The 57671-nt window shown below is 43.9% G+C and carries 33 protein-coding genes (1 of these 33 only partly in view); 17 read left to right on the forward strand and 16 right to left on the reverse strand.

Annotated features, from left to right (window positions below; translation table 11 throughout):
* The coding region (locus AB4138_RS14000; RefSeq protein ID WP_372306449.1) for a cadherin-like domain-containing protein at positions 1-10575 on the forward strand (10575 nt) is incomplete at its 5' end.
* 75 nt (positions 10576-10650) lie between these two features.
* Here the strand turns inward: AB4138_RS14000 and AB4138_RS14005 are convergent.
* The 5 genes from AB4138_RS14005 to AB4138_RS14025 form a co-directional block, all read right to left on the reverse strand.
* Positions 10651-11415, reverse strand: a complete 765-nt coding sequence (locus tag AB4138_RS14005; RefSeq protein ID WP_017061488.1) for a transporter substrate-binding domain-containing protein — start codon at positions 11413-11415, stop codon at positions 10651-10653.
* A gap of 275 nt (positions 11416-11690) precedes the next feature.
* Positions 11691-13457 carry a sodium:solute symporter family protein gene (locus AB4138_RS14010; protein ID WP_017072458.1) on the reverse strand — a complete coding sequence of 589 codons (1767 nt, stop codon included), beginning with the start codon at positions 13455-13457 and terminating at the stop codon, positions 11691-11693.
* Between the two features lie 850 nt (positions 13458-14307).
* The gene (locus AB4138_RS14015) at positions 14308-14934 is read right to left on the reverse strand and encodes a bifunctional 4-hydroxy-2-oxoglutarate aldolase/2-dehydro-3-deoxy-phosphogluconate aldolase (protein ID WP_017069898.1); all 627 of its coding nucleotides are present in this window, start codon (positions 14932-14934) and stop codon (positions 14308-14310) included.
* A 73-nt stretch (positions 14935-15007) separates the two neighbouring features.
* A complete protein-coding gene (locus AB4138_RS14020) occupies positions 15008-15940 on the reverse strand; it encodes a sugar kinase (RefSeq protein WP_372306454.1) in 933 nt (310 codons plus the stop codon).
* Between the two features lie 34 nt (positions 15941-15974).
* On the reverse strand, positions 15975-16310 hold the full coding sequence (locus tag AB4138_RS14025) for a cupin domain-containing protein (RefSeq protein ID WP_009846518.1): 336 nt from the start codon (positions 16308-16310) through the stop codon (positions 15975-15977).
* A gap of 333 nt (positions 16311-16643) precedes the next feature.
* Between AB4138_RS14025 and AB4138_RS14030 the strand changes: the two genes are divergently transcribed.
* Positions 16644-18842, forward strand: a complete 2199-nt coding sequence (locus AB4138_RS14030) for a heparinase II/III family protein (RefSeq protein WP_017069899.1) — start codon at positions 16644-16646, stop codon at positions 18840-18842.
* Between the two features lie 2 nt (positions 18843-18844).
* Entirely contained in the window at positions 18845-20998 is a 2154-nt protein-coding gene (locus AB4138_RS14035) for a heparinase II/III family protein (RefSeq protein ID WP_372138164.1), read from the forward strand.
* A gap of 279 nt (positions 20999-21277) precedes the next feature.
* Here AB4138_RS14035 and phnE (AB4138_RS14040) read toward each other — a convergent pair whose 3' ends face one another.
* The 4 genes from phnE (AB4138_RS14040) to phnD all read right to left on the reverse strand — a co-directional run bounded on the left by phnE (AB4138_RS14040) (position 21278) and on the right by phnD (position 24883).
* Positions 21278-22108 carry a phosphonate ABC transporter, permease protein PhnE gene (phnE, locus tag AB4138_RS14040; RefSeq protein ID WP_372306457.1) on the reverse strand — a complete coding sequence of 277 codons (831 nt, stop codon included), beginning with the start codon at positions 22106-22108 and terminating at the stop codon, positions 21278-21280.
* A gap of 10 nt (positions 22109-22118) precedes the next feature.
* Positions 22119-22919, reverse strand: coding sequence for a phosphonate ABC transporter, permease protein PhnE (phnE, locus tag AB4138_RS14045; RefSeq protein WP_372306475.1), 801 nt, complete (start codon positions 22917-22919; stop codon positions 22119-22121).
* A 51-nt stretch (positions 22920-22970) separates the two neighbouring features.
* Positions 22971-23783 (reverse strand): phosphonate ABC transporter ATP-binding protein, encoded by an 813-nt coding sequence (phnC, locus tag AB4138_RS14050; RefSeq protein WP_372306459.1) that lies wholly within the window; start codon positions 23781-23783, stop codon positions 22971-22973.
* 143 nt (positions 23784-23926) lie between these two features.
* Positions 23927-24883: a phosphate/phosphite/phosphonate ABC transporter substrate-binding protein gene (gene phnD, locus AB4138_RS14055; protein ID WP_048607068.1), complete on the reverse strand. Its 957-nt coding sequence runs from the start codon at positions 24881-24883 to the stop codon at positions 23927-23929.
* 265 nt (positions 24884-25148) lie between these two features.
* Here phnD and AB4138_RS14060 point away from each other — a divergent pair, with 265 nt between their 5' ends.
* The 7 genes from AB4138_RS14060 (at position 25149) to AB4138_RS14090 (ending at position 38997) form a co-directional block, all read left to right on the forward strand.
* A complete protein-coding gene (locus tag AB4138_RS14060; RefSeq protein ID WP_017069949.1) occupies positions 25149-25868 on the forward strand; it encodes a FadR/GntR family transcriptional regulator in 720 nt (239 codons plus the stop codon).
* Positions 25869-26595: 727 nt separating this feature from the next.
* Positions 26596-28374 carry a sodium:solute symporter family transporter gene (locus AB4138_RS14065; protein WP_017061477.1) on the forward strand — a complete coding sequence of 593 codons (1779 nt, stop codon included), beginning with the start codon at positions 26596-26598 and terminating at the stop codon, positions 28372-28374.
* 220 nt (positions 28375-28594) lie between these two features.
* Entirely contained in the window at positions 28595-30673 is a 2079-nt protein-coding gene (locus AB4138_RS14070; protein WP_017061476.1) for a DUF4962 domain-containing protein, read from the forward strand.
* A 541-nt stretch (positions 30674-31214) separates the two neighbouring features.
* Positions 31215-32096, forward strand: a complete 882-nt coding sequence (locus AB4138_RS14075) for an NAD(P)-dependent oxidoreductase (RefSeq protein WP_004733521.1) — start codon at positions 31215-31217, stop codon at positions 32094-32096.
* A 1056-nt stretch (positions 32097-33152) separates the two neighbouring features.
* Positions 33153-35024: a methyl-accepting chemotaxis protein gene (locus tag AB4138_RS14080; RefSeq protein WP_372073794.1), complete on the forward strand. Its 1872-nt coding sequence runs from the start codon at positions 33153-33155 to the stop codon at positions 35022-35024.
* 238 nt (positions 35025-35262) lie between these two features.
* Entirely contained in the window at positions 35263-37014 is a 1752-nt protein-coding gene (locus AB4138_RS14085) for a polysaccharide lyase family 7 protein (RefSeq protein WP_372073771.1), read from the forward strand.
* Between the two features lie 414 nt (positions 37015-37428).
* Positions 37429-38997, forward strand: a complete 1569-nt coding sequence (locus AB4138_RS14090) for a polysaccharide lyase family 7 protein (RefSeq protein WP_372306462.1) — start codon at positions 37429-37431, stop codon at positions 38995-38997.
* Positions 38998-39584: 587 nt separating this feature from the next.
* On the opposite strand, the gene AB4138_RS14095 is transcribed toward AB4138_RS14090, so the two are convergent.
* Together AB4138_RS14095 and AB4138_RS14100 are read right to left on the reverse strand one after the other, a co-directional pair.
* Positions 39585-41516, reverse strand: a complete 1932-nt coding sequence (locus AB4138_RS14095; RefSeq protein WP_372306465.1) for a LamG domain-containing protein — start codon at positions 41514-41516, stop codon at positions 39585-39587.
* 137 nt (positions 41517-41653) lie between these two features.
* Entirely contained in the window at positions 41654-42514 is an 861-nt protein-coding gene (locus AB4138_RS14100; RefSeq protein ID WP_372073777.1) for an oligogalacturonate-specific porin KdgM family protein, read from the reverse strand.
* A 469-nt stretch (positions 42515-42983) separates the two neighbouring features.
* Between AB4138_RS14100 and AB4138_RS14105 the strand changes: the two genes are divergently transcribed.
* Both AB4138_RS14105 and AB4138_RS14110 read left to right on the forward strand, forming a co-directional pair.
* Positions 42984-43874, forward strand: coding sequence for a polysaccharide lyase family 7 protein (locus AB4138_RS14105; protein WP_372158983.1), 891 nt, complete (start codon positions 42984-42986; stop codon positions 43872-43874).
* A 65-nt stretch (positions 43875-43939) separates the two neighbouring features.
* Positions 43940-44977 carry a polysaccharide lyase family 7 protein gene (locus AB4138_RS14110; protein WP_372158984.1) on the forward strand — a complete coding sequence of 346 codons (1038 nt, stop codon included), beginning with the start codon at positions 43940-43942 and terminating at the stop codon, positions 44975-44977.
* 259 nt (positions 44978-45236) lie between these two features.
* On the opposite strand, the gene AB4138_RS14115 is transcribed toward AB4138_RS14110, so the two are convergent.
* The 3 genes from AB4138_RS14115 to AB4138_RS14125 form a co-directional block, all read right to left on the reverse strand.
* Entirely contained in the window at positions 45237-46604 is a 1368-nt protein-coding gene (locus AB4138_RS14115; protein ID WP_372306469.1) for an MATE family efflux transporter, read from the reverse strand.
* A gap of 148 nt (positions 46605-46752) precedes the next feature.
* On the reverse strand, positions 46753-47475 hold the full coding sequence (locus AB4138_RS14120; protein ID WP_017063624.1) for a FadR/GntR family transcriptional regulator: 723 nt from the start codon (positions 47473-47475) through the stop codon (positions 46753-46755).
* Between the two features lie 201 nt (positions 47476-47676).
* A complete protein-coding gene (locus tag AB4138_RS14125; RefSeq protein ID WP_048607046.1) occupies positions 47677-48453 on the reverse strand; it encodes an SDR family NAD(P)-dependent oxidoreductase in 777 nt (258 codons plus the stop codon).
* 341 nt (positions 48454-48794) lie between these two features.
* Here AB4138_RS14125 and AB4138_RS14130 point away from each other — a divergent pair, with 341 nt between their 5' ends.
* The 3 genes from AB4138_RS14130 to AB4138_RS14140 all read left to right on the forward strand — a co-directional run bounded on the left by AB4138_RS14130 (position 48795) and on the right by AB4138_RS14140 (position 52403).
* Complete coding sequence (locus AB4138_RS14130) at positions 48795-49514, forward strand: FadR/GntR family transcriptional regulator (protein WP_017069960.1); 720 nt, start codon at positions 48795-48797, stop codon at positions 49512-49514.
* A gap of 283 nt (positions 49515-49797) precedes the next feature.
* On the forward strand, positions 49798-51660 hold the full coding sequence (locus AB4138_RS14135; protein ID WP_050621193.1) for a DUF294 nucleotidyltransferase-like domain-containing protein: 1863 nt from the start codon (positions 49798-49800) through the stop codon (positions 51658-51660).
* Positions 51660-52403 carry a 3'-5' exonuclease gene (locus AB4138_RS14140; protein WP_102394492.1) on the forward strand — a complete coding sequence of 248 codons (744 nt, stop codon included), beginning with the start codon at positions 51660-51662 and terminating at the stop codon, positions 52401-52403. Before AB4138_RS14135 ends, AB4138_RS14140 begins: the two co-directional genes overlap by 1 nt.
* Positions 52404-52537: 134 nt before the next feature.
* Here the strand turns inward: AB4138_RS14140 and AB4138_RS14145 are convergent, their stop codons facing one another.
* Together AB4138_RS14145 and AB4138_RS14150 are read right to left on the reverse strand one after the other, a co-directional pair.
* Positions 52538-53287 carry an oligogalacturonate-specific porin KdgM family protein gene (locus tag AB4138_RS14145; RefSeq protein ID WP_048616477.1) on the reverse strand — a complete coding sequence of 250 codons (750 nt, stop codon included), beginning with the start codon at positions 53285-53287 and terminating at the stop codon, positions 52538-52540.
* Between the two features lie 1044 nt (positions 53288-54331).
* Positions 54332-54943 (reverse strand): toxin-antitoxin system YwqK family antitoxin, encoded by a 612-nt coding sequence (locus AB4138_RS14150; protein WP_017061462.1) that lies wholly within the window; start codon positions 54941-54943, stop codon positions 54332-54334.
* 509 nt (positions 54944-55452) lie between these two features.
* Between AB4138_RS14150 and AB4138_RS14155 the strand changes: the two genes are divergently transcribed.
* Together AB4138_RS14155 and AB4138_RS14160 are read left to right on the forward strand one after the other, a co-directional pair.
* Positions 55453-57225, forward strand: coding sequence for a sodium:solute symporter family transporter (locus AB4138_RS14155; RefSeq protein WP_171733577.1), 1773 nt, complete (start codon positions 55453-55455; stop codon positions 57223-57225).
* Between the two features lie 85 nt (positions 57226-57310).
* A protein-coding gene (locus AB4138_RS14160; RefSeq protein WP_017069965.1) for a polysaccharide lyase 6 family protein crosses the window boundary here: on the forward strand, positions 57311-57671 show its 5' portion. Its footprint extends 1256 nt past the window's final position; 361 of the gene's 1617 nt are visible here — the first part of the coding sequence; it begins with the start codon at positions 57311-57313; its stop codon lies off the right edge, out of view.

Here is a 57671-nt window from a genome sequence, read left to right on the forward strand (position 1 = left end):
GATTCTAACCAATATGTATTACCAATTGAGGTGCTCGATGATGCGCCAACGATCACTGATACGACTGTTGGGAGTACATTTGTCGTTGATGAAGATGATCTTGGGTCTGTGGTGTCTCAAGCAACAGGTGCATTTGTTACCACAGAAGGTGCTGACCTAGTAGAAGTTTACGAACTGCGTAATGTCTCAGCGCTTGAAGCGACATTAACCTCTGGAACTGAAGCGATTTCTATTACAGAAATCACCGGGGCGGCTAACACGACGACCTATCAAGGTACGACGACAAGCGGGACTCCTATCTTCACGCTCGCGCTAGCGAATGATGGCTCTTATACGTTTACGCTGTTAGGTCCTTTAAATCATCCAACAAGTCCGAATTCTAATACCTTAACGATTCCATTCGATGTCGTTGCGGTTGATGGCGACGGAGATGATTCTAATCAGTATGTATTGCCAATCGAGGTGCTCGATGATGTGCCTGTGATGACGGCGCCGACTGGTGACACCGTTGTCGATGAAGACGATCTTACTGGCATTGGTTCGGATCAATCTGAAGACACAATTATCAACGGACTGTTCACGGTCGATGAAGGCGCCGATGGTGTTGTGAAGTATGAGTTGGTCGATGAAGATTTGGTTCTGACTGGCTTAACCTCTGATGGAGAAAGTTTAGAGTGGCAAGCTGTTTCACAAAGCGGCACAACATTTACTTACGTTGCTCAAACAGCAACGAGTAATGAAGCAGTGTTCGAAATTATTTTCGATACCTCAGATAACAGCTATCAATTCGAATTGTTTAAACCACTTAAGCACCTTGATGGCGCGGGTGAAAACGCGATTAACCTTAACTTCTCTGTTGTAGCTGAAGACTTCGACCAAGATAAATCGAATGCGATCGATTTGAAGATCACGGTGACGGATGATGTGCCAACCATCACTGATACGACTATTGCTAGTACGTTTGTCGTTGATGAAGACGATTTAGGCTCTGTTGTCGCTCAGGCGACAGGTGTATTTGTTACGACTGAAGGTGCCGACCAAGTTGAGGTTTACGAACTGCGTAATATCTCAGCTCTTGAAGCGACATTGACCTCTGGAACTGAAGCGATTTCTATTACAGAAATCACAGGGGCGGCTAACACAACGACCTATCAAGGTACGACGACAAGTGGAACGCCAATCTTCACGTTGGGATTAGGTGATGATGGCTCTTATAGCTTTACGTTGTTAGGTCCTCTGAACCATCCAACAAGCCCGAACTCCAATACCTTAACGATTCCATTCGATGTCGTTGCCGTTGATGGTGATGGCGATGATTCTAACCAATATGTATTGCCAATCGAGGTGATCGATGACACGCCAGTAATGACGGCGCCAACGGGTGAAGCGGTTGTCGATGAAGACGATCTTACTGGTATTGGTTCAGATCAATCTGAAGACACCATTATTAATGGACTATTCACGATTGATGAAGGTGCCGATGGCGTTGTGAAGTATGAGTTGGTTAATGAAAATTTAGTGATTGCGGGCTTAACCTCTGATGGAGAAAGCTTAGAGTGGCAAGCTGTGTCGCAAAGCGGCACAACATTTACTTACGTTGCTCAAACAGCAGCGAGTAATGAAGCGGTGTTCGAAATTATTTTCGATACCTCAGATAACAGCTATCAATTCGAATTGTTTAAACCACTTAAGCACCTTGATGGCGCGGGTGAAAACGCGATTAACCTTAACTTCTCTGTTGTAGCTGAAGATTTCGACCAAGATAAATCGAATGCGATCGATCTGAAGATCACGGTGACGGATGATGTGCCAACCATCACTGATATTACTGTTGCGAGTACGTTTGTCGTTGATGAAGGCGATTTAGGCTCTATTGTCGCTCAGGCGGCAGGCTCGTTTGTTACCACGGAAGGTGCAGACCAAGTAGAGGTTTACGAACTACGCAATATCTCAACGCTGGAAGCGACGCTATCGTCGGGCAATGAAGGTATTAAGATCACTGAGATCACAGGTGCCGCTAACACGACTACCTACCAAGGGGCAACGGACCCAGGTGGAACGCCAATTTTTACACTAGTACTGACTGATGACGGTGCTTATACGTTTACCTTGCTTGGCCCTCTCAATCACGCTACGACACCAAATAACCTCGATACATTAACAATACCGTTTGATGTTGTTGCTGTTGATGGTGATGGCGATGATTCTAACCAATATGTATTGCCAATTGAGGTGCTCGATGATGCGCCAACGATCACTGATACGACGGTTGCGAGTACATTTGTCGTTGATGAAGACGATTTAGGTTCTGTTGTCGCTCAGGCGACAGGTGCATTTGTTACGACTGAAGGTGCAGACAAAGTTGAGGTTTACGAACTACGCAATATCTCAACTCTAGAAGCGACGCTATCGTCTGGCAATGAAGGTATTAAGATCACCGAGATCACAGGTGCTGCTAACACGACCACCTACCAAGGTGCAACTGACCCAGGCGGAACGCCAATTTTCACATTAGTGCTGACTGATGACGGTGCTTACACGTTTACCTTGCTTGGACCTCTCAATCACGCCACGACACCGAGCAACCTCGATACACTAACAATACCGTTTGATGTTGTTGCTGTTGATGGTGATGGTGATGATTCTAACCAATATGTATTGCCAATCGAGGTGCTAGACGATGCGCCAGTAATGAGTGCGCCAACCGGTGAAACGGTTGTCGATGAAGACGATCTTACTGGTATTGGTTCCGATCAATCTGAAGACACCATTATTAATGGACTGTTCTCGGTCGATGAAGGTGCCGATGGCGTTGTGAAGTATGAACTGGTTGATGAAGATTTGGTTCTGACGGGCTTAACCTCCGATGGAGAAAGCTTAGAATGGTTACCTGTTTCTGTATCTGGCAGTACGTTTACTTACGTTGCTCAGACAGGCACAGGTCAAGTGCCTGTTTTCGAGATTATTTTTGATACGTCAAACAACAGCTATCAGTTTGAACTGTTTAAACCTCTCAAGCACCCTGATGGTGCCGATGAAAACAACATCGAACTTGATTTTTCAATCATTGCTGAAGATTTTGACCAAGACCAATCAAACGCAATCGATCTGAAAATCACAGTAACCGATGATGTTGCGTTAGTGACAACTCAGTCTATCACTCGTATTGAAGGTCAGAATTACAATGGTTCTAAAGTCGATATGTTTGCCAATGCGACCGATGTGGGGGCTGATGGCGCGGTACTGAGTCGAATTGAAGGTATCTCAAGTAACGGGGCTGATATTGTTTTTCAACGAGGTAACAATACAGGCTTTAGCGATGGCTTGAATGTTCAAAGTGGACGTCGAACTATCCGTGTTTATGAGCAGACCGATGATGGCAATGGTGGTACTCAGGAAAGGCAGCTGGGTACTTTGCGTATCAACTCAAATGGCGAAATAGAATTTAGAGCTACCAATTATCTCGATCATGATGGTGACTCCATCGACTTCTCGATCAATGTGATTGCGACAGACAGTGATTTGGATACGTCATCTACGCCTTTGAACATCACGATTACGGATGAAGAGTCTTCAGCAATCTCGCTCAAGGTGACTACGTTTGAGGATGCGGGTAGAGACTCTACAATCCCTTACGCAACGGGCGATGCTCCAAACTTAGATAATACCCAAGATAATCAAAGTGGGTTGCCTGATGCCCCTGCACAAGTTGCGTTACAGGTTAACCTGAAGGACCAAGATAACAACGAGTCCATCGGCCAACTGACGATCCAGAGTAGCAATCACAGAGGGACGTTCTATTACTTTGATGGCGTGGACTATCACAAACTAGTGGCAGAACCAAACGGTGATATCTTGTTTGGTCCTCCTGAAATGCAGCAGAGCTTTGCTCCAAGTACGAATCAACCATTAGACACCATCGCGACAATCGACAACTTGTTCTTTGTCCCAGACCAGAATTTTGGTTCTGGTGAAAATGGGGTCCGAATCAATTATGAGCTCGAAATTGATAATAATGGTTCACTAGACCATACCGTAAACTCAAACTTTAGAATTGAAATTGAAGCGGTTGCCGACATTGCGACTTGGGATGATGCGAATAGCACTTATCAATATCAAGTGAATGAAGATGAGGACAATGTGACGCTGCAGCTGAACGCAGAGTCTCAAGATAACAGCCGTACTGAAACCATTACTTATGAACTTGAGGCGATTCAGGGTGATGGGAAGTTTGAGCTGTTGGATCAAAATGGCAACCTGTTAACGCCCGTTAATGGTGTTTATGTCATCGCATCTGCAGATATCAATAGCACTGAAGTTAACCCAATCGACAACTTCTCTGGACAAATTGAGTTCAAAGCGACGGCAATTACGGAAGAGACGCTTAACCCATACGATGATTCAGCGAACGGCGGGTTAGACAAAACGACCGCTCGCTCTGTTGAGCAAAACATTATCATTGATGTGACTGCCGATGCGGACCCTGGGTCGTTCAGTGTTAACCGGATTCGTATTAACGAAGACAATATTGATGACCCAGACTACCTAGGTCCTCTGGACAACAAAGATGCCTTCACGCTAGACGAAGTCATCACAATGAACGGTTCAGTGGACACTGATGGTTCAGAAGAGCTATTTGTTCGTATCAGTAATATTACCGAAGGGGCGGTGCTTTATTTCCTTGGAACTACGACCCCAGTTCCTACAATCACTATTAACGGTATTGATTATCAGGAAGTGGCGTATTCCGATCTCGCCAACGTAGAGATTGTTCCGACTAAACACAGCAATGTCGATTTTACTTTTGATGTAACCGGTGTGGTTAAAGACACTGCGAACCTCTCTACTGGTGCACAAGTTGATGAAGAAATCCTAGGAACTAAAACGGTTAACGTTGAGGTTAAAGGGGTTGCAGATATTCCTTATGGCGGTACAAACGGTACGGCTTGGACAGCAATCACCGATGGCACAACACCTGGTGTTCAAACCACGATCCAAGAGAGCCAGAATGGAGACAGCTACGCCGAGCTTGATTTCACCGTGTTGTCGGGAGAGAGAAGACCTGATCCTGCAGCAGTAGATCAAACCCCATTACCTGACGATGGTTCAGAATCCATAACCGTTATCCTCTCGGGTATTCCTGATGGCGTTATTCTGGAAGACGGTGACGGTACCATTATTGACCTTAACTTTGTCGGTTACGAAACCGGTCCGGGTGGTAGCCCCGATCTTTCTAAACCTATCTACGAAGCGAACATCACTGACGCAGGTAAAACCTCAGGAATCCGCATCAGACCTGTCGATTCTTCAACAGAGAACATTCACATTCAGGGTAAAGTGATCGTGACTGAGAATGACGGTCATACGCTTACGTTTGACCAAGAAGTGCGAGTGTTAGTCGAACCTAGAATCGATACCTCAGCGACGTACAGCACAGTCACTAATGGCGATGAAGATACGGCGATCAGTATTGATTGGCACCCAGAGGGTACTGATTATATTGATGATGATGAGCATTTCACTTCTATTGTGATCAGTGCCATTCCGACAGATGTTGAAAGTGTTGTGGTTAATGGCGATGTAACTTGGGTTTACGATGCTTCAGCAGGCACTTTAACCATTACGCCGAAGAGTGGACAGACGGTAGAAGAGTTTACTCAAATTGCACTGAACAATAATTTTATTCAGATCACACCTGAACAAGACTCGAGCACCGACTTTACGCTTAATACGGTTGTCATGATCGAAGAGCGAGATCATGAGTATGTTGATGCGACTGATCCTGGTCAGGGCATCGCTACCGCGACAATCACGGGCTCGATTGATGTTATCGTACGTCCAGTCGTTGAGCCGAAAGACGCTAGCAACAAGCTTATCGTCGATGATGTGCTGGGTACTGGAGCACTAGCAACCGTAGTTGCTGATGCAAACACTGGCGTGCTTAAGTTCACAACCAACAGCGATAATACATCGGTTACGGATGAGTTCGTCATTCGATATCAAGAAACAGATGCTTCGTCCGCTATCGAAGAAGTTGACCAGTTAGTTATTGAATTAACAAACGTGGACGGTTCGGAGCTATCAGATGCTGTACTCAATCAACTGCTCGTTATTGGCGCTGCTTATGAAGGCAATGGGCGCTGGGTTGTAACGAATGAAGACATATTTAGCATCAGTGCATCGAACGGCCTTGTTCTTCCTTCAGGAAACAGCGGGGCAGGAGGGTTCAATGACATCAAGATGGATATCTTTAGCACGGTAATAGACCGAGGTGATGGTGCTGAGGTTGAGTCATCTACGGCCGCTCGTAGGGACGGAGAAGTCACTCTGTCATTCCCTCAAGTGGTGGCTGGGAGTACTAAGGTTGCAGCCGATATTGATATAACACCAGACAGTGTTGTTGATGCGATTGAGGACACCCAGTTAGATCTAGGTACGGCATTGAATGGTTTAATTACTTTCTCGGGCGAAGATGACTCAACTGATCAAGTGACCATCATTATTGATGACAGTGTGACCATTAATCCAGGAGCGGTGAACGAAGTCACCTTCCCAATTAGTTTATCGGGAAGCAGCGACCTAGACTTTGTTAATGGCAAATATGTATTCCAGACTACCGTCGATCAAGGGGTCTCGACCGACCTCTCTGGACTACTGCTTAACTTACCAGCCGACTACTCCGGCGACTTTAGGTTGCCGTTGACGATAGTAACTAAAGACGTATTGTCGGGGGATGAGAAAACTCTAGTGACAGAAGTAGTCATTAAAGTTGCTCCTGATGTTGAAGGTAACCCAGATATTGACGTTACTGTCGTTGGTTCGCTTGACGATTCGTTTAACCCTGTCGATACCGACGGTCAAGCAGGGCAAGATCCAGTCGGCTACGAAGATACCTATATCCAACTTGATTTCAGCTCGACCATTGATGACCAAGTAAGCGGAGTTGAAGGTGGTGACGAAAAATTCACCTCTATCACACTGACGTTAAATGACACGAGTGTTGGGGCTTTCTATACCAGCGCAGGGGTATCGCTTGGCACATCGGTGACCTTTAATGAAGCTGAGATTAATGCAGGCGCGTTGGATAATGTACTATTCCGACCGGCGTTAAATTACCCAACAGATAATGACGTAAATCAGGTGCAAGTGAATGTCAGCGGGACGATTACCGATACTGCTACATACAATGATGCAGCTTCGCCAACTGGCAGCGCGACTGATACCGATACTTTCTCTACCAATGTCAGTTTTGAAGTCGTTCCTGTGGTGGATGACGTGTCTGTCACTGGCCCGGGTAGCGATCCTGATGTTATCGAGATTACGGGTACTGAGGACCAGCTGATTTCTTTGTCGGGCACAGGGCCTGTATCGATTGCACTGACTGACCTTGATGGCTCAGAACAGTTTGTGTCGATTAAGTTTACAGATGTACCTGATGGCTTCCAGATGCGTGCAGATGCTGGTTCGGCATACACGGTGAAGAATAATGGTGGTGGTGAGTGGAGTGTTCAACTACCTCAAGCATCAGGGTTATCGTTCGACTTGAGTGAGATTTCGATTTTACCGCCTAAGGACTTCAGTGGTACGGCTGAATTTGGTGTTGCCGTATTTACTCAAGAATCTTTGTTGGGTGTGCCTACTGCAGCATCAAATCTGCCAAGCTTTAAGCTGCATGTGGTACCTGTGGGTGATGATGTTGATACTAATCCAACAGATTCTGTGACAGGTAACGAAGGTCAAAACATTGATATCGAAATCAATGCGACGATTTTGGATAAAGAGCTATCTGCAACGGGCAACGGCACTTATACCGAGAATGCACCAGAGACACTTCGAGTAGAAGTTGCGGGCGTTCCTCAAGATGCCTCTATCTATTATCCAGACGGCACAACCTTGGCTAGTTATGATCCAGTTACGCAGCTTTGGACACTTGATGTTCCTGCACAGTCGCTCGATAAGATCGTATTCAATTCAGGTGAACACAATAGCGATACGGGTAATGTATTAGGCATTAATGGCCCGCTGCAGATTACCGTTCGCTCTGTGGATACTGACGCTGATAACACCGAATATTTGGGGACGCCAACCAGCTTCGATGTTGATCTGGTGATTGATCCTATTAACGATCAACCGATCTTTGTGAACGTAACGAATATTGAAACATCGGAAGACATTAGTGTTGCTATCGACAACTTTAGTATCTACGACGTTGATGCTAACTTTGATAATCCAGACGCTCCGTATGTTCTTACGTTGCAAGTCGATCAAACACTTCCGGGAGCGCAAGGTGTGTTTGAGTTTGCGAGCTCACCTGACGTGACGTTTGTATTGCAACCTGGTGGCTCATTGGTGATTACCGGTAAAGAAGCCGACATCAATACCGCATTGACCAATGGAGCAGTGACGTTCAAACCCGATCCAGACCAGAATTACCTCAACCAGAGTGGTTTAGTCACGATCAATGCAACGCTCGATGATGGTGGTAATAACGGCTTGATTGACGCGGGTGATCCGAATACGGCTCAAACTAATCAAACTACGTTCACCATTAAGGTGACGGAAGTGAACGATGCGCCTGTCGCGACAGATGTTGATTTAGGTTCGATTGCTGAAGATGGTCAAATAGTGATTGTGGAAGGAGACTTGATTTCAGCAAGCTCTGACCCAGAAAACCACAACTTAACAGTAACTGGTGTAACTCTGACTCAGGGACAAGGCCAACTAACCCGCTTTGAAAATGCAGGTGGCGCCGATGACGCGGCGATTACCGGACCATTCTGGCTATTTGTAGCGGACAACGACTTTAACGGTGACGTTAAATTCAATTACTCAATTACTGATGACGGTACAACTAATGGCGCGGATGACTTCCTAACCGACATTGCTGAAATTAGTCTTGAAGTAACGGAAGTGAATGACGCTCCTGTAGCAACGGACATCGACTTAGGCAACATCCTTGAAGAAGGTCAGTTGATCATCAAAGAGGGCGATTTAATTGCTGCGACGAGCGATCCGGAAAACGACACGATTACCGTGACTAATCTGGCGCTCGATGAAGGCCAAGGTCAACTACAACGCTTCGAGAACGTAGGTGGTGCTGATGATGCTACGATCACTGGCCCATACTGGGTATTTACGGCAGCTGATGAATACAACGGCAACGTTAAGTTTACCTATACCGTAGAGGATGATGGTACAACCAACGGCGCTAATGACTTCCTAACGGATACAGCGGAGATCACCGCGATTGTCGATGGAGTGAACGATACACCGGTCGTTAATGGTGACAGTGTCACTACGGTTATTGACGAGGATGCTGGTCAACTGTTGAGTGGTATCAATGTCAGTGACCCTGATTATGTAGATACATTTTCTGATGATCTGATGACCGTCACGCTGACGGTGGATTACGGTACATTGAATGTATCACTTCCAGCAGTGACGACGGTTGTTGTTAACGGCAACAACACGGGTTCAGTCATCTTAGTGGGGACATTGAGTGACCTGAATGCGTTGATTGATACGCCAACCAGTCCAAATGGTGTTTTCCTTGATGCGAGCCTGTCTCCAACCAATAGCATTGGATTAGAAGTTGTTGCCAAAGACAGCGGCAACCCTTCAGGTATTGCGATAGAGACAGCACCTGTGGTTTACAACATCGCGGTGACGCCAGTGGCGAATGCACCAACCCTGTCTATCGATAGTGCGACTAACTACGTGAGAAACATTACTGCGAGTCAGTCTGTGAGTGCGAGTGGCATTCCTTTAGTTGGGATTATCGCAGCCTTAACGGACATTACAGAAGAGCTAACGCTGCATATCAGTGATGTACCTGCTGGCGCTCAAATCACCAGTGCTGCGGGTTCTGTGACGGATCTTGGCGGTGGTGTTTGGGTAGCAACGGCAGATGCAATTGAAAGCTTGCAAGCGGTTGGGCTTTCTCAAACTCCAGGTAACTACACACTGAAAGTCGAGGCGGTTTCTGAAGAGACTGACAACAACGATACAGCAACCTCTGCATCGATTGACCTTAACTTGAACATTGTGTCTAACGCAGTTGATATTAACTTGGCTTCGGAAACCGATGATGTTCAGTTACTGGCTGGTGCTAATGCGACTGACTTAACGGGTGGTTCAGGGAATGATCGACTTGAAGGTGGCGCAGGTGACGATACGCTTGTTGGCGGTGACGGTAACGACACCCTGATTGGCGGCGGAGGCTCAGACATTCTGACTGGTGGTGATGGTATGGACTCGTTCGTATGGCTTAACATCGAAGATGGTGTTGAAGATACGATTACCGACTTTGATTTGTCGGAAGGGGACAGCATTGACTTGAGAGAAGTGTTGCCGGAGCTTAAAAATACATCTCCAGACATGACCGCGTTGCTACAACAAATAGACGCGAAAGTGGACGGGGATGATATTGAGCTTACGATCAACCCGGATGGCTTAGGTACTACGGAACAGGTGATTGTGGTTGAAGACCTTGCGCCACAGCTAACCTTAAGTAGCACCATGCCTTCGGACATTCTGGATGCATTGGTACAGCAGAATGTGATAACTCACGGTTAAAGCGAACCATTGAACCATAACGAAAGAGGCCAGCATTGCTGGCCTCTTTTTTGTTACGGTATAAATTGAAAAGAGTTACTTAAGGGAGTTGTGGATCAGGAACTCTTCTTCAACACCTTTCAATTTCATCTCATCCATAATGAAGTTCACCGTGTTCAACAAACGTTGTTCACCTTTAGGAATCAGGTAGCCGAACTGACTGTTGGTGAACGGGGTTTCGCAGCGGGCCGCTTCAAGACGTTCGTCAGTTACCTGATAGAACAGACCTTCAGGGGTTTCTGTCACCATCACATCAACTTTGCCTTCCGCTACTGCTTTTGGTACGTCGAGGTTGTTCTCGTAGCGTGTGAAGCTTGCGTTCTGCAAGTTCGCGTCGGCAAAGATCTCGTTAGTGCCGCCAATGTTCACGCCCACACGAACAGAAGAGTGGTTCACTTTCTCAATGCTGTCGTACTGTTCTGCGGTGCCTTTCGCAACCAAGAAACACTTACCAAAGGTCATGTAGCCTTGAGTTTGTTCCGCGTTTAACTGACGCTGCATTTTACGCGTAATGCCGCCCATCGCGATGTCGTACTTATCGTCGTCTAGGTCGGTCAGTAGATCTTTCCATGTGGTACGAACAATCTTCAATTCAACGCCTAATTGTTCCGCGATGTGCTGTGCAACATCGATATCGTAGCCAGAGTAGCTTTTACCATCGAAGTAAGAGAAAGGCTTGTAGTCGCCAGTAGTGCCCACACGCAAAGTGCCTGATTTTTGAATGTCTTCTAGCTGGTCAGCTTGTGCGACACCAGAAAGTGCCAGAGCAATGGAGGCAAGTAATAGTGATGTTTTTTTCATTGTAATTGTCTGTTGTGTTTGTGTTGTCATTCAAAGTAACAGAAACAATCAGAGAAAGAGATCAAACCATTGGAAAGGTTGGAAAAGAAGATAAAACGAGGGCAGGAGATAGGTATTTCTACGCTTTATGCGCATTAATCGAGATGCGTTTCATATTCTATTTTGATAAACCGAAGACAAACAAAAAGCCCATCTTATCGAATAACATGGGCTTCATTTTGGTTTAACTTGTTAGCTGTTTAGCTGTTTAGCTGTTTAGCTGTTTAGCTGTTTAGCTATTTGGCAACTGACTCGTTGTTCATCTTAGCCGGAGCTTTAGATGCGTTAACCAGTAGGATACCAACGGTTAGTACCATCGAACCACATAGTAGGAACAATAAGCGTCCTGTTGGTTCGTTTGGAATCAGAGCCATTGCTAGGATACCGAAACCGGCTGTGCTGATAAGCTTACCAAGCATTGAACGCTGTTTAGTATCTAGGTTTTGTTGCTCTTCGCCTTCCGCTACAAGCGGCGTGTTCCAGTTAGTAAATAGTTGGTCAACTTCTTTCTCACGCTCTGGCGATAGGCCTTTGTAGAAGCGAGAAGTCATGATGAAGTAACCACCTGTGAACACTACGTGAGCAGCTAAGCTAAGACCTACTTTCAAGTCGCTCCATTCACGGCCTGTAAGGGCTGTTTCTAGACCAAATAGGTTCTCGATGTCTTCTGCTTGCAGAGAGATACCGAAGATGTAAGAAACAAAACCACCAACCACTAGAGTAGACCAACCAGCCCAGTCAGGTGTCTTACGAATCCACATACCTAGTAGTACTGGGATTAGCATTGGGAAGCCAATCAACGCACCTACGTTCATTACGATATCGAACAAGCTTAAGTGACGCAGAGAGTTAATGAATAGACCAATCGCGATGATGAAAATACCCATCATGATAGTCGTTAGCTTACTTACAATAACCAGCTCTTTCTGAGTCGCATTTTTACGAAGAATTGGGCTGTAGAAGTTCATTACAAAGATACCAGCGTTACGGTTCAAACCTGAATCCATAGAAGACATCGTTGCAGCGAACATTGCTGACATAAGAAGACCAACCATACCTGCTGGCATTACGTTTTGTACGAATGCTAGGTAAGCAGCATCACCGGCTTTGTCGCCCATTGATGTGTATTGCTCAGCGAACTCAGGCATGAATGCACTTACGTACCAAGGTGGTAGGAACCAAATTAGTGGACCAACAACCATAAGGATACATGCTAGGCCTGCCGCTTTACGTGCGTTTTCACTGTCTTTTGCACATAGGTAACGGTAAGCGTTGATGCTGTTGTTCATTACACCGAACTGCTTCACGAAGATGAATACAATCCAAAGGATGAAGATGCTCATGTAGTTTAGGTTGTTACCTAACATGAAGTCGCCATCGAAGTTAGCAACGATGTTAGTTAAGCCGCCACCGTGGAAGTAAGCTGCTACCGCACAAGTGATTGTCACGGCCATGATTACAAGCATTTGCATGAAGTCAGAAGCAACAACCGCCCAAGAGCCGCCGGTTACAGCCATCAATACTAGAACCATACCCGTTACCACAATGGTCGCTTCCATTGGGATGTTGAATACCGCTGCTACAAAGATAGCTAGACCGTTTAGCCAGATACCTGCAGAGATAAGGCTGTCAGGCATACCTGCCCATGTGAAGAACTGTTCAGACGTTTTACCAAAGCGCTGACGAATAGCTTCGATCGCCGTTACCACACGAAGTTGGCGGAACTTTGGAGCGAAGTACATATAGTTCATGAAGTAGCCAAAAGCATTGGCTAAGAATAGGATTACAATAACGAAACCGTCATTGAATGCGCGTCCTGCGGCACCTGTAAACGTCCATGCTGAAAATTGTGTCATGAAGGCAGTTGCACCAACCATCCACCACAACATTTTGCCGCCCCCTCTGAAGTAATCACTTGTAGAGGTGGTGAACTTACGGAACATCCAACCAATCGCGATTAAAAAGAAGAAGTAGGCGAGAACAACAAAAGTATCAATAGTCATCTTTTCAGCCTTTTAAATATCATAATTAACTGGGCTTAGATTAACGCGTCCCAAGGTTTATTTGTACTACAATATGTCTTTAGTATGATCTAGGTCGCATTGATTTTTCGGCCTCTAACACGTGGTTATATAAGTATTTGTTTTAATTGAATTTAAATGTGAGTGTATTTTGTTTGAGATCTAAAATAAATTGAGGGTTAAATGTTTATATGTATTACAATATAAACAAAAGCGCTTACTTTGCCGTATCTATAAGATTTTAATTATAACCGTAACAAATGTGCTACAAATTGGTGTGTTGTGCGACGACATTCACGTTAATTTGGAACCCTATACTGAAAATTTTTGTATTGAGATTTCAAGTGTAGCTCATTGTTTTCACTTCGCTATTTTCTGTTTATCTGCGGCCATGAAGCCTTTCTATGCTATTTATTCATCATAGAGGTGCGTATTTGGAATTTTTGTCACTGAGTGGGCGTTAAACTGGACGACGGGACACATTTTGCGGCTCACTTTGTCTATTGTGGTCTTCAATGCATGCCATGAGAGATGCTTGATGACGTATCGAAAAGGACCATTGCTGGGTAAGGGGCTGGATAAGAAACTGGATAGGCGATAGGGGGCACCAGTAACGCTTCGCTAGATGCATACTGACGTAGATTGAAAGCCTTACATTACTCGTTCTTGCCTGTCTTAGTCACGGATCTTTACGAGCCCATAGGGAGAAAGGCGATAGGGTATAGGGGAAACAGAACGTTGATTGAGCGTGTTTACGGTTAGTCAGCGCAATAAACGCCAGATAACAAAAAGCCCCACCGAGGTGAGGCTTCATCACTCAATCTAAAATAGATTAAGCATTAACGTGATCAACTGCGTCACGAACCAGCTTGCCTAGTTCGTCCCACTTACCTTCGTCGATAAGGTTAGTTGGAACCATCCAAGTACCGCCACATGCAAGTACAGAAGGGATCGATAGGTATTCATCAACATTCTTCAAGCTTACGCCACCAGTAGGCATAAATTTAACAGGGTAAACCGCTGTTAGTGCTTTAAGCATACCAGTGCCGCCAGAAGGCTCAGCAGGGAAGAACTTCAACGTGCGAAGGCCCATTTCCATTGCTTGCTCAACTAGGCTTGGGTTGTTAACACCCGGTACGATTGCAACACCCTTATCGATACAGTATTGAACAGTGCGCGGGTTGAAACCTGGGCTTACGATGAAATCAACGCCAGCTTCGATAGATGCGTCAACTTGCTCGTTAGTCAGTACAGTACCTGAACCAATTAGCATGTCTGGGAATTCTTTACGCATGATGCGAATCGCTTCGATTGCACATTCTGTACGTAGCGTGATTTCTGCACATGGCATGCCGTTTTCAACAAGTGCTTTACCTAGAGGGATAGCGTCTTCAGCACGGTTGATAGCGATTACAGGAATTACTTTTAGGTTTGCTAGTTGTTCATTTAATGTCGTCATGAATTCTTTCTCACGTTAAATGTGGGCTTGCTTTCAACTAAGCAAACCCTTGATTAATAGTTAAAGTGCGTAATTATAGAGACAGATCAGGCGTCGCTTCTAGAGGAATGATAGCACCTGGATGCTGAATCACAGTCCCTGCCACAATGTGACCTGCTAACGCTGCATCACGTGCATTGCCACCGCTTAAGCGCTTAGCTAGGAAGCCCGCGCTGAACGAATCGCCAGCCGCTGTTGTATCAACAATGTTGTCTACTGGATTTGGAGCAACGTACTGTGCGCTTTGGCTCTCAACTACTAGGCAGTCTTTAGCACCACGTTTAATGATGATCTCTTTCACACCAGATTCAGACGTACGTGCAATACACTGTTCAATGCTTTCGTCGCCGTACAACTCTTGCTCGTCATCGAACGTCAGTAGAGCCGTGTCTGTGTACTTAAGCATCTTCAAGTACCAAGAAATCGCTTCTTGTTGGCTTTCCCAAAGTTTTGGACGGAAGTTATTATCGAAGAATACTTGGCCGCCTTGAGCTTTAAATTTGTCTAAGAAGTTGAATAGCTGCGTGCGTCCATTCTCTGTCAAGATAGCAAGCGTAATACCACTTAGGTAAACCGCATCAAAAGAGAATAACTTGTCAAGTAGAGCAGGTGTGTCTTCCTGGTCAAACATGAATTTTGCTGCAGCATCATTACGCCAGTAGTGGAAACTGCGTTCACCAGTTTCATCGGTCTCGATGTAGTAAAGCCCTGGTTGTTTGTGATCAAGCTGAGCAATTAAGCTAGTGTCGATACCTTCCGCTTGCCACTTTTCTAACATGTCGGTACTGAATGGGTCAGTGCCTAGTGCTGTTACGTAGCTCGTGTTGATATCTTGCTCTTTTGTTAAGCGAGACAAGTAAAGTGCAGTATTTAGTGTATCGCCACCGAAACTTTGCTTAAGCCCGCCTTGTTTCTTTTGTAGCTCAACCATGCACTCGCCAATGACCGCGATGTTTAATGATTTCATATGCTTACCTTAGCAACTGAGGTTGCGCTAGTTATTATTTTAGGAAATCTTCACGCGCAGGGTTGAAGATATCAAGAAGGATGCTGTCTTGCTCTAGTGCAACTGCACCGTGCATCATGTGTTTACGAGCGAAGTAAGCATCGCCTTCTTTAAGGACTTTCTTTTCGCCTTCAATCTCAGCTTCGAAGCTACCACGAACTACGTAACCGATTTGGTCATGGATTTCGTGAGTATGAGGGTGGCCAATCGCGCCCTTATCAAAACATAGGTGTACTGCCATTAGATCGTCAGTGTAAGCAACGATTTTACGCTTAATGCCGCCACCAAGTTCTTCCCATGGGTTTTCATCTAGGATAAAGAAAGAGTTCATTGTGTATCTCCTAATCTGTTTAAATCTTTTAAGTGTTACTTAACTTGCATCCATCATAAGGGAATGAGCCTAATTGTAATACAATATATCTAAATTTGTGTGATATTGATCAAGCGATACTTTATATAGCGTAAATAAATCAACAACTTAATAAATGGCTAATATTTACCATTAGCCAGCTACATCAATGACTTATGGCTAATTATGTGACTCTACTCATCATTTAGCGACGAATAGGTATAATTAAAGCTCATATTGTATTACTTTATATGGAGTTTGAAAATTTAATCAAAGTTTAAGCAGATAAACTCTTTATTGAGGGTGACAAAGAATATGACGACTAAACCAGTATTGTTGACTGAAGCAGAAATCGAGCAGCTTCATCTTGAAGTGGGCCGTTCTAGCTTAATGGGCAAAACCATTGCAGCGAACGCGAAAGATCTAGAAGCATTCATGCGTTTACCTATTGATGTCCCAGGTCATGGTGAAGCTGGGGGTTACGAACATAACCGCCATAAGCAAAATTACACGTACATGAATCTAGCTGGTCGCATGTTCTTGATCACTAAAGAGCAAAAATACGCTGACTTTGTTACTGAATTACTAGAAGAGTACGCAGACAAATATCTAACGTTTGATTACCACGTACAGAAAAACACCAACCCTACAGGTCGTTTGTTCCACCAAATCCTGAACGAACACTGTTGGTTAATGTTCTCAAGCTTAGCTTACTCTTGTGTTGCTTCAACACTGACACAAGAGCAGCGTGACAACATTGAGTCTCGCATTTTTGAACCCATGCTAGAAATGTTCACCGTTAAATACGCACACGACTTCGACCGTATTCACAACCACGGTATTTGGGCTGTAGCCGCTGTCGGTATTTGTGGTCTTGCTCTTGGCAAGCGTGAGTACCTTGAAATGTCGGTGTACGGCATTGACCGTAACGACACTGGCGGCTTCCTAGCGCAAGTTTCTCAGCTGTTTGCACCGTCTGGCTACTACATGGAAGGTCCTTACTACCACCGTTATGCGATTCGTCCAACGTGTGTGTTCGCTGAAGTGATTCACCGTCATATGCCTGAAGTGGATATCTACAACTACAAAGGCGGCGTGATTGGTAACACAGTACAAGCGATGCTGGCGACGGCTTACCCGAACGGTGAGTTCCCGGCTCTGAATGATGCTTCTCGTACTATGGGTATTACAGACATGGGTGTTCAGGTTGCAGTAAGTGTTTACAGCAAGCATTACTCTTCTGAAAACGGCGTAGACCAAAACATTCTTGGTATGGCGAAGATTCAAGACGCAGTTTGGATGCATCCATGTGGTCTTGAGCTATCTAAAGCCTACGAAGCAGCGTCTGCTGAGAAAGAAATCGGCATGCCTTTCTGGCCAAGTGTTGAATTGAACGAAGGCCCTCAAGGTCACAACGGCGCGCAAGGCTTTATCCGTATGCAGGATAAGAAAGGCGACGTTTCTCAACTTGTTATGAACTACGGCCAACACGGTATGGGTCACGGTAACTTTGATACGCTGGGTATTTCTTTCTTCAACCGTGGTCAAGAAGTACTGCGTGAATACGGTTTCTGTCGTTGGGTGAACGTTGAGCCTAAATTCGGCGGCCGTTACCTAGACGAAAACAAATCTTACGCTCGTCAAACAATTGCACATAACGCAGTAACGATTGATGAAAAATGTCAGAACAACTTTGACGTTGAACGTGCAGATGCAGTACACGGCTTGCCACACTTCTTCAAAGTAGAAGACGAGCAAATCAATGGCATGAGCGCATTTGCTAACGATCATTACGAAGGTTTTGACATGCAACGCAGCGTGTTCATGCTAAACCTTGAAGAATTAGAATCTCCGCTACTATTAGATCTTTACCGTTTAGATTCTGAGAAAGGCGGTGAAGGTGAGCATCAGTACGACTACTCACACCAATATCAAGGTCAGATTGTTCGCACTAGCTTTGAATACCAAGCAAACAAAGAGCTGAACACGCTAGGTGAAGACTTCGGTTACCAACACCTATGGAACGTGGCAAGCGGTGAAGTGAAGGGCACAGCACTGGTAAGCTGGCTACAGAACAACACCTACTACACGTGGCTAGGTGCAACGTCTAACGACAATGCTGAAGTTATCTTTACTCGCACTGGCGCTAACGACCCAAGCTTCAACTTACGTTCTGAGCCTGCGTTCATTCTACGCAGCAAAGGTGAAACAACACTGTTTGCTTCTGTTGTTGAAACGCACGGTTACTTCAACGAAGAATTCGAGCAATCAGTTAATGCACGTGGTGTTGTGAAAGACATCAAAGTAGTGGCTCACACCAATATCGGTTCGGTAGTTGAGATCACCACAGAGAAATCAAACGTGACAGTGATGATCAGCAACCAACTTGGTGCGACTGACAGCACTGAACACAAAGTAGAGCTGAACGGCAAAGTATACAGCTGGACAGGCTTCTACTCAGTAGAAACAACTTTAAACCCAGAATTAGCAAGCAGAGCAGAGCAGGGGAAATAATAATGAGCTATCAACCACTTTTACTTAACTTTGATGAAGCAGCAGAGCTTCGTAAAGAACTTGGCAAGGATAGCCTTTTAGGTAACGCACTGACTCGCGACATTAAACAAACTGACGCTTACATGGCGGAAGTTGGCATTGAAGTACCTGGTCACGGTGAAGGCGGCGGTTACGAGCACAACCGTCACAAGCAAAACTACATCCATATGGATCTAGCGGGCCGTTTGTTCCTTATCACTGAGGAAACAAAGTACCGTGATTACATCGTTGATATGCTAACAGCGTACGCGACGGTGTACCCAACACTTGAAAGCAACGTAAGCCGTGACTCTAACCCTCCGGGTAAGCTGTTCCACCAAACGTTGAACGAGAACATGTGGATGCTTTACGCTTCTTGTGCGTACAGCTGTATTTACCACACCATTTCTGAAGAGCAAAAGCGTCTGATCGAAGACGATCTTCTTAAGCAAATGATCGAAATGTTCGTTGTGACTTACGCACACGACTTCGATATCGTACACAACCACGGCTTATGGGCTGTGGCAGCGGTAGGTATCTGTGGTTATGCGATCAACGATCAAGAGTCTGTAGATAAAGCACTTTACGGCCTGAAATTAGACAAAGTAAGCGGCGGTTTCTTAGCACAACTTGACCAACTGTTTTCGCCAGACGGCTACTACATGGAAGGTCCTTACTACCACCGTTTCTCGCTACGTCCAATCTACCTGTTCGCAGAAGCAATTGAACGTCGTCAGCCTGAAGTTGGTATCTATGAATTCAACGACTCAGTGATCAAGACAACGTCGTACTCTGTATTCAAAACAGCATTCCCAGACGGTACATTGCCAGCTCTGAACGATTCATCGAAGACAATCTCTATCAACGATGAAGGCGTTATCATGGCAACGTCTGTGTGTTACCACCGTTACGAGCAGACTGAAACTCTGCTTGGCATGGCTGATCACCAACAAAACGTTTGGGTTCATGCTTCGGGTAAAACACTGTCTGACGCGGTTGATGCAGCAGCCGACATCAAAGCATTTAACTGGGGTAGCCTGTTTGTAACGGACGGCCCTGAAGGCGAAAAAGGTGGTGTAAGCATCCTTCGTCACCGTGATGAGCAAGACGACGACACAATGGCGTTGATCTGGTTTGGTCAGCACGGCTCTGATCACCAGTATCACTCTGCGCTAGACCACGGTCACTACGATGGCTTACACCTAAGCGTATTCAACCGTGGCCACGAAGTACTGCACGATTACGGCTTCGGTCGTTGGGTAAACGTGGAGCCTAAGTTTGGCGGTCGTTACATCCCAGAGAACAAGTCTTACTGTAAGCAGACGGTTGCTCACAACACAGTAACGGTTGATCAGAAAACGCAGAACAACTTCAACACAGCACTGGCTGAGTCTAAGTTTGGTCAGAAGCACTTCTTCGTAGCAGACGACCAGTCTCTACAAGGCATGAGCGGCACCATTTCTGAGTACTACACTGGCGTAGACATGCAACGCAGCGTGATTCTCGCTGAACTTCCTGAGTTCGAAAAACCGCTAGTGATTGATGTGTACCGCATCGAAGCTGACGCTGAGCACCAGTACGACTTACCAGTTCACCACTCTGGCCAGATCATCCGTACTGACTTTGATTACAACATGGAAAAAACGCTTAAGCCGCTAGGTGAAGATAACGGTTACCAACATCTATGGAACGTTGCTTCAGGTAAAGTAAACGAAGAAGGTTCTCTAGTAAGCTGGCTACATGACAGCAGCTACTACAGCCTAGTAACCAGCGCGAATGCGGGCAGCGAAGTGATTTTTGCTCGCACTGGTGCTAACGATCCAGACTTCAACCTTAAGAGTGAGCCTGCGTTCATCTTACGTCAGTCTGGTCAAAACCACGTGTTTGCTTCTGTACTAGAAACGCATGGTTACTTTAACGAGTCTATCGAAGCTTCTGTAGGCGCTCGTGGTCTGGTTAAATCAGTATCTGTTGTGGGCCATAACAGTGTCGGGACTGTTGTTCGCATTCAGACTACTTCTGGTAACACTTACCACTACGGTATTTCAAACCAAGCTGAAGACACGCAGCAAGCAACTCACGCTGTTGAGTTCGCGGGTGAGACATACTCGTGGGAAGGATCATTTGCTCAACTGTAAATGATCAACACACATACCATTTAACGATGGTGTGTACTGATGTGGTGCTTTGCGGGAACGAAGCGTCACATTGAATTCAGTCGTGATTGCAAAATCGTTCGTTGATACCAACAACGACTGAATACATCGGGAATAAGTCAAACCGAGTAACTCATTGCGAGTTGCTCGGTTTTTTTATGTGTGTAAGAAACAGAATAGAACGTTTCAACAAACAAAAAGCCTACTCAGTGAGTAGGCTTTGGTCCTAACTAACCGTCTATTTGACGTTGTTTTTATTATTTAGATAAGGGCTTTTCTTGCTTTGGCTGCCACCCATTCAGAGAAGATGACCGTCACTAGAATCGCACAGAAAATGACAGTCACTTGAGGCCATGCCAGCATTGCCATCGACTCTTGCAGTTTTAAGCCGATACCGCCAGCGCCCACCAAACCTAAGACGGTAGACTCACGAATATTGATATCCCAGCGGAACAAGCTCGTGCCGATGAAACTTGGCATCACTTGCGGAAGAATACCGTAGTTCAATACCTGCAGCGGAGAAGCTCCAGTCGATTGGATTGCAGACATCTGTGTTGCATTCACTTCTTCAATCGCTTCATACATTAACTTCGCCACAAAACCAATTGAACGTAGCGCTATCGCAATGATACCGGCCAACAAGCCTGGGCCGATGATTGCTACCAATAACAATGCCCAAATTAACGAGTTAATTGAACGACTTGCCGCGATGATGAACAGCGCGATAGGTCTGATAAACGTCATGCTTGGCGTTGTATTACGTGCAGCTAAGAACGCGACTGGAAACGCTAGTACTATCCCCAACAGTGTGCCAAGTGTCGCGATGTTAATGGTGTCCCACAACGGACTCCAAAGAGACTCTAAGTAGCTCCATCTTGGTGGCCACATACGTGAAGAGATATCAGTAAATTGGTTGGGTGAGTCAGTCACAAAGTACCAAATCGTATCCTTGTTCATGGCTTGCCATGCGAATACAGTCAAAGCAACAAAGCAAAGCCAGCCTAGCCAAAGCATGAGGCTCTGTTTACTGTCGTAACGCTGCCATTGGGTACGATTGATGGCGCTTGTCGGTGTTTCATTTAGCGTGCTCATTGGTCGTTCCTTACTGCACATGCTTACGGATGATGGTTGATAGGTATTCACACAACATCACAATCACTATAATAATCAATAGAATAGCGGCTGCTGCGCTGTATTCGTAACGGTCCATTGCTGTGTTTAACGTTGCGCCGATACCACCTGCGCCAACAATGCCAATCACGGCTGACTCACGAAAGTTTATGTCGAGTCGGTACATCGAAAGTCCGATGAAGCGCGGCATTACCTGCGCTTGAATCGCGTAATTCACTTGTTGTAACCAACTTGCGCCCGTTGCACGCATTGCGGTCAGTGGTGCTGGGTCAATGGCTTCAATTTCATCGGCAAACAATTTTGCGAGAAAGCCGATGGTCGCGAAGGGGAGCGTGACAAACCCCGCAAACGTACCAAAGCCAAATAGAGCAACACACAGAATCGCTACGATGATTTCTTGTAAGCTACGCGCAACCGAAATAAACGCACGACAGAACAAGTAAACAGGCGTAGGGGCAAGGTTTTTCGCTGCGCCTAACCCGAATGGAATTGAAAGAAGGACACCCGCCACGGTCGATGTGAGGGTCATGGTTAAACTCTCAATCAAACCTTGTGAGATGTTGTTCCAACGGCCACCAAAATCTGGGTTCATGAAAGCCAAAATGAACTGCCAGCCGCGTTCGCTGCCTTCGTAAATTCGAGTCCAGTTGACGTGTACCGACTGAGTCGCAAGGTACAAGTAAACCGCGACAATGATGATTAAGCTCCAGCGTAACCATGGGCTAGAAATCAGTGGCGGCTTTGTCCACTGTGTCGGGGTATTGTTTGGAATTCTGTTTTCCTGACTTTAAATGCTGCTGAACTTGATTTGGATATGGTTGAGTCATATTGTTGCCTCAGACAAGCGAGGACTTGTGATGATGAGGTCATCGGCATCTTCTTCTGCTTGTTGACTCCAGTCTTCTTCACCGTAGATTTGCGTTAAAACATATTCAGTGAGCAGGTTTGGTTTGTCATCAAATACGACACAACCTGCATTTAAGCCGACAACACGGTCAACAAACTGCTTTGCTAATTGAACATCGTGAATATTGATGATGGCAGGGAGCTGTTGCTCTGAACAAATCTCACTGATCAGTCGCATGATTTGGCGCGCTGTACGTGGATCAAGTGCGGCCGTTGGTTCATCAATCAACAGTAATTTCGGTTTCTGAGCAAGTGCACGTGCAATACCAACACGTTGACCACCCGACAGAGCATCGGCCCTTTTATTGGCGTGTTCTAACAATCCAACACGGTCGAGTAGCGCATAAGCGGCTTGGATATCCGATTCAGGGAAACGGCGAGTAAAGCTTTGCCAGAAATTCACGTAACTCAAACGTCCTGAAAGTACGTTTTCCATCACCGTCAAACGCTCAATCAGCGCGTACTCTTGGAAAATCATCCCGATTTCACGGCGTGATTGTCTCAGTTGTCGCTTAGACAGCGTTTCTAGATTGGTATTGGAAAAGATCACTTCGCCGCTGGTGGGTTCGGTGAGCCGATTAATACAACGGATAAGCGTTGATTTACCCGCACCAGATGGACCAATTAAACCAACCACTTCACCGGCATTGACCGACAAGCTAACGTTGGTAAGGGCTTTATCAGAACTGGAGTAGTGCTTGGTAAGCCCTTTAAGGGTAAGAGTAGACATAGAATTCCTATAAGAGCGGTGTACTAAGAGTTCGCCTGAGACAGGCATGGAAAGTAAACCGGAAAGAGTGGTGAATAACTGCAGGCGATTACACCTGCAGTTAGTTTTATCGGTGTGTGATTGGCTTTTTAGTTCGGTTGAACTTAGCTACACGTGTAAGAGACTTTGTTTGCCGTATCGATAGTGCGGATCACTTCCCAGTGCTCTTTGTAAGTAATAGGAACGAACTGCGCTTCGCCGTTACGTTCAAATTCTTCTTGAAGCTTTGTGCCTTCCCAATCGAAAGTGAAGAACGCTTTTTGAATCTTCTCTTGCAGCTCTGGCGTCAGGTTGTGCGCTGTGCCGTAAGCGGTAGTCGGGAAGGTTTGAGATTTGTAGATGCTCTTGATTTGGTCTTCTTTCACAACATCGCGTGAAAGCATGCGGTTCAATACTGAGTTAGCAACTGCTGCAGCATCGTAATCTTTGTGCGCCACACCCAAAATAGAGTTGTCGTGTGCGCCAGAGAATGCTGGTTTGAAATCTCGGTCAGGTTGAAGTTGGTATTCAGCGTCCAAAATCGCAGAAGGTGCTTTGAAGCCAGAGTTAGACGTTTGTGATGTGAACGCTAGGTTCTTATCTTTTAGGTCTTCCACTTTCTCAATGCCAGAACCAGGGTAAGTGATGATTTCCATTTCGTAACCGAAAGAGCCATCTTCTGCAGCCATCATTGTGAATGGGGCAAAGCCTGCACAGTTAACCGCCAGTGGTGTAGAACCTGTGTTGAAACCTGCGATATGTAGGCGACCTGAACGCATTGCTTCAATTTGAGCAGCGTTATTTTGAACAGGGAAGAAACGAACCGTCTTTTCCGTTGTTTTTTCAAGGTGGCTCAAAAACTCGCTCCACACATCAGCGTATACTGCAGGATCTTCAACTGGCGTATAAGCAAAAATTAGCGTGTTTGGGTCAACCCATTGTGATTCATCTTGAGGAACATCAGCAACCAAGTTGCCAGAGCGATCTTCGTATCGTGTATCCATTGCTAATGCAGAACCAGAAAAAATCAGCGCAGCAGTAATAGCGCTCTTAAGCGTGAGATTTGTTTTTGTCGGTTTCATTATGTCAGTCCAATTGAGTGATTTGTTGGAAGGAAGTATAGGAATCGAGGATGACAGAACCGATGCCTTTTGATGACGGATTTATGAATGGTGTAACATAATGTTTCTAGCGGTATGGAGTTAGATGCTTTATAAGTGTTTGATTCATTGAGTAAATTAATAGGGCACGACTCGTTGCTAATTTACTCAATTGGCGCTAGGTTGAAATCCTGTTATAGTGATCCTTAAATAATACATAAACATAACATATAAAATAAGTGAACTTATGGTTAGCACTTTTAATTCAATCTCGGGCTCGAAGCGCAGCCTGCACGTGCAAGTAGCGCGTGAAATCGCTCGTGGAATCTTGTCTGGTGAACTGCCACAAGGTTCTATTATTCCTGGTGAAATGGCGCTGTGTGAACAGTTTGGTATCAGCCGTACGGCACTTCGTGAAGCCGTTAAACTACTGACTTCTAAAGGTCTGTTAGAGTCCCGCCCGAAAATCGGTACTCGTGTAGTGGATCGCGCATACTGGAACTTTCTTGATCCTCAACTGATTGAATGGATGGATGGTCTAACCGACATAGACCAATTCTGTTCTCAGTTTTTGGGCCTTCGCCGTGCGATTGAACCTGAAGCGTGTGCATTAGCTGCAAAATTTGCGACTGCTGAGCAACGTATCGAGCTTTCAGAGATCTTCCAGAAGATGGTAGAAGTGGATGCTGCTGAAGTATTTGACCAAGAAAGTTGGACAAACATCGACATTCGTTTCCACAGCTTGATCTTCAATGCAACAGGTAACGATTTCTACCTGCCATTCGGCAATATTCTGACGACCATGTTCGTTAACTTCATCGTGCACTCTTCTGAAGAGGGCAGCACATGTATCAATGAACACCGTAGAATCTATGAAGCGATTATGGCTGGCGACAGTGAAAAAGCTCGTACAATGTCAGCGGCTCACTTGCAAGATGCTAACCACCGTTTAGCCACTGCAAGCTAAACACGGTTTTCAACTTCATTTGAACCAGTCAAAAAGGTATGCCAAGTGCATGCCTTTTTTGTTTTTAGAAAGCGTGTTGCACCATGTGTGGCACTGTTTTGGTTCACCCCCGCTTAACTCCTTCTTAAGTCAGTTCCTTCTTGTATACGCCTAGCGGTCGTTCTCTTTACCATCAAAATAAAAATAATATTACGCTCGATATTCGTTTTAGACACTCGAGCTCCCCCCAAATAATTATGCGTCATCCATGATTTTTCATTTTTGTATATTTTTAATCCGCCATCGTTTGAACAGGATATGCCGCTTCAATATGGATTAATTTAAGTTGAATTCTAATGAAATTGTCCACTCTCAATAGATAAAAACACTGGTTTATTGTGTGATAAATGAGGGGGATTTAGCTCAGATTTGGCTTTTATTATTTTTGAGAATTTTATATTTATATGTGTTTGGTTGTATTTGTTAATAAGTGTGCAAAGTCTCGCTTTTTTATAAGTCTTTGATTTTAATGGGTGTGATGTTCTTTGGTCTTGGTTTTTTGAGTTTTCATCTCAAACACCAGTAATTTCCTTAATGGATTGGCCATATTCCATCCTATGTCATATATATAATTAACTTAATCAATCAAAATAAGATCGCCATCACTTATTTGGATTATTGTACTACAAATAAAGTTTGAGATTTCCTATAGTCCTCATAACAAAATACAACGGACAAAGGATACACGATGGAACTCAACACGATTATTGTCGGCATTTATTTCCTATTCTTGATTGCGATAGGTTGGATGTTTAGAACATTTACAAGTACCACCAGTGACTACTTCCGCGGGGGCGGTAACATGTTGTGGTGGATGGTTGGTGCAACCGCCTTTATGACCCAGTTTAGTGCATGGACATTCACCGGTGCGGCAGGTAAAGCGTATAACGATGGTTTTGCAGTAGCGGTCATCTTCGTAGCCAACGCATTTGGTTACTTCATGAACTTCGCATATTTTGCTCCAAAGTTCCGTCAACTACGTGTAGTAACGGTAATCGAAGCAATTCGTATGCGTTTCGGTGCGACTAACGAACAAGTGTTCACTTGGTCTTCAATGCCAAACAGTGTTGTTTCTGCCGGTGTATGGTTAAACGCACTAGCAATCATCGCTTCTGGTATCTTCGGTTTCGACATGACAGCAACTATCTGGATTACCGGTTTGGTTGTATTGGCAATGTCTGTAACGGGTGGTTCATGGGCGGTAATTGCATCTGACTTTATGCAGATGGTTATCATCATGGCAGTAACCGTGACATGTGCTGTTGTTGCTGTTGTTCAAGGTGGCGGTGTTGGTGAAATCGTGAATAACTTCCCTGTAGCGGAAGGCGGTTCTTTCCTTTCTGGTAACAACATTAACTACTTAAGCATCTTCAGCATTTGGGCATTCTTCATCTTCGTGAAGCAGTTCTCTATTACTAACAACATGCTTAACTCTTACCGTTACCTAGCGGCTAAAGACTCAAAGAACGCGAAGAAAGCAGCGCTACTAGCGTGTGTGCTAATGCTTTGTGGTGTATTTATCTGGTTCATGCCTTCTTGGTACATTGCAGGTCAAGGTGTCGACCTAGCAGCAGCTTACCCAGAAGCAGGTAAGAAAGCGGGTGACTTTGCCTACCTATACTTCGTACAAGAGTACATGCCAGCAGGTATGGTTGGCCTTCTAGTTGCGGCGATGTTTGCAGCGACAATGTCTTCAATGGATTCTGGTCTAAACCGTAACTCGGGTATCTTTGTTAAGAACTTCTATGAACCAATCGTTCGTAAAGGTACGGCTAGCGAAAAAGAACTAGTAACGGTTTCTAAGATTACTTCTGCCGTGTTTGGTATTGCTATCATCCTTATTGCACAGTTCATCAACTCGCTTAAAGGTTTGAGCCTGTTCGATACCATGATGTATGTAGGCGCACTGATCGGCTTCCCAATGACAATTCCTGCATTCCTTGGCTTCTTTATTAAGAAGACTCCGGACTGGGCTGGTTGGGGTACGCTAGTGGTTGGTGGTTTTGTTTCTTACTACGTGGGTTTCGTTGTTAACGCTGAAATGGTGTCTTCAATCTTCGGTCTAGAAGAGCTAACAAGCCGTGAATGGTCTGATGTTAAGGTTGCTATCGGTCTGATTGCTCACATTACGCTGACAGGTGGTTTCTTCATCCTATCAACTCTGTTCTACAAGCCATTAACTGAGAAGCGTCAAGCAGACGTTGATAAGTTCTTCGGTAACCTGTCTACTCCATTAGTTGCGGAGTCAGCAGAACAGAAAGTACTGGATAACAAACAGCGTGAAATGCTTGGTAAACTGATTGCGGTAGCGGGTGTCGGTATCATGCTAATGGCTCTACTCACTAACCCAATGTGGGGACGTCTAGTCTTCATACTTTGTGGTGTGATTGTTGGTGGTGTTGGTGTGCTATTGGTTAAAGCGGTCGATGACGGCGGCAAGCAAGCGAAAGCAGTAACTGAAAGCTAATACATAGAAAACGATTATAATAGAATGCGACGACTCGAAAGGGCGTCGCATTTTTTTTGCTCTGCGAAACGGAAAAACGGTCAGGTGGAAGATATCTGACCTAAATCACGAAAACTGTACAAAATGGTTCAATCGAACCGAAATAGATTTAATTGTCCTACAATAAGACGTATATTATTGCTAATTCCTTTCAATCAACTTGAAAAATAAGTGAGTTAGAATGAGCGACCAAAAATCTCTTGATGCAATCAGGAAGATGAAGCTGGAGAATGATACTTCAGCAGGTAATCTTGTAGACCTACTCCCTATCGAAGTACAGAAACGTGACTTCGACCTATCATTCCTAGACAACTTGAGCGAAGCACGTCCACGTCTTCTTGTTCAAGCAGATCAGTTAGAAGAATTCAAAGCGAAAGTGAAAGCTGATGAAGCTCACTGCATGTTTGATGATTTCTACAATAACTCGACAGTTAAGTTCCTTGAGACTGCTCCTTTCGAAGAGCCTCAAGCGTACCCAGCTGACACGGTAGGCAAAGCTTCTCTATGGCGTCCTTACTGGCGTCAAATGTACGTTGATTGCCAAATGGCACTAAACGCGACACGTAACCTAGCAATTGCTGGTGTTGTGAAAGAAGACGAAGCGCTAATTGCTAAAGCAAAAGCTTGGACTCTAAAACTGTCTACGTACGATCCAGAAGGCGTGACTTCTCGTGGCTATAACGATGAAGCGGCTTTCCGTGTTATCGCGGCTATGGCTTGGGGTTACGACTGGCTACACGGCTACTTCACAGATGAAGAACGTCAGCAAGTTCAAGATGCTTTGATTGAGCGTCTAGACGAAATCATGCACCACCTGAAAGTGACGGTTGATCTATTGAACAACCCACTGAACAGCCACGGTGTTCGTTCTATCTCTTCTGCTATCATCCCAACGTGTATCGCGCTTTACCACGATCACCCGAAAGCAGGCGAGTACATTGCATACGCACTAGAATACTACGCAGTACACTACCCACCATGGGGCGGTGTAGACGGCGGTTGGGCTGAAGGTCCTGACTACTGGAACACGCAAACTGCATTCCTAGGCGAAGCATTCGACCTATTGAAAGCATACTGTGGCGTAGACATGTTCAACAAAACATTCTACGAAAACACAGGTGATTTCCCGCTTTACTGCATGCCTGTTCACTCTAAGCGCGCGAGCTTCTGTGACCAGTCTTCAATCGGTGATTTCCCAGGTCTAAAACTGGCTTACAACATCAAGCATTACGCAGGTGTTAACCAGAAGCCTGAGTATGTTTGGTACTACAACCAACTGAAAGGCCGTGATACTGAAGCACACACCAAATTCTACAACTTCGGTTGGTGGGACTTCGGTTACGATGATCTTCGCTTTAACTTCCTTTGGGATGCACCTGAAGAGAAAGCACCATCGAATGACCCACTGTTGAAAGTATTCCCAATCACGGGTTGGGCTGCATTCCACAACAAGATGACTGAGCGTGATAACCATATTCACATGGTATTCAAATGTTCTCCGTTTGGCTCAATCAGCCACTCTCACGGTGACCAAAACGCATTCACGTTGCATGCATTCGGTGAAACGCTAGCGTCAATCACTGGCTACTACGGTGGTTTCGGTGTTGATATGCACACTAAATGGCGTCGTCAAACGTTCTCTAAGAACCTTCCACTATTTGGCGGTAAAGGTCAGTACGGCGAGAACAAGAACACGGGCTACGAAAACCACCAAGATCGCTTCTGTATCGAAGCGGGCGGCAACATCTCTGATTTCGACACTGAATCTGATGTGAAGATGGTTGAGGGTGATGCAACGGCATCTTACAAGTACTTCGTTCCTGAAATTGAATCTTACAAGCGTAAGGTCTGGTTTGTTCAAGGTAAAGTATTCGTAATGCAAGACAAGGCAACGCTTTCTGAAGAGAAAGACATGACTTGGCTAATGCACACAACTTTCGCAAACGACGTGGCAGACAAGTCTTTCACTATCCGTGGCGAAGTTGCGCACCTAGACGTAAACTTCATCAACGAGTCTGCTGATAACATCACGTCAGTTAAGAACGTTGAAGGTTTTGGCGAAGTTGACCCATACGAGTTCAAAGATCTTGAAATCCACCGTCACGTTGAAGTGGAATTCAAGCCATCAAAAGAGCACAACATCCTTACGCTTCTTGTTCCTAATAAGAACGAAGGCGAGCAAGTTGAAGTGTCTCACAAGCTTGAAGGCAACACGCTAATGCTAAATGTTGATGGTGAAACGGTTTCAATCGAATTGTAATTCGCTGAAGCAACAGAAGCTAGATACTAAAAACTCCGAGTGAAAGCTCGGAGTTTTTTTGTTTGCACAGAACAGGCAGTAGCCTACGAGGTGGGAAGAGGTTGCGTTGGTTAGTTAGAGGCTAAGTAGCAAGAGTGCCAGGCTTAGTAAGTGGCGACAAAACTTGGTTTAAAACCCGTGTTCAGTAAACCTTACTAAGGCTAGGGCAGTGACTGTCTTCCAATAATTTGTCAACTACTGACAGTGGGCAGCCTTAATCTTGTCTGAAAAAAGGGACGGCAGGTTAATAATCGTTATTGGAGTGGCTTATTCTCATTAATCGTATGACATTTAGAGTGCATTATTTCATCAATAGGTTATTTTTTGATTGGGATATCGCTCTTGTAAGTACAAAGCGTGACCATATTTTCTCGTAAAGTGAATCCCCGTCACAACTTGCGTCTAAGCATTGAAGGATTACCCTAAAACTATTGCGTAACGGAAAAGACGTCGTTATTATAATGACCATATAATCATACAATACTATATTTGGAGTTTGAACATGACTAAACCTGTAATCGGTTTCATTGGCCTAGGTCTTATGGGCGGCAACATGGTTGAAAACCTACAAAAGCGCGGCTACCACGTAAACGTAATGGATCTAAGCGCTGAAGCTGTTGCTCGCGTTACAGATCGCGGCAATGCGACTGCATTCACTTCTGCTAAAGAACTAGCTGCTGCAAGTGACATCGTTCAGTTTTGTCTTACAACTTCAGCTGTTGTTGAAAAAATCGTTTACGGCGAAGACGGCGTTCTAGCTGGCATCAAAGAAGGCGCAGTATTAGTAGACTTCGGTACTTCTATCCCTGCTTCTACTAAGAAAATCGGCGCAGCTCTAGCTGAAAAAGGCGCGGGCATGATCGACGCACCTCTAGGCCGTACTCCTGCACACGCTAAAGATGGTCTTCTGAACATCATGGCTGCTGGCGACATGGAAACTTTCAACAAAGTTAAACCTGTTCTTGAAGAGCAAGGCGAAAACGTATTCCACCTAGGTGCTCTAGGTTCTGGTCACGTTACTAAGCTTGTAAACAACTTCATGGGTATGACGACTGTTGCGACTATGTCTCAAGCTTTCGCTGTTGCTCAACGCGCTGGTGTTGATGGCCAACAACTGTTTGACATCATGTCTGCAGGTCCATCTAACTCACCATTCATGCAATTCTGTAAGTTCTACGCAGTAGACGGCGAAGAGAAGCTAGGTTTCTCTGTTGCTAACGCTAACAAAGATCTTGGTTACTTCCTTGCTCTTTGTGAAGAGCTAGGTACTGAGTCTCTAATTGCTCAAGGTACTGCAACTAGCCTACAAGCTGCTGTTGACGCAGGAATGGGTAACAACGACGTACCAGTAATCTTCGACTACTTCGCTAAACTAGAGAAGTAATCGACGTACGACCTCGCTAGGGTATTGCCTGTCTTTTTAGGCGGCGATACCTCAGCGAGGTTCGTTTTTATCTGCCATACCCAACCCTTTGTTCCCTCGTTAAACTCTTCTACTTCTACTTCCTCAGCTACACCTACTCAAAACTCTGTTCAACTTTGTTACTGCCTCAATTCCTATTTTTGTTTCTATATCTATATCTATATCTATATCTATATCTATTTGTAAATTCAAAGCCTTCTAGCACCAACTCACTCACTTTTCCTCGCAAGCTTAAACCAGTGCACTTAACTGATTGTTGGCGATGGCTTAACACCGCTCGTATATCGGGTCTGAAAAGAAAGTAAAAAAAACCCACACAGCTGGTGACTGTATGGGCATGTTCGGACGAGCCGTCTGGAAAAACAAATGATCAATAGAAAGTGAAAAAACGAATAACGAGATCCCCCGACAGTTTCTACGTTAAACGAGTTCAATGACCTTAAAGCGGCTGCTTCAATTATCACTTTGAACTGAACAAAAGCATCCAGAAAGAACTTAAGTTATGATTCAAATACACCATAACTTAAGGCTTATTGTATTGCAAATAAACTTTAAGATTGAATGCCTTGAGTGAATGGTTGGTTGGTGAAAATGTGACCTAAGGCTCACTTTCCTAGTCAGGTGACCGAAAGTGATATGAATAATTTGAGTGGAGGCATTATCGGCGAAGTTGTGAGGTAATCATCTGAAAGTTGATCATTTTTAATTGGTTAATTATTCCTTTCTAATCATGTTAAAAGTTCAAACTCATAAATGATACCTATGTCACAGGGTGATTTTAACCAGTTTTGATATGTCAAGATTGCTCACAGAAAGTGCAGTAAATTAAACATACAATATTAATTAAATTGATGGTTGTGACGATGGAACGGCATGAACAAGTTTTGCTTCCCGTATCTTCGAATATCTAAAAAATGACCATTTCATTCGGATAAAAATAATAGACATAGGTTGATATGGATTATGAGTTTTATGAATTCAAAATTGTCTCTAGGGTTTAAAGGAAAATTGATTTTAATGGTGGCGATCGTCAGTTCCAGTGCCTTGGCATTTACGAACTGGTTCACGCTTAACTTGGCGACGGATCAAGTAAACCAAACGATTTATAACGAGATTGATCACTCGTTAACGATAGAAATTAATCAGATTGAAAGCACCGTCCAGCGCACCATCGATACGGTCAATTCCGTTGCACAAGAGTTCATGAAATCCCCATACCAAGTACCAAACGAAGCGCTGATGCATTTTGCCGCTAAGCTCGGTGGTATTGACAAGATTGTAGTGGGTTTTGATGATGGTCGTTCTTACACTTCTCGTCCTTCAGAGTCTTTCCCAAACGGTGTTGGAATCAAAGAAAAATACAACCCAACGACTCGTCCTTGGTATCAACAAGCGAAATTGAAATCAGGTTTATCTTTTAGTGATCTGTTTTTCACCAAGAGTACTCAAGTACCTATGATTGGTGTGACTTACACCTATCAAGATCGCGTCATCATGGCAGACATTCGATTTGATGATTTGGAAACTCAGCTCAAACAGCTAGATAGCATCTACGAAGCCAAAGGTATCATCGTGGATGAGAGAGGGATGGTAATTGCATCCACAATAGAAAACGTGCTTCCACAGAGCAATATATCTTCTGCTGACGCCTTAATGAAACTCAATGAAGCTATTGAACTACCTGACCAATTCATTGAAGGTATGATTGATGGTAATCAGCGAATCTTGATGGCTAAGAAGGTCGATATTGGCAGCCAGAAAGAGTGGTACATGATTTCTAGTATTGATCCTGAACTTGCGCTCGATCAGCTGAATGGTGTGATGTCGGATGCTCGAATGCTGATTATTGCCTGTGTGTTGGGGTCGGTCATATTGATGACTTTACTCCTGAATCGTTTCTACCGCCCAATCGTGTCATTGCGTAAGATTGTTCACGACCTTTCTCAAGGTAATGGCGACCTGACCCAAAGGCTCGCAGAGAAAGGTAATGACGACCTAGGACACATCGCCAAAGACATCAACTTGTTCATCATTGGCTTGCAAGAGATGGTTAAAGACGTGAAATTCAAGAACTCAGATCTTGATACCAAGGTATTAAGTATTCGAGAAGGCTGCAAGGAAACCAGCGATGTACTGAAAGTTCATACCGATGAAACGGTTCAGGTGGTCTCTGCGATTAATGGATTGTCCGAGGCTTCAAGTGAAGTCGAGAAGAACTCACAGTTTGCGGCAGAAGCAGCGCAAGATGCGGCCGTGTCCAGTGACGAGACTAAGCAAATTAACACTGTGACCGAAACGTACATCAGTGATCTTGAGAAGCAAGTTTGTACGACGTCGGATGATATTCGTTCTATGGCCAATGAAACACAGAGCATCCAGTCGATAGTGTCTGTGATTGGTGGTATTGCTGAGCAAACCAACTTGCTTGCGCTGAATGCATCCATTGAGGCGGCGAGAGCAGGCGAGCATGGTCGAGGTTTTGCTGTCGTGGCTGACGAAGTCCGTGCGCTAGCAAACCGAACTCAAATCAGCACCTCTGAAATCGAAGAGGCGTTATCTGGGTTGCAATCTAAATCGGATGGCTTGGTTAAATCGATCGAGTTAACGAAGAGCAATTGTGAGATGACTCGTGCTCAAGTTGTGCAAGCGGTAAACATGCTAGCGAAGCTGACGGAACAGATGAAAACCGTGAGTCACTTCAACAACGATATCTCTGCTTCTTCTGTCGAGCAAAATGCCTTGATTCATAGTATCGCTAAGAACATGCATAAGATTGAAAGCTTCGTTGAGGAACTCAATAAGCTAAGCCAAGATCAACTGACAGAGTCGGCTGAAATCAAAACACTGAATGGCAGCGTTAGCGAGCTAATGAGTAGCTTTAAAGTCTAACGTTTCTATTAATAAACACTAAAAATCAATGTTTTAATTGTGGCTTTTAGCCTGAGAGCCACTCCAAACCTGTCGAGTTTAGAGTGGACTTTCTGCGTTGTTTTTGTCTCTAAATCCTCGGTAGCGCCACCTCATATCACCTCATTTGTCGCATCTCACATTATGATAAATAGATAATTGACATAAAATAGTACAAATATATCTTATCACTCTACTCTTATGGATAAGTGAGATAAATGTGAATAAGCCAACCCTCATCGTCGCTCTCGCTTCACTCACCTATGGCTGCGGTGGAAGCAGTTCAAATAGCTCAAGTGATAGCGATGACCCTTCTGATAACACCAGTCCAGGAACGTCTTATGGCGTTGTTGCGCCTTATGATATTGCTAAGTATCAAAACATCCTCTCCAGTTCTGACCTTCAGGTATCGGATCCTAACGGCACAGAGGGCAACAAAACCTCTGAAGTGAAAGATGGCGATTTCGATGGTTACATCAGTAATTACTTTTACGCAGATGAAGAGACGGAAAACCTAATTTTTAAAATGGCGAACTATAAGATGCGTTCTGAGGTTCGTGAGGGAGAAAACTTCGATATCAATGAAACGGGTGTAAGACGAAGCTTGTATGCGGAAATAAGCTTACCTGATATCGAGCATGCAATGGCGAGTTCACCTGCCGACCATGATGAAGTGACGTTGCTGCAGATACACAATAAGGGGACTGATGAGAGTGGTACGGGTTATATCCCTCATCCGCTATTGCGTGTGGTTTGGGAGCAAGAACGAGATGGCCTCACAGGTCACTACTGGGCAGTCATGAAAAACAATGCCATTGATTGTAGCAGCGCTGCTGACTCTTCGGATTGTTATGCCACGTCATACAATCGCTACGATTTAGGTGAGGCGGAATTGGACAGTTTTACCAAATTTGATCTTTCTGTTTATGAGAACACACTGTCGCTCAAAGTGAATGATGAAGTAAAAGTGAATCAAGACATCGCTTACTGGCAGCATTTATTGAGCTACTTCAAAGCGGGTATCTATAACCAATTTGAGAATGGTGAAGCGATTGCTTACTATCAGGCGTTGAGATACACCACGACTCAAATCGATGGATCAAACGATTGGGACATTAATGATTGGAAGCTGACTATTCCACCGAGTAAGAATGATTGGTATGGAAGCGGTGGTGACAGTGCTGCTGAGTTAGAACCAGAACGTTGTGAATCGAGTAAAGATCTTCTTTCAAATGACAGCGATGTGTACGACAGTGATATTGATCTTTCTTACTTCAATACTGATGAAGGAAGAATGCACTTTAGAGCGGATATGGGATACGGCACCTCTACCCAAAACTCTAGCTATATTCGCTCTGAGCTCAGGGAGTTGTATCAAAGCAGTGTTCAACCGGATTGTAGCACCAGCGATGAAGATACAAGTTGGTATTTGGACGACACTAGAACGAACGCTACCAGTCACGAGTTAACCGCAAGCTTGCGAATTGAAGATTACCCGAACATCAACAATCAAGATCCAAAAGTGGTACTTGGACAAATCCATGGTTGGAAGATCAATCAAGCATTGGTGAAACTGTTATGGGAAGGCGAGAGTAAGCCAGTAAGAGTGATACTGAACTCTGATTTTGAGCGCAACAACCAAGACTGTGATCATTGTGACCCGTTCAGTGTCGAGTTAGGGACTTATTCGGCAAGTGAAGAGTGGCGATATACGATTCGAGCCAATCCAGAAGGTATCTACTTGGCGACTCATGATTTAGATGGAACCAACACCGTTTCTCATTTAATCCCTTGGGGACAAGATTATACAGACAAAGATGGCGACACTGTGTTGTTAACCTCCGATTGGACATCGACAGATATTGCTTTCTATTTCAAAGCGGGCATTTACCCTCAATTTAAACCTGATAGCGGCTATGCTGGTGAGGTGTTCGATGTCAGCTTTAGTTCTCTTAGAGCGGCACACTATTGATTGAGTCGAGATTTAAGCCGTTCCTACATTAAATTAAAAGATCACATTAATGTGGTCTTTTCGGTTTTTAGGGAGAGATAAATCGGCGTTTTCTGATTGCTGGGAACTCGTCTTATTGAGTTTATAGCTCGCACATTCAGTGGAGGAGAGCCGTAGATGACGAGCTTATTTTGTATTCTAAATTTCTATATATTGTCTTTTATCAATAGGAAGTGTGATCCAGTTAAAGCATAGAAAAATCGGAAAGTGTTCCCAGTCTCATTTATTCAATGAAATATTTTATTTGTATTATAAGATTACGTAATATTTTCATGTTATCGCAAATACTGAGAGGGGAACCGCCTTATAGCTCGTGTTTGCTGATTTAGCTTTCACTTACGAACGCTGTCTTTGTATTATAATAATGGATTAAATATGAAACAAATTACTCTAAAAACCTTACTCGCTTCTTCTATTCTACTTGCGGTTGGTTGTGCGAGCACGAGCACGACGACTGCTGATTTTCCAAATAACAAAAAAACGGGTGAAGCGCTTCTAACGCCAGTTTCAGTTGCCGCTAGTAGCCATGATGGTAACGGCCCAGATCGTCTTATTGACCAAGATCTAACCACACGTTGGTCTTCAGCGGGTGACGGTGAGTGGGCAATGCTAGATTATGGTTCAGTTCAAGAATTTGACGCTGTTCAAGCATCTTTCAGTAAAGGTAATGAGCGCCAATCTAAGTTTGATATCCAAGTGAGTGTCGATGGTGAAACCTGGACGACGGTACTTGAGAACCAACTGAGTTCTGGTAAAGCTATCGGTCTTGAGCGTTTCCAATTTGAGCCTGCGGTAAAAGCACGTTACGTAAGATATGTTGGTCACGGCAACACCAAAAACGGTTGGAACAGTGTGACAGGATTAGCCGCAGTTAACTGTAGCATTAACGCATGTCCTGCTAGCCATATCATCACTTCAGACGTGGTAGCAGCAGAAGCAGTTATTATCGCTGAAATGAAAGCGGCAGAAAAAGCACGTAAAGCAGCGCGTAAAGATCTACGCTCTGGTAACTTCGGCGTAGCAGCGGTTTACCCTTGTGAGACGTCAGTTGAATGTGATACTCGCAGCGCACTACCTGTTCCGACAGGCCTACCAGCAACACCAGTTGCAGGTAATGCACCGAGCGAAAACTTCGACATGACTCATTGGTACCTGTCTCAGCCATTCGATCATGACAAAAACGGCAAGCCTGATGATGTGTCTGAGTGGAACCTTGCAAACGGTTACCAGCACCCAGAAATCTTCTACACAGCGGACGATGGCGGCCTAGTATTCAAGGCTTATGTGAAAGGTGTACGTACCTCTAAAAACACTAAGTACGCACGTACTGAGCTTCGTGAGATGATGCGTCGTGGTGACCAGTCTATCAGTACGAAAGGTGTTAACAAGAACAACTGGGTATTCTCAAGTGCACCTGAATCTGATTTAGAAGCTGCGGCAGGTATCGATGGCGTTCTAGAAGCGACATTGAAAATTGACCACGCGACAACAACGGGTAATGCGAATGAAGTAGGTCGCTTTATCATTGGTCAGATTCACGATCAAAACGATGAGCCGATTCGTTTGTACTACCGTAAATTGCCAAACCAACCAACGGGCGCAGTTTACTTTGCACACGAAAGCCAAGACGCAACAAAAGAGGATTTCTACCCTCTAGTGGGCGATATGACGGCTGAAGTGGGCGAAGATGGTATCGCGCTTGGTGAAGTGTTCAGCTACCGCATTGATGTTAAAGGCAACACGATGACGGTAACGCTAATGCGTGAAGGCAAAGACGATGTTGTACAAGTGGTTGATATGAGCAACAGCGGCTATGACGTTGGCGGCAAGTACATGTATTTCAAAGCGGGTGTTTACAACCAAAATATCAGCGGCGACCTAGACGATTACTCTCAAGCGACTTTCTACCAGCTAGACGTATCGCACGATCAATACCAAAAGTAATCGAACCGAATAGCACTTAATATTTAAGTTATCGCAATAGCCTCCAGCCTTAGGGTTTGGAGGCTTTTTTGTGTCTGTTGTTTGGGTAAGGTAAATAGCAGGCCCTTCGATAGTTCGACTCAAGAGCTGGTGGTTAGCCTTGTTGTCAATTCTATATTATGTATCGAAACTCTTCGCTCAGTCTTCAACAGCGCTTCTTATTCGCCCTATGTGACTGCATTTGTAAGCCTTGGTTCAAGCTGTTGTTACTGAGAACGATAGGCTTAGGTTGTCTTGGGTATGATTAAACCAACCACCGCATTAATACTGATATCTAATGTCTGGATTCTAAGGGCAGTTTACTAGTTGAGAATACGGCTTGTTAACAACGGAAGTTATTGAATTAACAGATGTGGTTTTAGTTACCAACAGAAACTGATTTTGACGTTCGATAACATTCTAGAAGCCTCAATAGAAATTCGCGAGGTGACTTATTAGAAGTGAAGGTGATTTTAGATAATCGGTGTTTAGGTTCTAGGCGTGTACATTGGACCGGTACAAAAAAGCCTCTAGCAAAACTAGAGGCTTTTGGCAGAACTAAATAGGCACTACTCAGCTGTAAACTGAGCTACACGCTCTTGGATTTGTTCATCAGTAAGTACTTCATTCCAAACTGCGATATTGTCAACTGAACCATCAAAGTTCTTATCACTACTAGAAGAACCACCTAAAAGAATAAACTTGTCATCTGTTGTATTTTCAACAACATCGAAATCGACACTTTTCGAGTGAACAAGAGTACCATCGATATACAAGTTAGCAGTCGAGTCTGAGTGACTGTATGTCGCCAAGATGTGGTACCAATTATCTTCAACAAGGTATACGTCTCCTTCACTAGATTTCGCTTCGGTACTTAAGCCATTATCCTCTGCATCAAGGCCTCCATACACCTTAAACTTGATTGAGTTGTCTGATGACTCTAGGTAGAGCTTAAACCCTAAGTAATCACTTGTTTCCGCGAAATCAACAAGTGAAACGTCTGAAGAGTACCCAAAACGATCTGCTTTGATTACTGTCTCTACAGAAAATGACCCTTCAATTGCTTGAGCACCAGTAGTAGTTTCAGAAGTTGCATTGTAGTACACGTAACCATAGCCACCACCTGTAGCTGAATCTTGGTCAATATGCATTGCACCTGTACCAGCTGCGCCTGCTGTCGTTGTGATTAAAGGAGATCCTGACTTACTCGTTAGATCATTTTTAGCACTGCCGCTATCTACTGCATAATCGGAGCTATCAAAAGTGTACTCATTTAACGCAACCGGAAAGTCTCCAACTGGCGGCTCTGGGTTTTCTGGATCGACAGGAGCCTCTCCAGTCAAACTAATAACCGTAGCTTCAGAAGTGCTACTGTTATACGGGTTGTTGTTTAAGTCATATCCAACGGAGTAGTCATTGAAAGTGTCTTTGAACTCTTCAACATACTCTCCAGTAGACTCATTAAGTGAGTATACTTTTAGGTTGTCGGCAATCAGTTCATATGGCGTTACGCCACTGTTTGTACCTAGACGAAGGGCAATAACTTGAACTTCACCTGAACTATTTGATGAGACCGCTCCAGTATAGGTTTCACCATTGATGGTAAAGGTATGTGACGTTGGCGTCCAAACCACCTCGACAGTTGCATCAAACGTGCTGTTTGCATCAAAGGTACCGCCAGTCGCAGTTAGTGAACCAGAAGCGTCGCGGAATTGAATAATACCGTCACCAATCGCTATGTCACCGTGATGATAAGCGTTGCTTACTTTATCGTTCTCATCATTGGTTGAATAAAGCGAAATATAAGAGTTGTTCTGACCTTCATCAACTTGAGTGCTATCTGGATTATGTTGGTAGGTTAGATCAACAGTTAACTTACCTGAAGAAATCGTTTTGCCGACCGTAGAGCTCGTGTTTAAGATCTTCAGTCTCAACTCACCAGTATCATCGGTTAATGTATCTAAAATTTGAGCGGCATTATTAACGCCTGAAGCTTCATCTGCTGTGTCTGCAGAACTCGTAACTTCAGTATTTTCGCTGTGGTCGGTACCTGAAATAGGAATGTTGCCGCCAATACTAAGCCCACCGTCAGCTGCGGAGTAATCACCATCTACGGATATTGTGCTTACTGAACCATCATTATTGAATAGCGTGAACGCAACTTGACCTGAAGTATCATCTTCAATTGTCTCTTCATAAGTGGTTTCAAATCGTTCGTATTCACCGAGTGTGGTGTCAGCTGAATTGTCAGTGTAGTAATAAAGTGTCTCACCATCTGCTGAGAAGCGATATACGTTGGGTAAATCAGTACTACTCGATGATGAATAGGCTGCTGAGAATGCTGAAGTATCAGAAAATTCCCAATAACCATTTAATAATGCTGAGGTAGGTGTTGCAGGATCGGTAGAACCATCCGTCGGAATAGGTAAACCATCACTGTTACAACCAAATAATAAACCTGTCGAAAGGGCGACAGCAGTAGCGACTTTAGAAATCTGCATAAAATATTCTCTTTATGATATTAAATCCATATGTAAATCACATAAGAAATAGATAATAAGTAGTCGTTAAATATTTTTAGGATAAAGCTAATATTTATTAGAACATCCTATTCTTTAAAATAAAGTAATTTGAATATTTAGAATGAGTAAGCAACACCAACGCGGTATTTAGCTTCACGATCTTTAGAAGACGAGCTGATATCAGATGACCAGATTTCTGCAAAAGGTTTCCATGAACCAAACTTGTAGTTTACTTTTAAACCTGCGTCCCACTCCCAATCATCACTATTATATAGAAGTACGTTATCTAGCGATTTTACATAGTTAGCTTCGTAAGAAAGGCCAAGTTTAGGTAGAGATTGAATTTTGTAAGAACCCGTTAGTGTGACTTTTGATTTCTGTGCTGACTCTAAACGCTCACCAGTCTCTGAATCTTTGTCACCAAATTGAGTGTGGTTGCGGAAATCAGCATACTCGTGACGGTAACGAATGGCAGTCGTTAATCCCATATCCGCATTATAACCAACACGGAATTGAGGTTTGTAAGTGACTTTTTTCATCTTCCAGTCACCGCCGTTGTAGTTCGGCTCATCCCAGTCCCAAGCGATCGGCATACCAACTTGTAGATACCAGTTGTTATCGACTTTGTAAGTTGCTGTATTTTCTACTTCCATACCGTAAATATACCAATTGCCGTCATAGAAGCTTCTACTGTTTGCTGACTTAACTTCACCAGAATCTGCGTCGTAGTAAGAATCGTCAGTATGAAATTTCACTTCAAGGCCAGTTGAGTGCTTCCACTTATCTGATAGTTTGAAGCTATGACCTAGTTTTACACGGTGCTGGTGGCGAGCGTCGACATGAGCTTCATCGCCGTTGGTTTTTGTATAATCAGTCGCTGCACGATACTCATAGCGGTAATCAAGTGTTGTCGCTGATGCCATTCCTGCAAATAAAGTTGTTGCCACTGCGATAGCAACCATATTCATTTTTTTCATCATTACTCTCGTATTTTTAGATTTAAGGTTAAGTAAAGGTAGGGTATTCCTAGTGAGTCACCCAATAACTCATACAATAATCTTATATGTTAAGCTTATGAAAAAGTGTGAGCTAGGCTGCAATGCGAATAAATCAAATATTGACTAGTTTATTAATTGAGGGGTGAGTCACTCATTTTTGGAATGTGACATACAATAAATGGTCTTTTTTGTTAAAATTAGCGGTTTTTTGGTCGTTAATTTAACATTTAAGTCGCTATCTATAGCAAAGCGTTATGAATATCCCATTTTTAATGCTGTGTTTAATCTCAATAATGACGCCCCTCTCAGTTTTCCAATGTTGACGAGAAAAGCAAAAAACATGTGATAAAATAATACAAATGTTTTATGGGTGGTGTGACAATAGGAAGCGCTCGGCTATCAGATAAATGACTTTTATCTTTTAATGGGCCGTGGTTTTGGGAGTGTCATGCTTAGAATTTTTGTCCAATGGATGGTCGCGGAAAAAATGAAAAACGTAATATGTTTGGCAGTAACTGCTTCAATTTCTTTGGGAGCCTATGCTTCTGACATGAAAGCTCCAGCCAACTACAGTCAGTTTCGAGATATTTTGAATATGTCAAAACTTCAGATGTCAGATCCTGATGGTAAACCTGGCAACAAGAAAGATTATGCGAGCAAAGGCAATTTTGATGGTGTTGTGTTTGAACACTTCTATGTTGATGAACCCACTCAGGCACTGGTCTTTAAAATGGCGGGTTACAAGAATCGCAGTGAGATCCGCGTTAATGACAACTTTAAGGTCGATGAGCCTAATAAGTACCATCATTTGAGTGCTGAGTTCATGCCCATTAACCCTCGCGATTCGGTAAAAAACAGCGAAAAAAAACGTGATGAAATGACGTATCTGCAAGTACATAACAAAGGGACGTACTACGACGGAAAGCCAGGTTCTCATGGCGAAGGGTATATTCCCCATCCTTTAGTTCGTGTGGTGTATGACGCCGACAGAAGTGGTAAGACAGATTGGTATTGGGCAATCATTAAAAATAATGCCGTTAATTGCAGCTCAAATAGTGGGAATAAAGGATCAACGGAATGCAAAAAGGCTTATATAAAATTGCCACTGGGTCCAATAGCTGAAAAAGGTACAGATAAGTTCGATATTTATGTCGGCAACCAAAGGTTAATTATAAACCATAACGACAGCACAGTTGTTAATCATGACATTAGTTATTGGAAAGATATGGTTAGCTATTATAAAGCGGGCGTTTATAACCAATTCAAGAATGGTGAAAGCGAAGCCCACTTCTACAATTTAGTTTATTCAATTAAAGATTCAGCTGTTATTACCAACTAGGTTTCTTACACCTAGTTAATATTAATGGGATTACAAATACTCGTTTGTTATTAAGGATAATTTGGATGTTCAAAAAAAATATGCTTGCTGTAGCTTTGCTATCAGTAGTTCCTATTGTGTCGTTTGCAAATAACGGTGTGTCTTATCCAGTTCCCGCTGATAAGTTTGATATGCGAAATTGGAAAATAACGATCCCTTCAGATATTAATGAAGATGGACGTGTTGACGAAATCGAAGGGGTGGCAATGATGAGCTACTCACACAGCGATTTCTTCCACCTTGATAAAGACGGTAATCTCGTCTTTGAAGTACAAAACCAAGCGATTACCACGAAGAACTCGAAAAACGCACGCTCTGAGTTACGCCAGATGCCACGCGGTGCTGATTTCTCAATCGATACGGCTGATAAAGGAAACCAGTGGGCACTGTCGAGTCACCCAGCGGCTAGTGAATACAGTGCTGTGGGCGGAACATTAGAAGCGACATTAAAAGTGAATCACGTCTCAGTTAACGCTAAGTTCCCAGAAAAATACCCAGCTCATTCTGTTGTGGTTGGTCAGATTCATGCTAAAAAACACAACGAGCTAATCAAAGCTGGAACCGGTTATGGGCATGGTAATGAACCACTAAAGATCTTCTATAAGAAGTTTCCTGACCAAGAAATGGGTTCAGTATTCTGGAACTATGAACGTAACCTAGAGAAAAAAGATCCTAACCGTGCCGATATCGCTTATCCAGTGTGGGGTAACACGTGGGAAAACCCTGCAGAGCCGGGTGAAGCCGGTATTGCTCTTGGTGAAGAGTTTAGCTACAAAGTGGAAGTGAAAGGCACCATGATGTACCTAACGTTTGAAACCGAGCGTCACGATACCGTTAAGTATGAAATCGACCTGAGTAAGGGCATCGATGAACTTGACTCACCAACGGGCTATGCTGAAGATGATTTTTACTACAAAGCGGGCGCATACGGCCAATGTAGCGTGAGCGATTCTCACCCTGTATGGGGGCCTGGTTGTGGCGGTACTGGCGATTTCGCTGTCGATAAAAAGAATGGCGATTACAACAGTGTGACTTTCTCTGCGCTTAAGTTGAACGGTAAATAGCACATAGCATAACCAATAGTCTAGCTAGACGCAGTCCTTAAGGAATATTTTCGAAGACCACTTAACCGAATGTTGAGTGGTCTTTTTGTTTTATATGAGTTTTAAGATGAACTTGGTATTAATGTGACCTTGGTATCAATGAGGGTGTACGTGAAGCCTACCAATGAAAGGTACAGCTAAAACAATACAACCTTGTCAAAAGACAAGGTTGCATTCAGAAAGCGTAGGAAGATTTTAGGACGACAACTCGATACGGAGTTTAGTCATACATCAACTCTTTGGCTTTGTCGGCATCAAACTCTTTAAGAGACTTTCGAGCCAAGTGACGGAATGGGAAAGCTTTCACGACTTCTTCGAATGGTTGGATGGCAAATGCCCAAAAGATAGAACCGTCTAATCCAAAGATGATCAATGCACACAATGGAATTGAAATTACCCATTGACCAGTAAAGTTGATTTTGAAGACTGCGGTCGTTTTTCCTAGGGCTCTTAATACATTCCCATGAACCGTGTTGTAGCCACGGACAATCGGCAAGAAGATGTAGAGTGGGGCGATAACGGCCAATGCTTGATAGGTAGACTCATCCAAGTTCGGGTAAATGTCACCAATGACCAGACTTAATCCTGCGAACAAGATTGCACACACAAAAGAAATGACGACCGCAATATCAATACTGGTATCGACGTTTTTGACTAGGTCATCCATCTTTTTAGAGCCAATCGCTTGGCTGATAGTAATTGCGGAAGAGTGAGCCCAAGCGGTAATAAATTGAGAGACAGCCCTGATCCAAGGCATCACCAAAGTAATCGCTACGTAAGCGTTGATGTTAAGTTGCGAATACAACAATTGATATATCGTTGCGCCAATCAAAAGCATGGTCACGTTCGCTGCTACAGGGAATATTTCGATAAAGTGACGGCGAACGTTGGTAAAGAATTCAGAGCGCTGAGCGTCTAATTTGAGTGAAATCGCTGAGCTTAAATGCACGCACAAAACCAAATACAGCAAGCGGATCGTTATTGCAATAATGCTGCCTAATGCAGCGCCTTGTACTCCAATCCCTTCAAAATTAGAAAAACCATGAATCAGCACATATGAGAGTACAGCATTGATAGGCAGTTCAATTAAGTAACCTTTGAATGGGACTTTAGTTCTGCCTAGCGCATTAAATAAAGCAATGATCACCTGCGTTAACGCGGTAAAAATAACGATGTATTTCGAGATGTCTAGATAGCGGCTGATTTCTAAGTGAAGGGAAGCGTCATCTGTTAAAGCTTGAATCAAGGGTTGTTCGAAAAAAGTAAGTAGAAGCCAAAATAGTGTTGCTACGCCAAGGTTGATAAATAACCCTGCCCAAAATGCTTTAGATAATGATGCGGTAATGCCAGAGCCCACTGCGCGGCTTAATACTAACTGAGTACCGTTTGCCAGCGCCATTTGAATTCCCAGTACAAAGGCAACGATAGTCGTCGCAATCCCCATTGCAGCTAAAGGGATTTCACCAAGAGGAGAGACAAGCAGTGTGTCGATCATCAACATCGACTGCATCAAGATACCGTTTAAGGCGAGGGGCCAGGCGAGAGAGAAATTTTTCCTTACGTACGATTGTGAAGACACAAACAACACCTTATGTGTATAACCGTAAGCTTTCTCTGAGGTGGCGGAGTAGAGCGTTTAAAGAAGAAAACACTACGGTAGTTGATGGTTAAAAAATGGGTGCTAAAACAAGACTGACTTGTGTCTTTGAAAAACAAGTCAGTTTGGTTAATCTCGGTTATGCGATGGCTAATTCAACCCTAGAGAGCTTTTGGTTCTCATCGTCTAGCAGGACTTGAGAAGCAATTCGAGCTTGCTTGGCATCGCCAGACATTATTGCGTCGTAAATCGCTTTGTGTTCTTCTAAACAGAAGCGACCGCCTTCAGCGGAGTGGTCGATAAACTGCTTGAAGATAGTCGACAGAATGTTCGCGAATGGAATGTAAAATTGATTACCTGTCGATAAGAAAATCGTTTGGTGAAACAGGTGATCGTTGGTCGTCCACTCTTCATAATCGAAGCTATTTGCTGCGATGGTCATTTTCTGGAAAAGAATCGAAAGCTCTTTGCGTTGCTCTACAGTTGCATTGGTTGCAGCGAGCGCACACGCTTCCGGGTCAATCGCTTTTCTTAAGCCTAAAAATTGAGACAAGAAGGGTTTAGTATCTTCTAAATCTTGGATCCAGTACAGCAATTGCGGGTCCAAGAAGTGCCACTGTGTTCTCGGTTTGATACGAGTGCCCACTTTTGGCTTCGACTCGATTAAACCTTTTGCCGAAAGTAGCTTAGTTGATTCTCGAAGGGCAGTTCTGCTGACTCCAAAGATTTCGCACAGCTCCATTTCGCTGGGTAACTTCTGATTTTCTTCTAACTCGCCTGACAAGATCTTGCGAGCAATTTGTCTCGCCACTTGAACATGAATTCGGCGGCTTGAATCTTCCACCAATGTAAATATTGACATTTAAACCACCTGAAATTGAAACTTTGAAAACACTAAAAGCCAGACGAATCTGGCGCTTAGTGTCAGTGTATACGTCTAATATAGTGTGAGGTTTTCCCTCATCTACTTGGGTCTGATGACCTTATTTAGTGTGACGATCTTAACGACTTTATATAACTTAACGATTCTATATAACTTAGTGAGCTTATATAAGTCAGCTAGCTAGGGCGTTATTTGTCCGCCGTTAACATCTAGGATTTGTCCTGTGATGTACCCGCTACAAGCGTGCGATGCAAAAAAAGCAAATGAAGGGGCAACTTCATCAATATTGCCAAAGCGTCCCATTGGAATGTTGTTAGCAATGGTCGCTTTCAAATCGTCGCTCTTGCCATCGTGAAATGCGGTGTCGATAGTGCCCGGTGAAACAATGTTGAAACGGATATTGTCTTGCGCGAACTCTTTCACCCAATTGCGGTGAATGTCGTGTAACCAAGCCTTAGACGCGGCATAGATGCCTGCACCAACACCACCGCCTTCGCGAGCGGCGATAGATCCTGTGCTAATCACACAAGATGTTTGCCCGGACTCAGCAGCAGAGGCGCGTAAGTGCGGGATAGAGAACTTGGTTGTCATCAGCGCAGAGCGAACATTAAGGTTCATTACGCGCTCATAAAACTCATCATCGATATTTTCTAGATTGGCGCGACCACCAAGGCCACCGGCGTTGTTAATCAACACGTCCATGCCACCAAAATGATCAGTGAACTCTTTGACTAACCTTTCGCACTCTAATGTGTCCATTAGGTTTGCAGGAAAAAAGGCAACATCGCCACCCAGTGCGGTAAGTTCAGATAGAACGTCATCGACTTTTGGGCTGAAAGCACGACTATTGATGCCGATTTTTGCGCCGTATTTTGCAAAGACACGTGCGGTAGCTAAACCCATACCAGCAGTAGAGCCAGTAATTAGAATGCGTTTGCCTTTTAAATCGTTAAACATCAGAGCCGCCTATATTGTAGATTATTCACGCCAATAAATCATACAATAACACTTGCTATATTCAAGGGTGTTTATCTAAAAACGGGTTATTACCGACATAAATAGTGAGAATAAGGGTGGTTTTGTGAGTTCACGCATACATTGAAATAGTAAATGAGAACTATTTGTATGAATTAATAGGTTGAATTGGTTTTATAAACCTAAAGATGAGCAGGTTTGTGAAATATTGCTCCAGCCTTTATTGGTAGTGACCTCACGTTATTCTGATGCTGTGTTGGTGAAGATATAAATCAGTGCTATAGTCGGGTTAAATAATACATATCTAATAAGTAAGTAGACACATGGCTGGCTCTTTCAATTCTATTTCAGGCTCTAAGCGAAGCCTTCATGTGCAAGTTGCACGTGAAATCGCTCGTGGTATTTTGTCGGGCAATTTGCCTCAAGGTTCTATTATCCCTGGTGAAATGGCTCTGTGTGAGCAATTTGGTATCAGTAGAACAGCATTAAGAGAAGCGGTTAAGCTTCTGACTTCAAAAGGTCTATTAGAATCTCGTCCTAAGATTGGTACTCGCGTTGTTAACCGCGCGTTCTGGAACTTCTTAGATCCACAATTGATCGAATGGATGGACGGTTTGGCCGATACAGACCAATTCTGTCATCAGTTTTTGGGTTTACGCCGCGCGATTGAACCAGAAGCGTGTGCTTTAGCTGCTCAGTTCGCGAGTGCAGAACAACGCATTGAGCTGTCTAGTATTTTCCAACAAATGGTAGAAATCTCTAGCGAAGAAACGCTTGATCAAGAGCGTTGGCTAGATATTGATATGAAATTCCATAGCCTGATCTTCAATGCAACAGGTAACGACTTCTACCTTCCATTTGGTAACATCTTAACGACCATGTTTGTTAACTTTATTTCTCACTCTTCTGAAGAGGGAAGTACTTGTATTAACGAACACCGCCAGATTTATGAAGCAATCATGGCAGGTAATAGTGACAAAGCACGCCACGCGTCAGCAAGTCATCTGTTAGAAACAAACCACAGATTACCAGCCGCTAGTTAATTGTTTTCACTGTTATTTTAGCTTTGATCGTTTTGCATTATCGACGAGAGGTCATTCTCGTAAAACTAGGGTAGTCAAAGTTAAAATTACGGTTGTACAGAAGCTAACTTCAGTAGCGACCTCTAAAAAGCACGTTTCATACGTGCTTTTTTTGCATCCAAATTTGATGAAAACCTGACTGGTGTCCAATATTTAATCTATTATTTGCTGTTTCGTTAAAAGCACTAGTAACCAGTATTTTAAGTTATATAATAATACTAATTAAATTATTGTGAGTGTGATTATGCCCCAGTCTCTACTGCCAAATATTCTTCAATTCATAGGTCAAATCGACCCATTCGATAAGATCCCTAAAGAAGCACTTCGCGAACTTGCGTCTAACGTGCAAATTACTTATCTCGGTAAGGGAGATGTGGTTGATTTGTGTGAGTCGGGGAAGGAAAAATCGCTCTATATCATTCGAACGGGCTCTATGGAGCAACGAAAATCGGATGGTGTGCTTCGTGCTCGTCTAGGCAGTGAAGATTTGTTCGGCTTTACGTTCTTAGATTCTGAAGTCAACGACGAAAAAGGCTATAGAGCTGTCGCAATCGAGAACACCTTGCTTTATGTGATTCCACACTCGGCACTTCAAACGCTTTTCAAAGCCTTTCCAAGTTGCGCAGAACACTTTGCTTCACAGGCGCAGGTTCGCTTGAAGTCGGCACTGGATGTGGTTTGGTCAAATAAAGAGAAAGGCCTATTCATTCGTAAAGTCGAAGAAGTGGCAAGCGGGCAGGTGGCGATTGTTAAGTCTGAGCAAACCATCCAGTCGGTTGCGGTTGAAATGCTTCATCAACGCTCACCGTGTGCCGTGATCTATGAAGGTGAAACCATTGTTGGTCTGATCACCGACCGAGATATGACTAAGCGAGTGATTGCCCACGGCGTGAGTACTGATAGCCTGATCTCAGAGGTCATGACGCACTCTCCACTTACGGTAAAACCGGATGATCTCGTATTGCATGCAGCCTCTATCATGATGCAATTTAATATCCGTAACTTGCCCGTTGTGAAAGAGAATAAGGTCGTTGGTCTTCTTACTACATCTCATTTGGTTCAAAACCACCGTGTTCAAGCGATATTCTTGATCGAGAAAATCAAATACGCAGGCAGCGTGAAAACCATGTCTTCGTTCACCTCAGAGCGACAAGCAATTTTTGAAGCGCTGGTGGAAGGTAAAGTGGCGCCTGAAACCGTCGGCAAGGTAATGACCATGATTATGGACGCCTACACCCGTCGATTGATTCAAATAGCGATTGATAAGTTAGGCCCACCACCGTGTGATTTCTCTTGGATCGTAGCCGGATCGCACGCACGTAATGAAGTGCACATGTTGTCGGACCAAGACAGCGCGATTGTTCTTGCTGACGATGCAACCGACAGTGACCGTATTTACTTCAAACACTTAGCGATGATGGTGACCAACGGCTTAGCAAGCTGTCACTACCCATTATGTCCAGGTAAATTCATGGCTGCGACGCCAAAATGGTGTCAGCCACTCAGTGTATGGAAGCACTACTACAAGAAGTGGGTGGCTAACCCAGAGTACGAACGCTTGCTTAATATCAGTGTGTTCCTAGAAATTCGTACTATCTACGGCAACAGTGAGTTCGAAGGTATTCTGCGCGATGAGCTGCATAGCAATATTCGCGGTAACCGTGAGTTTTTAAGCACGCTAGTGAAAGACGCGGTCAATACCAACCCGCCACTTGGCATCTTCAATAGCTTAGTGCTAGAGAAGTCAGGTGAGAATAAGAAAACGTTGAACGTGAAGAAGTACGCGATCAACTTGATTATCGACTTAGCGCGTATTTATGGTCTTGCTGTGGAGTGCGATTTGTCGGCGACTGACGAACGTTTCGCTGCTGCCAATGAAAAAGGCATGCTGAGCGACGATGCATTCAAGAACATTCTGGGTGCTTACCAGTTCATTCTCTCTTTCCGTTTTGGCCATCAACTTGAAGCGCTGAAGAACGGGGATGTGCCTGACAACAACATCAACCCAGATAGCTTTGGTAGCTTTGAGCGTAAACACTTGAAAGATGCCTTTAGGATCATTGCTGACCTTCAAGAAGCGGCGAAAATTCGTTTCGGAGCACGTTAATGAAGCTATGTTCAACTAATAAATGTTTAAAACGAATGCTAAACTATTTTCACCCGCTTGAACGAATTAAACGCAAGCGTAAGCAATATTTGGGTACGGTTAAGCTGCCAGAAGCGTTACATGATCTGGTAGAACAGCCTTGTCCTGAAATGACGGATTTGGCCAAAGACAGCGACTATATCGTGTTGGATCTCGAAACCACAGGCTTAGACAGCGAACAAGATCTTATCTTGTCTATGGGATGGGTCGATGTGGTGAAAGGACGAATCGATTTGGCTTCTGCCAAGCATATCTACCTGAACAATGATTCTCAGATTAACGCTGAAACTGCGGTGATTAACCACATCACACCACAGATGCTGGAAGAGGGCGCATCTATTCATGATGCGATGCTCGCTTTCTTCGAAGCAGCGAAAGGCAAGATTATCGTCGCGCACGCGTGTGTAGTCGAAGAGAAGTTCATTAGCCAATACCTTCTTCGCTGCTACGGTTTAAGAGCGATTCCTCTGCTTTGGCTTGATACCTTGTGTATTGAGAAAAGCATGGAGAAAGCGATCAGCAATCATGAAGAAGTCGATTTAACCTTGGCAGGGACTCGCGAAAGGTACGGGCTTCCTGAGTACAACAGCCACAATGCATTAGCCGATGCCGTTTCGACAGCGGAATTGTTTTTGGCTCAGCAGAAGCGAGTTGTGCCTAACGATAATGTGACCGTTGCCTTTCTCTATCGGATTAGTCACTAGGAAAAAGAGCTGCAAGTGCGCGGCTCTTATTTTACTGATTTTAAAGGAAAAAAAGCCAGCGATTAAGCTGGCTTTTGTTTAGGTCTTAGAAAATTAGGACAGTAATTATCTTAGATTATTCATGTAGCTATCGATTAGAAGCTGTAAGTTAGACCAACACGGCTACGCAGTTCACGAGTCGCTTTAGTTGATGAAGTGCTCACATCACCAAACTCTACATATGGTGCCCATTGACCCATAATATGGCGAATGCTTGCGTTCAACTCGTAGTTGGTATCGTCGTTGTCGTAGATGTCATAGCCATCCGCTTTGTAGTAGTTACCTTCTAGACCAAAGCGCCAGTTTTCCATTGAGTAGTTAACGTTTGCCGTTAGACGGTGACGACGTTGATTAGAAACGTTTTTATCAACCGTGATTGGAACACCGTCACTATCAACAATAACATCACCATTGTCATCGAATTGATACTCTGAGCTGCTAGTGTTCTGTCTCATATCGTAACGGTAACGAGCACTTAGGCTTAGACCATCAACGCTATCCACTTTGTATGTTGCACGAACTTGAGGCTTGTATGTAACGCCAGATTCACGACCTTCAATTGGCATACCGTAAGTCATTGTCCAGTTATCGTTTAGTACATGACGGTAGTTTAGACCAAGCTCCCAACCATTGTTCTTCAAATCTTCCATGAATTTACCGTCTTCTCCCTTGAATTTCGCTTCGATATCTACAAGGAAGTTGCCAATGCTATCGCCAAGTTTTACACGAGTAGCGTGTTGATCTGTATGACTCTTGTATTCGTGTCTCATATCGAAAGACGCAGCAGATACAGAGCCAGCAGCGAGTACAGATGCCACAGCAATCACGATTTTAGTTTTATTCATGGTATTAATTCCATATTTATAGGTTGAGTATTGGCCATAATTACAAGCCAAATAGAGTAGTTCTTGTCTTAAATGCATTTTGTTTTTGAAATTATTTCTTGGTTATTTCAAATTTATTTTGCATTTAAATAATACAAATATGGTAGCGATCCGAGGCGTGATGATCTGTGAACTTGATCGTGTTGTTAGGACAAAACCACTATTTACAAAGGGTTACAAAATCGAGTTGTTTCGTTAAGTTGATGTTTTTTAGTGATTTGTTTGGCTGTTGATAATGGTTTTGAAGAGTTTTGTTCATCAATAAATGTGCGCTACAGCAAAAAATTGAACCTTTAGATATCATTTTTATTTGTAATACATTATTATTTACTAACTTTCTTTAGCAACACATAACTTTGCTGTGTTGATTGCATGAACAGACGGTGTGAAGCCGAATAAGTAAGAGTGGTCTTGAAGCTAAATGGATTAAATCCACCGCTTTAAGAACATGAGACATTTACTTGAGGTGATTTAAAGCTCAATCAGAGAAGGTTTGAAATGTAGTAGGCAAGGTAGTGACATAGCCTGCTATATAAGTATGAACTTGATAGGAATGAACTGGGTTCGAATCGTTACCCGTTGTTCTCATCAGCGACAAAGAAGAAATCGTTGAAGTGCTTGCGAAAGCATTTTGATTATTGCTCCCAACTATTCTAATTATAACTTCTGCTTTCATCTAGAAAGGTAGGAGATGGTAGTCGAAGATCTACCCTTGCGCTCATGTTGATACAGGCAACATGAGCGTTTTTTTATCTGAAATTTGAGTAGAGAATAGTTTGATAAGCAAAAAGTGTAAGCCCGGCTTAAGAGCTAAGCTTTTAGGTTGATGACAGCGCGTTCAAGTGAGTCTGTTACAGCATCAAAGCCACGAACATTCACGCTTAATCACATGAATGTTCGTTTCCCTTCTCTTCTCTTCTCTCTTAGTTGCAGACGTGTAGCTGCAAACTTTAACAGCAGGCGTTTAGTTATATCAAAGAGCTCCGTGAGAGCTGTTCTTGAGGCTTAGCTTTCTGTAGGCATCCACACCTGTTTAGAGGTGACTTTGTGATCTTTAAAGGTCAGTTCTTCAACTTTGTCACCGTTAGTATTCCAGCGAGTAAGTTTTCCGTTCGCGACTTCACCTTCATCAAACTTCGCTTGGCTGGCCTTATTACCGTTCGGGTAGTAGTCCGTTACCAATCCATCTTTTTGTCCGTCGCTGTATTCAGCTGTCAAGCTTTGTTCCCCATTGGGATACCAGCGAGAGGCGGTGCCTGATAGTTCATTGTCTTTATAATTGAGTTCTGCTTTTTTCTGTCCGTTTGGATACCAGGTTTCAGCTTTGCCTTGCAGTTCACCTTTTACGTAATTCACTTTAGAAGCGACTTGGCCATTCGGATACCAGTTAGTTTCTAGCCCAAGTTCTAAGCCATCGGCAAACTGAGCTTGGGTCGCGACTTGGCCGTTATCGAACTTCTCTTCAAATTGACCAGTGAAAGGTTTTGAATGGTTTACTTGGTAAGCCACGCCTTTACGCATCTGTAAGTAGTCAACAGCATCTTCACGCGGTGTTGCTGCATAGCTCATAGAAGATACCGTACTAAGAGCAATTAAGATTGGAACGTATTTCTTCATAATGACACCTTTTTATTGGACGGGGAAAGTGTAACGGGTGTGTTAAAAGCATTTCACTTCCGTGTATCCCTGTCAGTATCTAATAGTGGTTTTCAAGTTTTCATTATTGGCTGCCTAATATAGGGAACTTTTAAAAGCAAATCATCGATCTTATTTGTACTACAAATGCATTGGTTTAATTCATTTTTATAAATTATATCTAACGATATTTTTGCTGATCTTCTTTAAGCTTTGATCGTCAAGAATAATAGTTTTTAACGATGAATCTTCGATTTTTAGAGACTTTGTTCATGTTTTTCGGGGTTTTGGTCGAAATTTAGCGCGGATAACTGCACTGACTTGAGGAATTGCGCTCCTAGGTGGTGCAACTTTGAACTCGATCACTTGTATGATTAATTGAGTGTCAGACTGTAAGATCATTGTCACGCATTTGGATTATTGTAGTACAAATATACTTGCCATTTATTTATAGTGACCTCAACAAAAAAACATAAATAAAAGGTCTAACGATGGAACTCAATACCCTGATAGTTGGCATCTACTTCCTATTCTTAATTGCGATAGGGTGGATGTTTCGAACGTTTACAAGTACGACAAGTGATTACTTCCGTGGGGGAGGTAATATGCTGTGGTGGATGGTAGGTGCAACCGCATTTATGACCCAGTTCAGTGCTTGGACATTTACTGGTGCAGCAGGTAAAGCCTTTACCGATGGCTTTGCCGTAGCGATTATCTTCATCGCGAACGCATTCGGTTACCTAATGAACTACCTTTACTTCGCTCCGAAGTTCCGTCAACTGCGTGTTGTGACGGTAATTGAAGCGATTCGTATGCGTTTTGGTAAGGTGAATGAGCAAGTATTTACTTGGTCTGGTATGCCAAACAGCGTTATCTCTGCAGGTATTTGGTTGAATGGTCTAGCAATCATCGCATCGGGTATCTTCGGCTTTGATATGACAACAACGATTATCCTAACGGGTCTGGTTGTACTGATTATGTCAGTGACGGGCGGCTCTTGGGCGGTAATCGCATCTGACTTTATGCAGATGGTTATCATCATGGCAGTAACGGTGACATGTGCAGTCGTTGCTATTTACCACGGTGGCGGTGTTACGCAGATCATTAGCGACTTCCCAACGGATTCGTTCATCACGGGTGACAACCTTAACTACATGAGCATCTTCAGCATCTGGGCTGTGTTCATCTTCTTAAAGCAGTTCAGCATTACCAACAACATGCTTAACTCTTACCGTTACCTTGCTGCAAAAGATTCAAACAACGCACGTAAAGCAGCACTGCTTGCTTGTGTACTAATGACGCTTGGTCCAATCATCTGGTTCATGCCTTCTTGGTTCATGGCTGGTCAAGGTGTTGATTTAGCAGCTGCTTACCCAGAAGCTGGCAGCAAAGCCGCTGACTTCGCTTACCTTTACTTCGTTCAAGAATACATGCCTGCAGGTATGGTTGGCCTTCTGATTGCCGCTATGTTCGCAGCAACAATGTCTTCAATGGACTCAGGTCTAAACCGTAACTCAGGTATCTTCGTTAAGAACTTCTACGAGCCGATTCTTCGTCCTAAAGCGACAGAGAAAGAGCTAATGGTTGTTTCTAAACTAACGTCTACCTTCTTCGGTATCGCGATCATCTTGGTTGCTCTGTTCATCAACTCTCTTAAAGGTCTGAGCCTTTTCGACACCATGATGTACGTGGGCGCATTGATCGGCTTCCCAATGACAATTCCAGCATTCTGTGGCTTCTTCATCCGTAAAACACCGGATTGGGCAGGTTGGGGCACGCTAGTTGTAGGTGGTGTGGTTTCTTACTTCGTTGGTTTCGTTATCACTGCGGACATGATTCAAAACTGGTTCGGTCTAAATGAACTAACTGGCCGTGAGTGGGCTGACCTGAAAGTGGCTATCGGCCTTATCGGTCACATCATATTTACTGCTGGCTTCTTTGTTCTTTCAACACTGTTCTACAAGCCTCTTGCTGAGCACCGTGAGAAAGACGTAGACAAGTTCTTCAACAACCTAGCGACGCCACTAGTTGCTGAAAGTAATGAACAGAAGAAACTGGATAACAAGCAACGTCGTATGTTGGGTTCACTTATCGCGGTAGCGGGTGTGGGCGTAATGACTATGTTCGTACTGCCAAACCCAATGTGGGGACGCATGGTATTCGTTCTGTGTGGCTTGATTGTGTTCTCTGTTGGTCTGTTACTTGTTAAAGCAGTCGATGACAAAGTCGAGCAACAAGACGAAGTGACTCCAGCCGAAGGCTAATTTAATACGCATCCTAAATAACATCACGGCCACCTGAACGGGTGGTCGTCATTTTTATAATCCAAACTTTAATGTGAGATGTACGATGAACAAAAAACTATTATCGGTAAGCATTATTAGCGCGTTCACACTCGCTTTTGCAACAGGCTGTACAACACAAGAAAAAACAGCACCCGTAGTCAGTGTCGCTGAACAAGCTACGCCTGCTGTTAGCGAAATTGACCGTAGTTACCTATTGAGCAGTGACCGCTTAACAGAGGTAGATGGCGACACTTTAGCCGTTGCTTCGGAAGAGCAAGTGGCTGCGCTTAAAGCACAATTTGAAAACCTAAAAGATGGCGACGAAGTGGTTATCCCTGCCGGTAAATACGCGAACTTAGGTCAAGTGACGATCACGGCGAATGACATCACTATCAAGGCTGAGCAAGCAGGCTCTGCGTGGATCA

The sequence above is a fragment of the Vibrio sp. 10N.286.52.C3 genome, assembly GCF_041468865.1.
Lineage (GTDB): Bacteria > Pseudomonadota > Gammaproteobacteria > Enterobacterales > Vibrionaceae > Vibrio > Vibrio crassostreae_C.

Excerpts from the sequence above, each read along its gene's own strand:
- AB4138_RS14135 (WP_050621193.1), top strand. The coding sequence starts at position 49,798 with ATGCCCCAGTCTCTACTGCCAAATATTCTTCAATTCATAGGTCAAATC.
- phnE (WP_372306457.1), bottom strand. The coding sequence starts at position 22,108 with ATGAGCACGCTAAATGAAACACCGACAAGCGCCATCAATCGTACCCAA.
- AB4138_RS14025 (WP_009846518.1), bottom strand. The coding sequence starts at position 16,310 with ATGAACTCTTTCTTTATCCTAGATGAAAACCCATGGGAAGAACTTGGT.
- AB4138_RS14065 (WP_017061477.1), top strand. The coding sequence starts at position 26,596 with ATGGAACTCAACACGATTATTGTCGGCATTTATTTCCTATTCTTGATT.
- AB4138_RS14035 (WP_372138164.1), top strand. The coding sequence starts at position 18,845 with ATGAGCTATCAACCACTTTTACTTAACTTTGATGAAGCAGCAGAGCTT.
- AB4138_RS14155 (WP_171733577.1), top strand. The coding sequence starts at position 55,453 with ATGGAACTCAATACCCTGATAGTTGGCATCTACTTCCTATTCTTAATT.
- phnC (WP_372306459.1), bottom strand. The coding sequence starts at position 23,783 with ATGTCTACTCTTACCCTTAAAGGGCTTACCAAGCACTACTCCAGTTCT.
- AB4138_RS14010 (WP_017072458.1), bottom strand. The coding sequence starts at position 13,457 with ATGACTATTGATACTTTTGTTGTTCTCGCCTACTTCTTCTTTTTAATC.
- AB4138_RS14140 (WP_102394492.1), top strand. The coding sequence starts at position 51,660 with ATGAAGCTATGTTCAACTAATAAATGTTTAAAACGAATGCTAAACTAT.
- AB4138_RS14015 (WP_017069898.1), bottom strand. The coding sequence starts at position 14,934 with ATGACGACATTAAATGAACAACTAGCAAACCTAAAAGTAATTCCTGTA.
- AB4138_RS14070 (WP_017061476.1), top strand. The coding sequence starts at position 28,595 with ATGAGCGACCAAAAATCTCTTGATGCAATCAGGAAGATGAAGCTGGAG.
- AB4138_RS14030 (WP_017069899.1), top strand. The coding sequence starts at position 16,644 with ATGACGACTAAACCAGTATTGTTGACTGAAGCAGAAATCGAGCAGCTT.
- AB4138_RS14125 (WP_048607046.1), bottom strand. The coding sequence starts at position 48,453 with ATGTTTAACGATTTAAAAGGCAAACGCATTCTAATTACTGGCTCTACT.
- AB4138_RS14075 (WP_004733521.1), top strand. The coding sequence starts at position 31,215 with ATGACTAAACCTGTAATCGGTTTCATTGGCCTAGGTCTTATGGGCGGC.
- AB4138_RS14095 (WP_372306465.1), bottom strand. The coding sequence starts at position 41,516 with ATGCAGATTTCTAAAGTCGCTACTGCTGTCGCCCTTTCGACAGGTTTA.
- AB4138_RS14110 (WP_372158984.1), top strand. The coding sequence starts at position 43,940 with ATGTTCAAAAAAAATATGCTTGCTGTAGCTTTGCTATCAGTAGTTCCT.
- AB4138_RS14120 (WP_017063624.1), bottom strand. The coding sequence starts at position 47,475 with ATGTCAATATTTACATTGGTGGAAGATTCAAGCCGCCGAATTCATGTT.
- AB4138_RS14060 (WP_017069949.1), top strand. The coding sequence starts at position 25,149 with ATGGTTAGCACTTTTAATTCAATCTCGGGCTCGAAGCGCAGCCTGCAC.
- AB4138_RS14090 (WP_372306462.1), top strand. The coding sequence starts at position 37,429 with ATGAAACAAATTACTCTAAAAACCTTACTCGCTTCTTCTATTCTACTT.
- AB4138_RS14080 (WP_372073794.1), top strand. The coding sequence starts at position 33,153 with ATGGTGGCGATCGTCAGTTCCAGTGCCTTGGCATTTACGAACTGGTTC.
- AB4138_RS14130 (WP_017069960.1), top strand. The coding sequence starts at position 48,795 with ATGGCTGGCTCTTTCAATTCTATTTCAGGCTCTAAGCGAAGCCTTCAT.
- AB4138_RS14005 (WP_017061488.1), bottom strand. The coding sequence starts at position 11,415 with ATGAAAAAAACATCACTATTACTTGCCTCCATTGCTCTGGCACTTTCT.
- AB4138_RS14105 (WP_372158983.1), top strand. The coding sequence starts at position 42,984 with ATGCTTAGAATTTTTGTCCAATGGATGGTCGCGGAAAAAATGAAAAAC.
- AB4138_RS14150 (WP_017061462.1), bottom strand. The coding sequence starts at position 54,943 with ATGAAGAAATACGTTCCAATCTTAATTGCTCTTAGTACGGTATCTTCT.
- AB4138_RS14145 (WP_048616477.1), bottom strand. The coding sequence starts at position 53,287 with ATGAATAAAACTAAAATCGTGATTGCTGTGGCATCTGTACTCGCTGCT.
- AB4138_RS14100 (WP_372073777.1), bottom strand. The coding sequence starts at position 42,514 with ATGAAAAAAATGAATATGGTTGCTATCGCAGTGGCAACAACTTTATTT.
- AB4138_RS14020 (WP_372306454.1), bottom strand. The coding sequence starts at position 15,940 with ATGAAATCATTAAACATCGCGGTCATTGGCGAGTGCATGGTTGAGCTA.
- phnD (WP_048607068.1), bottom strand. The coding sequence starts at position 24,883 with ATGAAACCGACAAAAACAAATCTCACGCTTAAGAGCGCTATTACTGCT.